57 protein-coding genes and 1 tRNA gene (2 of these 58 cut by a window edge) are annotated in these 56,036 nt (G+C 67.7%); 43 read left to right on the top strand and 15 right to left on the bottom strand.

Translation table 11 applies throughout. The features are described from left to right. The 28 genes from O5K39_RS00560 to O5K39_RS00425 all read left to right on the top strand — a co-directional run. On the top strand, window positions 1-264 hold the 3' portion of the coding sequence (locus O5K39_RS00560; protein ID WP_271145363.1) for a hypothetical protein. It extends 132 nt beyond the left edge of the window; the window shows 264 of its 396 coding nt (coding positions 133-396); the start codon falls outside the window, past its left edge; its stop codon occupies window positions 262-264. Then, window positions 261-533, top strand: a complete 273-nt coding sequence (locus O5K39_RS00555) for a hypothetical protein (RefSeq protein WP_271145362.1) — start codon at window positions 261-263, stop codon at window positions 531-533. The genes O5K39_RS00560 and O5K39_RS00555 overlap by 4 nt, the downstream gene beginning before the upstream one ends. Continuing rightward, entirely contained in the window at window positions 521-1,858 is a 1,338-nt protein-coding gene (locus tag O5K39_RS00550; RefSeq protein WP_271145361.1) for a hypothetical protein, read from the top strand. The genes O5K39_RS00555 and O5K39_RS00550 overlap by 13 nt, the downstream gene beginning before the upstream one ends. A gap of 17 nt (window positions 1,859-1,875) precedes the next feature. Further along, the gene (locus O5K39_RS00545; protein WP_271145360.1) at window positions 1,876-3,735 is read left to right on the top strand and encodes a hypothetical protein; all 1,860 of its coding nucleotides are present in this window, start codon (window positions 1,876-1,878) and stop codon (window positions 3,733-3,735) included. A gap of 240 nt (window positions 3,736-3,975) precedes the next feature. Beyond that, window positions 3,976-4,539, top strand: a complete 564-nt coding sequence (locus O5K39_RS00540; RefSeq protein ID WP_271145359.1) for a transcription termination/antitermination NusG family protein — start codon at window positions 3,976-3,978, stop codon at window positions 4,537-4,539. Window positions 4,540-4,811: 272 nt separating this feature from the next. Then, window positions 4,812-5,426, top strand: coding sequence for a hypothetical protein (locus O5K39_RS00535; RefSeq protein ID WP_271145358.1), 615 nt, complete (start codon window positions 4,812-4,814; stop codon window positions 5,424-5,426). Between the two features lies 1 nt (window position 5,427). Continuing rightward, complete coding sequence (locus O5K39_RS00530) at window positions 5,428-7,524, top strand: terminase gpA endonuclease subunit (RefSeq protein WP_271145357.1); 2,097 nt, start codon at window positions 5,428-5,430, stop codon at window positions 7,522-7,524. Window positions 7,525-7,526: 2 nt separating this feature from the next. After that, the gene (locus tag O5K39_RS00525; protein ID WP_271145356.1) at window positions 7,527-7,757 is read left to right on the top strand and encodes a hypothetical protein; all 231 of its coding nucleotides are present in this window, start codon (window positions 7,527-7,529) and stop codon (window positions 7,755-7,757) included. Window positions 7,758-7,765: 8 nt separating this feature from the next. Then, window positions 7,766-9,454: a phage portal protein gene (locus tag O5K39_RS00520; RefSeq protein ID WP_271145355.1), complete on the top strand. Its 1,689-nt coding sequence runs from the start codon at window positions 7,766-7,768 to the stop codon at window positions 9,452-9,454. Between the two features lie 38 nt (window positions 9,455-9,492). Further along, on the top strand, window positions 9,493-10,968 hold the full coding sequence (locus tag O5K39_RS00515) for a S49 family peptidase (RefSeq protein WP_271145354.1): 1,476 nt from the start codon (window positions 9,493-9,495) through the stop codon (window positions 10,966-10,968). A gap of 74 nt (window positions 10,969-11,042) precedes the next feature. Next, a complete protein-coding gene (locus tag O5K39_RS00510; protein WP_271145353.1) occupies window positions 11,043-11,711 on the top strand; it encodes a head decoration protein in 669 nt (222 codons plus the stop codon). A 120-nt stretch (window positions 11,712-11,831) separates the two neighbouring features. After that, window positions 11,832-12,854: a major capsid protein gene (locus tag O5K39_RS00505; protein ID WP_271145352.1), complete on the top strand. Its 1,023-nt coding sequence runs from the start codon at window positions 11,832-11,834 to the stop codon at window positions 12,852-12,854. A gap of 112 nt (window positions 12,855-12,966) precedes the next feature. Further along, window positions 12,967-13,383: a hypothetical protein gene (locus tag O5K39_RS00500; RefSeq protein WP_271145351.1), complete on the top strand. Its 417-nt coding sequence runs from the start codon at window positions 12,967-12,969 to the stop codon at window positions 13,381-13,383. A 5-nt stretch (window positions 13,384-13,388) separates the two neighbouring features. Continuing rightward, window positions 13,389-13,730 (top strand): hypothetical protein, encoded by a 342-nt coding sequence (locus O5K39_RS00495; protein ID WP_271145350.1) that lies wholly within the window; start codon window positions 13,389-13,391, stop codon window positions 13,728-13,730. Further along, on the top strand, window positions 13,730-14,581 hold the full coding sequence (locus O5K39_RS00490; protein ID WP_271145349.1) for a DUF6441 family protein: 852 nt from the start codon (window positions 13,730-13,732) through the stop codon (window positions 14,579-14,581). Before O5K39_RS00495 ends, O5K39_RS00490 begins: the two co-directional genes overlap by 1 nt. Next, on the top strand, window positions 14,578-15,093 hold the full coding sequence (locus O5K39_RS00485; protein WP_271145348.1) for a hypothetical protein: 516 nt from the start codon (window positions 14,578-14,580) through the stop codon (window positions 15,091-15,093). Before O5K39_RS00490 ends, O5K39_RS00485 begins: the two co-directional genes overlap by 4 nt. A 13-nt stretch (window positions 15,094-15,106) precedes the next feature. Beyond that, entirely contained in the window at window positions 15,107-15,424 is a 318-nt protein-coding gene (locus O5K39_RS00480) for a hypothetical protein (protein WP_271145347.1), read from the top strand. A 3-nt stretch (window positions 15,425-15,427) separates the two neighbouring features. Continuing rightward, the gene (locus O5K39_RS00475) at window positions 15,428-16,417 is read left to right on the top strand and encodes a phage tail tube protein (RefSeq protein ID WP_271145346.1); all 990 of its coding nucleotides are present in this window, start codon (window positions 15,428-15,430) and stop codon (window positions 16,415-16,417) included. Further along, window positions 16,417-17,259, top strand: a complete 843-nt coding sequence (locus tag O5K39_RS00470; RefSeq protein WP_271145345.1) for a hypothetical protein — start codon at window positions 16,417-16,419, stop codon at window positions 17,257-17,259. Before O5K39_RS00475 ends, O5K39_RS00470 begins: the two co-directional genes overlap by 1 nt. 2 nt (window positions 17,260-17,261) lie before the next feature. Continuing rightward, window positions 17,262-19,832: a hypothetical protein gene (locus tag O5K39_RS00465; RefSeq protein WP_271145344.1), complete on the top strand. Its 2,571-nt coding sequence runs from the start codon at window positions 17,262-17,264 to the stop codon at window positions 19,830-19,832. Window positions 19,833-19,835: 3 nt separating this feature from the next. Next, on the top strand, window positions 19,836-20,735 hold the full coding sequence (locus tag O5K39_RS00460) for a hypothetical protein (protein WP_271145343.1): 900 nt from the start codon (window positions 19,836-19,838) through the stop codon (window positions 20,733-20,735). A 1-nt stretch (window position 20,736) separates the two neighbouring features. After that, entirely contained in the window at window positions 20,737-21,231 is a 495-nt protein-coding gene (locus O5K39_RS00455) for a hypothetical protein (RefSeq protein ID WP_271145342.1), read from the top strand. Continuing rightward, on the top strand, window positions 21,232-21,705 hold the full coding sequence (locus O5K39_RS00450) for an NlpC/P60 family protein (RefSeq protein ID WP_271145341.1): 474 nt from the start codon (window positions 21,232-21,234) through the stop codon (window positions 21,703-21,705). Then, on the top strand, window positions 21,698-25,036 hold the full coding sequence (locus O5K39_RS00445) for a hypothetical protein (RefSeq protein ID WP_271145340.1): 3,339 nt from the start codon (window positions 21,698-21,700) through the stop codon (window positions 25,034-25,036). Before O5K39_RS00450 ends, O5K39_RS00445 begins: the two co-directional genes overlap by 8 nt. A gap of 10 nt (window positions 25,037-25,046) precedes the next feature. Then, the gene (locus O5K39_RS00440) at window positions 25,047-26,969 is read left to right on the top strand and encodes a hypothetical protein (RefSeq protein ID WP_271145339.1); all 1,923 of its coding nucleotides are present in this window, start codon (window positions 25,047-25,049) and stop codon (window positions 26,967-26,969) included. After that, the gene (locus O5K39_RS00435) at window positions 26,966-27,199 is read left to right on the top strand and encodes a hypothetical protein (protein WP_271145338.1); all 234 of its coding nucleotides are present in this window, start codon (window positions 26,966-26,968) and stop codon (window positions 27,197-27,199) included. The genes O5K39_RS00440 and O5K39_RS00435 overlap by 4 nt, the downstream gene beginning before the upstream one ends. A gap of 33 nt (window positions 27,200-27,232) precedes the next feature. Next, complete coding sequence (locus O5K39_RS00430; RefSeq protein WP_271145337.1) at window positions 27,233-27,706, top strand: hypothetical protein; 474 nt, start codon at window positions 27,233-27,235, stop codon at window positions 27,704-27,706. Then, complete coding sequence (locus O5K39_RS00425) at window positions 27,703-28,179, top strand: hypothetical protein (protein WP_271145336.1); 477 nt, start codon at window positions 27,703-27,705, stop codon at window positions 28,177-28,179. The genes O5K39_RS00430 and O5K39_RS00425 overlap by 4 nt, the downstream gene beginning before the upstream one ends. Before the next feature lie 154 nt (window positions 28,180-28,333). Here the strand turns inward: O5K39_RS00425 and O5K39_RS00420 are convergent, their stop codons facing one another. Both O5K39_RS00420 and O5K39_RS00415 read right to left on the bottom strand, forming a co-directional pair. Continuing rightward, window positions 28,334-28,486 (bottom strand): hypothetical protein, encoded by a 153-nt coding sequence (locus tag O5K39_RS00420; protein WP_271145335.1) that lies wholly within the window; start codon window positions 28,484-28,486, stop codon window positions 28,334-28,336. Continuing rightward, complete coding sequence (locus tag O5K39_RS00415; protein WP_271145334.1) at window positions 28,483-28,641, bottom strand: hypothetical protein; 159 nt, start codon at window positions 28,639-28,641, stop codon at window positions 28,483-28,485. The genes O5K39_RS00420 and O5K39_RS00415 overlap by 4 nt, the downstream gene beginning before the upstream one ends. A 49-nt stretch (window positions 28,642-28,690) precedes the next feature. On the opposite strand from O5K39_RS00415, the gene O5K39_RS00410 reads away from it, so the two are divergent. Beyond that, window positions 28,691-29,377, top strand: coding sequence for an N-acetylmuramidase domain-containing protein (locus O5K39_RS00410; protein WP_271145333.1), 687 nt, complete (start codon window positions 28,691-28,693; stop codon window positions 29,375-29,377). Between the two features lie 100 nt (window positions 29,378-29,477). Further along, on the top strand, window positions 29,478-30,053 hold the full coding sequence (locus O5K39_RS00405) for a hypothetical protein (RefSeq protein WP_271145332.1): 576 nt from the start codon (window positions 29,478-29,480) through the stop codon (window positions 30,051-30,053). On the opposite strand, the gene O5K39_RS00400 is transcribed toward O5K39_RS00405, so the two are convergent. The 4 genes from O5K39_RS00400 to O5K39_RS00385 all read right to left on the bottom strand — a co-directional run bounded on the left by O5K39_RS00400 (window position 30,046) and on the right by O5K39_RS00385 (window position 32,294). Next, the gene (locus tag O5K39_RS00400; protein ID WP_271145331.1) at window positions 30,046-30,849 is read right to left on the bottom strand and encodes a hypothetical protein; all 804 of its coding nucleotides are present in this window, start codon (window positions 30,847-30,849) and stop codon (window positions 30,046-30,048) included. The genes O5K39_RS00405 and O5K39_RS00400 overlap by 8 nt on opposite strands. Continuing rightward, on the bottom strand, window positions 30,846-31,574 hold the full coding sequence (locus O5K39_RS00395; RefSeq protein ID WP_271145330.1) for an SOS response-associated peptidase family protein: 729 nt from the start codon (window positions 31,572-31,574) through the stop codon (window positions 30,846-30,848). Before O5K39_RS00395 ends, O5K39_RS00400 begins: the two co-directional genes overlap by 4 nt. A 140-nt stretch (window positions 31,575-31,714) precedes the next feature. Beyond that, window positions 31,715-32,008, bottom strand: a complete 294-nt coding sequence (locus tag O5K39_RS00390; RefSeq protein ID WP_271145329.1) for a hypothetical protein — start codon at window positions 32,006-32,008, stop codon at window positions 31,715-31,717. Beyond that, window positions 31,998-32,294 carry a hypothetical protein gene (locus tag O5K39_RS00385; RefSeq protein WP_271145328.1) on the bottom strand — a complete coding sequence of 99 codons (297 nt, stop codon included), beginning with the start codon at window positions 32,292-32,294 and terminating at the stop codon, window positions 31,998-32,000. The genes O5K39_RS00390 and O5K39_RS00385 overlap by 11 nt, the downstream gene beginning before the upstream one ends. Before the next feature lie 210 nt (window positions 32,295-32,504). Here O5K39_RS00385 and O5K39_RS00380 point away from each other — a divergent pair, with 210 nt between their 5' ends. Then, window positions 32,505-33,323, top strand: a complete 819-nt coding sequence (locus O5K39_RS00380; RefSeq protein WP_271145327.1) for a DNA adenine methylase — start codon at window positions 32,505-32,507, stop codon at window positions 33,321-33,323. A gap of 33 nt (window positions 33,324-33,356) precedes the next feature. Here the strand turns inward: O5K39_RS00380 and O5K39_RS00375 are convergent, their stop codons facing one another. The 4 genes from O5K39_RS00375 to O5K39_RS00360 form a co-directional block, all read right to left on the bottom strand. After that, the gene (locus O5K39_RS00375; RefSeq protein ID WP_271145326.1) at window positions 33,357-34,028 is read right to left on the bottom strand and encodes a hypothetical protein; all 672 of its coding nucleotides are present in this window, start codon (window positions 34,026-34,028) and stop codon (window positions 33,357-33,359) included. 295 nt (window positions 34,029-34,323) lie between these two features. Next, a tRNA-Met gene (locus tag O5K39_RS00370) sits at window positions 34,324-34,400 on the bottom strand. Window positions 34,401-34,510: 110 nt separating this feature from the next. Then, window positions 34,511-37,603, bottom strand: coding sequence for an efflux RND transporter permease subunit (locus tag O5K39_RS00365; RefSeq protein WP_271145325.1), 3,093 nt, complete (start codon window positions 37,601-37,603; stop codon window positions 34,511-34,513). 8 nt (window positions 37,604-37,611) lie between these two features. Next, the gene (locus O5K39_RS00360; protein ID WP_271145324.1) at window positions 37,612-38,736 is read right to left on the bottom strand and encodes an efflux RND transporter periplasmic adaptor subunit; all 1,125 of its coding nucleotides are present in this window, start codon (window positions 38,734-38,736) and stop codon (window positions 37,612-37,614) included. A gap of 210 nt (window positions 38,737-38,946) precedes the next feature. On the opposite strand from O5K39_RS00360, the gene lepA reads away from it, so the two are divergent. Next, window positions 38,947-40,755, top strand: a complete 1,809-nt coding sequence (gene lepA / locus O5K39_RS00355) for a translation elongation factor 4 (RefSeq protein WP_271145323.1) — start codon at window positions 38,947-38,949, stop codon at window positions 40,753-40,755. A gap of 51 nt (window positions 40,756-40,806) precedes the next feature. Here the strand turns inward: lepA and O5K39_RS00350 are convergent, their stop codons facing one another. Then, window positions 40,807-42,750, bottom strand: coding sequence for a pentapeptide repeat-containing protein (locus O5K39_RS00350; RefSeq protein WP_271145322.1), 1,944 nt, complete (start codon window positions 42,748-42,750; stop codon window positions 40,807-40,809). Between the two features lie 337 nt (window positions 42,751-43,087). On the opposite strand from O5K39_RS00350, the gene dinD reads away from it, so the two are divergent. Further along, window positions 43,088-43,939 (top strand): DNA damage-inducible protein D, encoded by an 852-nt coding sequence (dinD, locus tag O5K39_RS00345; RefSeq protein WP_271145321.1) that lies wholly within the window; start codon window positions 43,088-43,090, stop codon window positions 43,937-43,939. Between the two features lie 186 nt (window positions 43,940-44,125). Here the strand turns inward: dinD and O5K39_RS00340 are convergent, their stop codons facing one another. After that, a complete protein-coding gene (locus tag O5K39_RS00340; RefSeq protein ID WP_271145320.1) occupies window positions 44,126-45,061 on the bottom strand; it encodes a DUF3883 domain-containing protein in 936 nt (311 codons plus the stop codon). 168 nt (window positions 45,062-45,229) lie between these two features. On the opposite strand from O5K39_RS00340, the gene O5K39_RS00335 reads away from it, so the two are divergent. The 3 genes from O5K39_RS00335 (at window position 45,230) to O5K39_RS00325 (ending at window position 47,450) form a co-directional block, all read left to right on the top strand. After that, window positions 45,230-45,799, top strand: a complete 570-nt coding sequence (locus O5K39_RS00335; protein ID WP_271145319.1) for a hypothetical protein — start codon at window positions 45,230-45,232, stop codon at window positions 45,797-45,799. 91 nt (window positions 45,800-45,890) lie between these two features. After that, window positions 45,891-46,616 carry an acetoacetyl-CoA reductase gene (gene phbB, locus O5K39_RS00330; RefSeq protein WP_271145318.1) on the top strand — a complete coding sequence of 242 codons (726 nt, stop codon included), beginning with the start codon at window positions 45,891-45,893 and terminating at the stop codon, window positions 46,614-46,616. Between the two features lie 75 nt (window positions 46,617-46,691). Next, window positions 46,692-47,450, top strand: a complete 759-nt coding sequence (locus O5K39_RS00325) for a DUF4908 domain-containing protein (protein WP_271145317.1) — start codon at window positions 46,692-46,694, stop codon at window positions 47,448-47,450. On the opposite strand, the gene gloB is transcribed toward O5K39_RS00325, so the two are convergent. Further along, window positions 47,447-48,175, bottom strand: coding sequence for a hydroxyacylglutathione hydrolase (gene gloB, locus O5K39_RS00320; protein WP_271145316.1), 729 nt, complete (start codon window positions 48,173-48,175; stop codon window positions 47,447-47,449). The genes O5K39_RS00325 and gloB overlap by 4 nt on opposite strands. A 50-nt stretch (window positions 48,176-48,225) precedes the next feature. Between gloB and O5K39_RS00315 the strand changes: the two genes are divergently transcribed. From O5K39_RS00315 to O5K39_RS00295, 5 genes are all read left to right on the top strand, one after another. Next, on the top strand, window positions 48,226-48,960 hold the full coding sequence (locus tag O5K39_RS00315; RefSeq protein ID WP_271145315.1) for a methyltransferase domain-containing protein: 735 nt from the start codon (window positions 48,226-48,228) through the stop codon (window positions 48,958-48,960). Window positions 48,961-48,993: 33 nt separating this feature from the next. Then, complete coding sequence (locus tag O5K39_RS00310) at window positions 48,994-49,506, top strand: histidine phosphatase family protein (protein ID WP_271145314.1); 513 nt, start codon at window positions 48,994-48,996, stop codon at window positions 49,504-49,506. Continuing rightward, window positions 49,503-49,850: a DUF952 domain-containing protein gene (locus O5K39_RS00305; protein WP_271145313.1), complete on the top strand. Its 348-nt coding sequence runs from the start codon at window positions 49,503-49,505 to the stop codon at window positions 49,848-49,850. Before O5K39_RS00310 ends, O5K39_RS00305 begins: the two co-directional genes overlap by 4 nt. Further along, entirely contained in the window at window positions 49,847-50,887 is a 1,041-nt protein-coding gene (locus O5K39_RS00300; protein WP_271145312.1) for a quinone-dependent dihydroorotate dehydrogenase, read from the top strand. Before O5K39_RS00305 ends, O5K39_RS00300 begins: the two co-directional genes overlap by 4 nt. 64 nt (window positions 50,888-50,951) lie before the next feature. After that, window positions 50,952-52,988, top strand: a complete 2,037-nt coding sequence (locus tag O5K39_RS00295) for an ATP-binding protein (RefSeq protein WP_271145311.1) — start codon at window positions 50,952-50,954, stop codon at window positions 52,986-52,988. A 163-nt stretch (window positions 52,989-53,151) separates the two neighbouring features. On the opposite strand, the gene O5K39_RS00290 is transcribed toward O5K39_RS00295, so the two are convergent. Continuing rightward, window positions 53,152-53,634, bottom strand: coding sequence for a peroxiredoxin (locus O5K39_RS00290; RefSeq protein WP_271145310.1), 483 nt, complete (start codon window positions 53,632-53,634; stop codon window positions 53,152-53,154). 133 nt (window positions 53,635-53,767) lie between these two features. Between O5K39_RS00290 and O5K39_RS00285 the strand changes: the two genes are divergently transcribed. Continuing rightward, complete coding sequence (locus tag O5K39_RS00285) at window positions 53,768-54,334, top strand: YqgE/AlgH family protein (RefSeq protein ID WP_271145309.1); 567 nt, start codon at window positions 53,768-53,770, stop codon at window positions 54,332-54,334. Here the strand turns inward: O5K39_RS00285 and O5K39_RS00280 are convergent. Continuing rightward, window positions 54,331-55,755 (bottom strand): cyclopropane-fatty-acyl-phospholipid synthase family protein, encoded by a 1,425-nt coding sequence (locus O5K39_RS00280; protein WP_271145308.1) that lies wholly within the window; start codon window positions 55,753-55,755, stop codon window positions 54,331-54,333. The genes O5K39_RS00285 and O5K39_RS00280 overlap by 4 nt on opposite strands. Window positions 55,756-55,964: 209 nt before the next feature. On the opposite strand from O5K39_RS00280, the gene rplU reads away from it, so the two are divergent. Beyond that, window positions 55,965-56,036, top strand: partial view of a 50S ribosomal protein L21 gene (rplU, locus tag O5K39_RS00275; RefSeq protein WP_271145307.1) — the 5' portion only. Its footprint extends 474 nt past the window's final position; the window shows 72 of its 546 coding nt (coding positions 1-72); the start codon lies at window positions 55,965-55,967; its stop codon lies off the right edge, out of view.

Raw genomic sequence — 56,036 nt, 5'->3', positions numbered from 1 at the left:
ACCCGGTCCTGCCGGCTTCTGGCGACGGCGACCTGCGCGGCGGTGTCGCCGATCCGGTTCGATTTCGACCCGGCCATGACGGGTCGGATCGAGGTCCACGGCGTCTCGACCATGCATCTGGCCGACCTGGATCATTTCGCCCGGAGCGACGGCTTTGAGGACTGGGCGGATCTGAAGCGGTTCTGGGCTCGGGAGCATCCGGGCCTCGAGGCGTTCGAGGGCGTCCTGATCCGCTGGGACAGCGACAGCCTGGTGCTGCCGTGAAGGGCGCGTCTCGCAAGCTCTGCGCGGACTGGGGGTGCCCGGCGAAACTCGCCTGCGCGCGCCATCATATCCGCAGCCTCGACTACTGGCGGTTCGACCTCGAGGCCTCGGCCCGCGAGGGCGTCGCGTTCATGAAGCGCCGCCGCCAGGACGGCGAGGACAGCTGCAACCGGTTCGAGAACGACGTGCCGCGAGCCTGGCTGCTCGAGGCCGGCATCTCGACTATTCCCGCCACAGGGGCGGATGGCGGCTGGGCGTGGCTGGCATGAAGCCCGACCTGATCGACAAGGCCAATGAAGAGGGCGATTGCGTCGAGATCGCCCTAGCCGCCGGTGTCACCCTGAATGTTCGGGGCGCGACCTGGCGCGGGGTCTGTCCCCTGAGTGACTGCGGGACGTCGTCGAAGTCAGAGCCCTTCGTGGTCTACAACGGCAAATCCCGCTGGATTTGCCACTCCTGCGACGATCGCGGCGGGGATGCGGTCGATCTGGAACACCGTCTGTTCTCGCGGAACGGTGAGACCATGGGTGATGCCGCGCGCCGGATCCTGGGCCATGTCGGGCGTGAGGAAAGCGAGGAATCGCGCGCACGGCGTGCGCAGGCCCGCGCGGTCGCCGAGGCCGATGAGGGAGCGGCGGAGGCGTGGAAGGCCCGGCTGGCCGTGCATCTGTGGCGGGAAGCCGTGCCCGCCGCCGGCACCCTGGCACAGACCTATTTCGAGCATCGGGCGATCCGTGGGCCGGTCCTGGCGCGAGGTCTTGAGGTGCTGCGGTTCAATCCTCGCGCCTACTATTCGGGGCCGCCCGAGTGGGACCTGTTTCCCCCCAAACACGGCGTCTTCCTGCCCGCCGTCATCGGGCTGGTGATGACCGAACTGGGGCCGACGGGCGGGGTGCTGTGCGTCTATCTGCGGCCCAACGGCAAGGGGAAGACGCATCGCGATCCGGCCAAGAAGATGTGGGGGCCTCAGGGCCATGTCCTGCTCGCGCGGCAGGGCGACCGTGTCGGGCCCCCGGACCGGAACGACCGCAAGGATCTGGCCGAAGTCCGCTTGCCGGGCGGGGTCTGGCTGAGCCGTCCCGACAGCCCCGGGCCGCTTGCGGTCGCCGAAGGGTACGAGAATGCCTTCTCTCGCGCGATGATGCTGGCCGGGGAACTGTGCCTGCCGGTGCGGGCGGTCGCGGCGGGATCTTTGAATCGGCTGCAGGGCGGGGAGCTGAAGGACGCGGACGGCGCCGTTGACGTCTGGACCCCAACCGGGGATCCGATGCGGCCGCCCTTCACCTGGCCCGAGGATCCGGCGTCCCCCTGGGGCATCGTCGATATCGCCTGTGATGCGGACATGAGCCCCCTGAAGGTCAAGGGCCGGAACGGGCGGGGTCGCATCGTGCGCTTCACCCGTGACGCCAAGGGGCGGGCCAAGGTGTGCGGGGCCCTGGCCGTCCAGGGCTGGCGGCGTCGTCTGACGCTCGGGGGCGAGACCGTGGTCAAGGCCAGCCGCCCACCGCCCGGTCTGGATTTCAACGACATTCGCAGGGCCGCCGAAGCGGCCGAGACCGCCATTGAGGCCGAGACTTCCGGGGCTGCAGCGTGAGTGAGCAGGATTACGACATGCCGGTGGATCCGCCGGCCAACGACGACAAGAGCCGCCGTCGCAAGAAAAAGAAGGCGGACGGCGTCCTGGTCGATCCGCCGATCGAGGACTGCCCCGTCGTGCCGATGGGGTACGAGGGCGACCAGATGGTTCTGGCGCTGCCCGGTGGCGAGCTGAGGTTCGTGACGGCCGGTCGGGTCCAGAACCTGTTGCGGACCGACCTGTTTGTCGATCCGGCCGGGCAGGCCTTCGCCAACAACTGGATCGACGGGGAGGGCGACTTCAAGGCCCTGTCGATGGCGATCTGGTTCAACCAGAAATGCCGCGAGGCGGGGAAGTGGAACCGGATGCGGCTGTTCCGTGGGCCCGGGGTCTGGGCGACGCCCGACGGCCCGGTGCTGCATGCCGGTGACGCTCTGGGCCGCTGGCCCTTCAAGGAAGCGGACTGGACGCCGATCGCCCAGGCCATGCGAACGCGAACGCGGGGCCCGATCTATACTCTCGCCCCCCCGACCCCCCGGCCCGTGAAGGCCGCCTCGATCGCCGATGCCCAGAAGCTTCGGGACCATCTGGATCAGTGGAACTGGTACGAGCTGGCCGAAGGCGGGCTGACGGGTGCGGACGTGGCCCTGGCCTGGCAGGGGTCGGCCCTGCTGGGGGCCGTGCCGCATTTTCGGCCGCACATCCTGTGCATCGGCGGGCGGGGAACCGGCAAGACGGCCCTGTCCATGCTGATGGCGGCCGTCGGCAGCGCGAACGGTGGCGAGCTCGAGGACCGGTTCACCGAGGCCGGGATGCGCGGGGAGATCTCGGGCGAGGCCCGGGCGCGGTATCTGGACGAGGCCGAACCGTCGATCGGCGGGCAGGGCCCCGTCGAACAGGCGATGGAAATGCTCAGGCGCATGACCACGGGTGACGGGTCCAAGGGCGTCATGATCGGCAAGGACGGCAAGCCGGTGAACCAGACGGCCGTGGGTGCGGCCTGGCTGGGCGCCATTCTGTCGGTCGAGCTCAGCGACGCCATGGATTCGCGGATGGTCGAGGTCCGGCTGAAGCCGCTCGGCAAGGCCAAGGGCGGTGCGGACGATACCCTGCGCGAGTATCGGGAATGGGCGGAGAAGACGTCGCCTGCGTTCCTGGCTCGCGCGATGCGGGATCATGCCCGGTATCGATCCGATGTCTCGCTGATGAAGGATGCCCTGGGTCGCAGCGGGGCCGATGCGCGTGGGGCCGATCTGATCGCGGCATTGGCGGCCGGGCGGCGATTGCTGCTCAAGGACGAGGCGCTGACCGAGGGCAGCGTCGGAGCTGAGCTGGCCCTATGGACGCCATTGATCGTGTCTCGCGAGGAGACCTCGACGGCGCTGAACGTGGGTCAGGGGTGCTTCTCGGCGATCATGAACCTGGTCACCAAACAGCACATCCGTGACCGGTTCTGGAATGTGGGGGAGATGGTCCAGGAGGAATGCGAGAGCCGAGGCACCCACGACAAGGTGCTGAAGACATTCGGCATCCTGATCGAAAACAATCCGCCGGGCGCAGACCATCCCGGACCCTGGTTGATCGTCGCGAACCGACACCCGGCGCTGAAGGCGGGGCTGGCGCCCACCGAATACAAGAACTGGCGAAGCGCGCTCCAGCACCTGGGCGACCTGGGCGAGGAGTTCCGGCCGCGAACCCTACCCTATGCGCCCAAGTTCGGCGTGGGGCAGCAGAGCCGGGCCCTGGCGATCCCCCTGACCCCCTGGCTCGTCAGGCCCGCCGGCGTCGGCGTCACCGTCGAGGCGTCACCGTTTGAACCCCCGAAATGGCACATGCGCGCCGCCGCGTCCCGTGATTCGTCCCCTTCATCGTACCCGGGAGAAAGTCATGAATGACGGGCTTCTCCGGGTGATTCGGTACGCGGGTACGCTGGGTACGCTCGATCCGCCGCGCCCATGCATGAGGCGTGCGCACACACAGATGCACACGACGCCACAGGTCCGTACCCAGCGTACCCGGCGTACCTTTCTTTATAAACTTCAAGAAAATCAGAAATCTAAAAGGGACGGTCAGCAGGTACGCGGCGGTACGCTGACGGCCGCTCCCTTTTCCGCATCCTCGAAAGGGCCTGTCCAGTGAGCGCGTTCAATCCATCCGCCGCCAAGGGGGGCTACCTCTGGTACGTCGTGATCACCCACGTCGGGCAAGAGCGTCTGGCCAAGTACCAGCTGGAGCGTCAGGGCTTTGACGTCTACCTGCCCATGGTGCCGCCGCCTCTCGGAGCACGCGTCAGGAACGGGATCTCCCCCACGCCCCGGCCGATGGTGCCCCGCTATCTGTTCGTCAGTGTCGATGTGAACCAGCCAGGCTGGAGCGCGATCCGATCAACGATGGGCGTCCATGACGTGATCATGCAGGGGTCAGGCGAAACCGCCAAGCCGAGCCCGATCCCCAATCGGTTCATCGAAGAGATCCAGAACCGTGAGATCAACGGCCTGGTGATCCTGCCGCACCGGTCCAAGGCCGAGAAGGCGGCCTCAGCGCCTCGCTACCGCAAAGGCGACAAGTTGCGGTTCAGCGGCCCGACGGCCGACTATGACCTGATCTTCCAGGAGATGGTTGACGGCGACCGTGCGAAGGTCATATTCACCTTGTTGGGCCGCGAATCGGTTCAGGTGATTTCGCTGCCGTCAGACTGACGCGCAGTGCGGTAGCCGTCCTAGTCCAGCACAGCCATTGAAGCCCGCCCGACGCAAAGTCGGGCGGGTTTTCCTTTACCTATCAGCAGGTAAGCGCGCTCGCGGCACGGTCGCGGGTCCTTCCCCCTCCCCCAAAACCTATACGGTCGGGCGAGGCGTCTTCGTTCTGAAATCAGAGAAATCCTGCGCCGTGGCACGGATCGCGCACGGGTGGGCCTCTAGCGCACGGGACTGCACGCATGAGCGCACGGAACTCGCCCCCGCCGGGGTGGGTGACCGTCGTCGCAGCCGCGACGGCGCTCACCAGGGCGGGCGATCGTATCGATGCGTCGAACGTCTCGCGCTATCTGGCGCGAAACGTCGACATTCCCCAGGAGAAGATCGGCAAGTGCCGCTTCGTGGACCTCGCGGCGCTGAAAGCGCACCGCAACACGTCGGTCTTCGTCCACGACAAGCGCCATGTGCGGGATCTTGATCCGGCACCTGAGCCTGTGTCCGCGCACGCCGTGCGCCCGGTCCCCGAGCTGGACGACGAGCCGCGCGGCGATATCGCATCACCGCTGCAGGCGGCGAATATCGAGCTCAAACTCATCGAGCTTCGCAAGAAGCAACGCGAGGAAGCGGTCGACGCGGGCCTGCTGATCCCGGCCGACGACCTGCAAGCCGTCGTCATGGGCATGATGGACGCCTTCACCTCCGAGCTGGCCCGCCAGGAGACCACTCTGACTGCTGCCCTGGGCCGGGAAGCTGGCGCGCGGATCCGCAAGGCTCACCGCGCCGCCCGCGCTGCCGCCGCAACACGCCTGATCGAAGCGGCCAATGAAATCCTGCGGCCCGCCGCTGTCGCCGGCCTGACCGGCAGTGCCACGACCGAAGCTGCAGCCTGACGTGGTCTTCCCCAGCACGCTCACCCGCGCCGCAGCGCTCGTTGTGCTGTCCGTTGCCGGAGATCTCGCCCCGCCCGATGACGTCCGGATTTCGGAGTGGGTCGAACAGGGCCACGTCATCCTGTCGCCGCGCACTGGCTCGCCGCTGGCGCAGAATGGCCCCGTCCCGTTCGGCTTTGAAAAGGTCGAATACCTTCGCGAGCCCCTCGACCGTCTTCACCCCGACGACCCCTGCACACGCCTGGCCGTGCTCGGGGGGGCCCAGACGGCCAAGTCGTCGATCGGTCAGCTCTGGGTCGCCTGGTCCATCGTCAACCGCCCGGCCCCATTCGCGATCGGCCTGCCGTCCGCCGGCGAGATCACCAAATACGACGACGTCAAACTCGCGCCTCTGATCGAGGAAAGCCCCGAGCTCCGCCGTCGCGTCAAACCGGTGTCGACCAAATCAAGCGAGGGATCGAGCACCAAGAAGAAGCGGCTCCTCAACGGCGCGACCCTGGCCCTGTTCAACCTGGCCTCGCCCAAGGAACTGCAGATGATCTCGGCCGGGAACCTGATCCTGGAGGAGGTCGGCAACGCCCTGCGGGAAGTCGGCTCCCGGGGTGCCCCGGTCAAACAGGCTCGAGAGCGCCAGGCCGCCTATTCGGCGATCGGCTCGAAGGAGGCCATGCTCTCTACCCCGTCCGAGCTCGGCGAATGCGAGATCACCCGGGCCGAGCAGCAGGGCGATCAGCGCCGCTTCTACGGGCAGTGCCAGCAGTGCCTTGGCCATTTCCACCTGATGCCCGAGGGGTTCAGGGGCGGAGATCGGAACGGGACACCTCACCACTTCGTCTGCCCGCCGGCCGACGGTGGATGCGGCGGAGTGCTCGAGGAATCGGACATGCCGGCTTTCCGGCAAGCAGGCTTCTGGCTCCCGACCTTCCTGTCCGATGAGGACGACAATCCTGCCCCCGGCCCCTTCGTCGCCGTTGAGGATATCGAGGCGCATCTCGTCCCGGCCGCCGGCTTCGCCTATCGGCAGTCCTCGCGCGACTGCGAGGGCCGTGAGCCCAGCTACTACATCTGGCAGGCGATGTGCGGTCTGATCAGCTGGGCCAAGATCGCCGCCTCGATCGCCGAGGCCGTGACCCCGGCGGATCTCAAGGCCCTCGAACAACAGACCTTCGGTCGCGCCTGGGACCCGTCGGTCGAGGCTATGGCCTGGGAGGATCTCCACCGCCTTTGCGAGGACTACGAGGCCGAGATCGTCCCTGCGCGTGCAGGACTTCTGACCGGCTTCTGCGACGTCCAGGGCGGCTATCTGGAATGGGGTGTGATCGGCTGGGGGCCGGGTGGCGAATGGTGGGTCGTCGATCGTGGGGTCATCACCGGCGACACCTCCGGTGACGATGTCTGGCACAAGCTCGATCGCGTCACGCGTCGAACCTATCCCCATACGGACGGGGGCGAGCTCCTGCCGCTCTGGGGCGTCGATACCGGCTATCGGACCCAGAAGGTCTACGCCTTCTGTCGCGGCCGTCCGAACGTCCTGGCCCTGGACGGCCAGCCGGGATGGAAGAAGCCCGCCTTCGGGAAGGGCAAGCCGCAGAAGGTCATCGAGAACGGCCGCATCAAGGGGCGCGTCAAACTCTATCCGACCGGCACCTGGGAGTTGAAGGCGGCCCTGATGTGGTCGCTGAAGATATCCACCGAGGCCGGCTATCAGACGCCCCTCCAGGGTCGAGGTCACTGGTCTCGTCGCGAGGACGAGGCCTGGGCGATGCAGATCACCGCCGAGGGCCTGGCCGAGGAAAAGGACAAGAAGAGCGGCGAGCTCAAGCGTTGGTGGCGCAAGCTTCGCGAGCGCAATGAGTGGGTCGACATCTGGGTCGGTGCCCGCGCCCTGGCCTACAACCTCGGCGTCGGAGCCCCCCGCAAGGACGGATCCGGAGAGCTGGCCGACTGGGCCGCCCTGGCCGCCCGCCGCAATCCTTCGGCCCCCCAGTCCGACCTGTTCATCGCGCCCAAGGCGCACGCTGTGCGCCCCTCGGAAGCGCCGTCGGCACCGACACCGTCAACCGGCACGACCCGCCGCTTCTTCCGCAAGAGGAGTTGACCATGGCCCTCTCGACGGAAGACGCCGCCCGCCTGGCGCGGCTGCGGGCGGATCGGGCCTCGGCGCTTGATCCGAACCGCGCGATCAAGATCGCCCAGGCTGGTCGGTCCATCGAAAAGGCCGTCCCCGACCTGAAGCGGATCGACGCCGAAATCGCCGCCCTCGAGGCGGCTTCGCTGACCCCGTCCGGCCGTGTCCGCAAGCGCGGCGCGATCACCTTCCGCTTTCGATAGGGGGCCACATGACCGCGATGCCCCGCCTCGTTGATACGGCCGGCCGACCCCTGATGCGCGCCGAGGCCGCCGCGCCCGGCGGTCGTCTGGGCCCGGATCGCGCCCATGAAGGTGCGCGCCGCACCGGGGCCTTCCAGACCAACTGGCGGCCCGGCCTGACCTCGGCGGACACCTGGCTTTACGATCGCGACGAGGTCATCGCCCGGTCGCGCGACGTCGGTCGGAACGAGGGCGTCGGGGCCTCGGCCTCGATGCGGGTCGTCAACGCCGCCGTCGGCTTCCGCTGGGACTTCACGTCCAAGCCGAATGCCCGCCTTCTCGGCATCAGCCACGAGGCGGCGCGCGAGCTCGGTGCCGATATCGACGCCCTGTGGGAGGCCTCGGCCTACGGCATCCACTTCACCTGCGACGCCGAACGCCAGCTGACCTTCGGCGGCCTGTTGCGCATGTCGGCAGCACACATCTTCAACGACGGTGAGATGGTCGGCATCGTCGAATACGCCCACGACGAACCGACGCGGTTCCGCACCCGTCTGCGGGTCATCGACCCCGATCGCCTGTCCAATCCCAACGGCCTGCCCGACAGCCCGACCCTGCGCGGCGGCGTCGAAAAGAACCGCGACGGCGTCCCGGTCCTCTACCACATCCGTGAGGGGCACCCTTCGGATCTGGGCGCCAACGCCAGCATGGTCTGGCGCGCCGTTCCCCGGTACTCGACCAACCTCGGCCGCCCCCAGGTCCTGCACGCCTACGACAAGCTCCGCGCCGGTCTGACCCGTGGCGTGACCCGCTTCGCCTCGGTGTTGAAGCTGTTCCGCAGCCTGTCGAAATACACCGACAAGACGATCGAGGCGGCGGCCCTGAACGCCCTCTTCCTCGGCTTCGTCAAATCCAATGCCGGGCCCTCGGCGACCAGCGAATCCTTCTCGGCCGACGATGTCTCCGAATGGGCTGAAGGCCGGGAGGACTATTACAAGGACAATCCGGTCGAGGTGGACGGCGTCCAGTTCCCCGTCCTGGGGCCCGACGACGACATCACCATGCAGACCACGGCCCGGGACACCTCCGGGTTCGACGGGTTCACGCGGGCGATCCTGCGCCTGATCGCGGCGGCGCTCGGCGTCACCTACGAAGAACTGTCGATGGACTTCTCGCAGACGAACTATTCGTCCGCGCGGGCTGCCCTGCTGATCGCCTGGAAGGAAACCCTGGCCCTGCGCGGCCTGATCGAACAGCAGATCGCCTGGCCCTTCTTCGCTGCCTGGCTGGAGGAGGCGTTCGACATCGGCGCCCTGCGGATTCCCGACGGCGCGCCCGACTTCTACGAGGCCATCGACGCCTATGTCGAAGGTCGCTGGCGCGGCCCCGGTCGCGGGCACATCGACCCGACCAAGGAAATCCTGGCCGCCGCCGCCCGCATGGAGGCGGGCATTACGACCATGGAAGACGAGTGCGCCGACTACGACGGCTCGAGCTGGGAAGAGAAGCTGGAACAGAAGGCCCGCGAGACCGCGCGCAAGCGCGACCTCGGCATCGTCGCCGACGCGGTCGAGGCGTCGGGCGAGGATCCGGAGGGCGACCGTCAGCGCGACGAACGTCCCGGCGGCCGGGCACGCACCGCCCTCCAGCGCGTCGCCGAGATCGCCGACAGCGCCGACCACAACGCCTTCCTCGACGCCCGTCCCGTCGCGGCCTGATTTCTCGAAAGCGAGGCGCCTCTTTGTCCGGTAACTCAATGCGCAATCCCGCCCGTCTGGCCGCCGCCCTGTCCGGCCGCCCCCTTCTGATGCGCGAGGCCTCGGTTCCGGCCTTGGCCCGTATGCTGGGGGTCGAGGCCGGCGAACGCGGCTCGCCCCTGGCCACCTTCGTCGGCCGCGCTCGCCGCGCCTTCGCGGGCCGCGAGGACCAGCAGGTCCGCACCGAACCCCTGGCCACCGCCCCGCGCTGGGTCGGTGAACCTGATGCGACCGGTTCCGGCTGGGTGCTCAAGGACGGCGTCGGCATCCTGGAGATCGAAGGGCCCCTGATGGCCGAGGGCTTCGGCTGGGGCGAAACCTGGTATCACGGCTACGACACCCTCTACCGGGCCTATGAGGAGATGTTCGCGGACGCTCGCGTCGGCGCGATCTGGGAGGTCGTGCGGTCGCCCGGCGGCGTCGTCGATGCGGGCCTGCCCGAACTCGCCGCCTTCAAGCGGGCGAACCGCGATGCCGCCGGCGGCAAGCCCATCCACGCCTTCCTGCGCGATGGTTACAGCGCCGCCTACTGGGAGCCGAGCGCCTCCGACCGGATCGTCGCGGCGCGCGAGAGCGGGGTCGGCTCGATCGGCGCGGTCGTCACCTGGTGCGGCATGGCCGGGGCTCTTGAAAAGGACGGCCTCGAGATCCGCGCCTTCACCTTCGGCAAGCGCAAGGCCGACGCCAGCCCCTTTGCGCCCCTGTCGGAAACCGCCGAGGCCTCCCTACAGGCCGAAATCGATCAGTGCGGCCGCTGGTTCGTCGCCGACGTCCTGGCCGGTCGCCCGACCCTGACCGAAGAGGCCGTCCTGGCGACCGAGGCCGGGTGCTTCTTCGGCGATTCCGACAACCCCGCCCTCTCGGCCCTGCACCACGGCCTGGTCGACGAGATCGCGACGGAACGCACGGCGTTCGCCGCCATCCGCGATCTCGCCGCCGCCCGCCTTTCCACTTCCCCCGCCCCGAACCGGGCACCCGCAGCCACGAAGGACACTGACATGAAGCGTAGCGCCGTGATGGCCGCCGCCCGCAAGGCCGGCCTTTCCAAGGACCAGATCCGCAAACTCGGCGCCGAGCTGCCCGAGGACGAAGCTCCCGCCGATGAAGACGAAGGCGAGGACGACGAGGTCTCGGACCAAGACGAAACCGATGAGGAGGCCACCTCTGACGCCGCCGACGGCGACGAGGACGAGGAAGGCGAGGTCGATGCCAAGGTCGCCAAGGCCATCCTCAACCATCCCGAGGCCAAGGGCCGCGAAGACATGGCGCAAGACCTGGCTTTCACGCCCGGCATAACCGAGGCCCGCGCGGTGCGTCTGCTGTCGAAGGCCCCCAAGGGTGCCGGCAAGGGTCAACTCGCCTCGGTCCTCGCCGGGTCACAGCGCCTGGGTCCCGACGCCGACACCGGCAAGGACAAGGGCCCGGCCTCGGCCTCCTCGACCTGGGCGAAGAACCGCCCCGCCGCCCGTCGCTGACCTGCCTCGCCCATCCCTGCGCAACCGGCCCCGGCCTGTCTGAGCGCGTGATCCAAACCTGAAGGAAACCCATCATGGATCGTCTCATCGAAGCGGGCGTCGGCCCGGAATTCCTCCTGTCGGAGGCCAACCACTATCGCTCGCGCGAAAACATCGTCGTCGCGGCCAGCCAGACCTTGCTGGCCGGCGCTGTCCTGGGCCTGATTTCGATCGGCACCCTGTCGGCGGCGGCGGCGGCCGTCGCGGGTAATACCGGCGCGGCCACCATCACGGCCTCGCCCGCCGTCGCGGTCGGCACCCCGACGGGCGTCTACAAACTGACCGCCGTCAGCACCGGTGCCACGGCCGCCTTCCTTCTGGAATCGCCCGATGGGGTCGCGCTTGGCGAGGCGACGACGGGAACGGCCGCCACGATCGGCGGGATCGGGCCCTTCACCATCACCGACGCCGGGACCGATCCGGCCATCGGCGACCAGTTCACCATCACGGTGACCGATGCCGCTGCGACGGGCGAGGGCCAGTACGTCAAACACGATCCCGAGGGCGTCAACGGCTCCCAGAACGTCGCCGGCATCCTCTACGACGGCGTCGTCACCGGCGTCGGCGAAACGGCCCGCGCCGTCGCCATCGTCCGCGATGCCGAGGTGATCGCCGCCCGCCTGGTCTGGGACGACCACGACGCCGGGGAAAAGACGGCCGCCATCGCCGCCCTCAAGGCCATGGGCGTCATCGTCCGGGCCTGATCCCCACGGGGCGGTCTCCGCAAGCCGAGGCCGCCCCACCGCCTTCAACTCGCCTGCCGCCTAAATCCGCCGTCCGCACCCGCGTGACGGCTCAGCTCAACACAGCCCGGAGAAACAGCCATGCTGACCGTCGCGGACGTCTTCAAGTCGAACCTGTTCGGCACGACCTCCCTCACCCATGCCATCAACGAGATCGCCTACGTCCCCCAGCGCCTGATGGAACTGGACGTGTTCGACGTCGAGGGCATCAACACCACCAGCGCCTTCATCGAGAAGATCGGCGAGACCCTCGCCCTGGTGCAATCCACGCCGCGTGGCGGTCCCGGCAAGTCCGTGGCCATCGACCGCCGCGAGGCCGTCGCGTTCCAGTCGGTCCATCTGCAACTGGAGGACCGGATCTATGCCGACGAGATCCAGAACGTGCGCAGCTTCGGCACCGCCAACCAGCTGGTCGGCGTTCAGGAGGTGCGCGACAAGCGTCTGCTCAAGATGTCGCGGTCCCTCGACCTCACCCTGGAATACCATCGCCTCGGGGCCATCCAGGGCCTGGTCCTCGACGCCGACGGATCGGTCATCGAGGACCTGTTCGACAAGTTCGGGATCGCCGAACCTGCCGACGTGGGCCTGCTGCTCGAGGCGGCCTGGACCGAGTCGGACGGCTCGCCCGTCAAGCGCATCATCACCGGAGCCCTGCGTCGCATCGAGGCCGAGCTCGGGGGCTTCACCCCGACGGGCTACCACGCCTTCGCGGGCGACGACTTCTTCGACGCCCTGATCTCCCATCCGGAAACCCGCGCCCTCTATCTGGCGACGGCGGCGGCCCAGGAGCTGCGCGGCAATGGCTCGCGGATCTTCAACTACGGCAACGTCACCTGGGAGAACTATCGCGGCCAGGGCGCCGTCGCCATCCCGACCGATGAGGCCCGGATCTTCCCCCTCGGCGTTCCCGGCCTGTTCGCCCAGCTCTTTGCTCCGGCGGATACGATGGAGGCGGTCAACACCCTGGGGCAGATCAAATATGCCCTCGCCGTGCCTGACCCCTCGGGCAAGAACAAGTTCCTCGAGCTCGAGGCCCAGTCCAACCCGATCACCTATTGCACCCGGCCCAAGGTGCTCCAACGGGTCAACCTCGGCGCGGCCTGAGGCCTTCCTCTCCTCCTGAACCTGCCGCCGCCCGGTCCCCCGGGCGGCGGGCTTTTCTGAGCCGCCGCGCAGGCGGCTCCGACAAGCCCGCCCTTTCCGACTGGAGACGACCATGGATCCGTTCAACCTCGCCCCACCCGCGCCGCAATCGGCTCCGGAGCCTGAGAATCCGCAGCCGGTCGCTCCTGAAGCGCCAGCCCCCGAGGCCGCTGTGGGCCCTGCCTCGCCCGAATCGCGCCCCCACGCCTCGCCCCGCACCCAGGCCCGGATCGATCCCGCCGTCCGCGCCGCGCCGCGCGCCGGCGCGCGTTCGCGCAAGCCCCGATCCCAGGCCCCTGCGGAGGCTGCGGGTCGCCCGGCCGCGATCGTACTCCTGACGTCTCGCGTCACCGGACCCGACGGCCGCGCCGTGCCGCGCCGGACCATCGTCCTGGCGGCGGCGGCCCGCGCCGACGACCTGGTCGGCCGGGGCTGGGCTCGCCCGGCGACCGAGGCCGAGGCCGACCAGGCCCGCCTCGTCCTCGACTGAGTCCTATGCCCTGGTCCGATCTCGCCGCCGAACTCGATACGGCCGTCTTCGCCGCCCTGGCCGACGACACGGCCGCGACCTGGAGCCGGACCGATGCGGTCGTGGCCACACTGCCGGTCATCCTGGAACAGGTCGAGCGGCCGTCGCGTCAGGCCGGGATGACCCTGATCGAGATGGCGGATGTGGCGCGGATCTCGGTCGCGGCGGCCGAGGCGGCGGCACCGGGGGTCTCGCCGCGCGACGGCGACACCCTTCTGGTCGGGGCGCGGCTGCTGGTCATCCATGGGCAGCCCTGGCGTGACGACCGGATGGATCGGCGGGACTGGCTCTGTCCGGTGACCGGCTGATGTCCACCCGCTCCGCCTGGGGCGTCTCGACCGGCCGTAGCATCCCGGCGCACATGCGCACGACCGGCCTGCTGCGCGGCGGGCGCATGAACAACGGCGAGAATGTCGGCTTCAAGCTGACGATCGACGGCGAGAACAGCGACCTGGCCCTCGCGTTTCAGGGCCGGTTGCAGGCCTCGATCGACGAACAATACCGGGCGCTGGAGCGCATCTACTGGGCTGCGATGGATGTCGTGGTCCAGGACGGCAAGAACCGGTTGCGGGCCGACGTCGTCGCCGGCGGCTTCCACAAGGGCGCGGCCCTGTCGAAGACCTGGCGTGGCAACACCTATCCCAAGGACAAAGACAGCCTGAACGTCGCCGGCTGGATCTACACCCGCGCGGGCCTGATCATCGACGCCTTCTCGATGTCGACGGTGATCAAGGTCAGCGGCAACGCCCAGTTCCTCGCGATCCCGACCGGCCCGGCCAAGGCCATCGTCCGTCGTCTGCAACAGCAGAAGAAAAGGGGCGTCGTCGGCCGCAACGCCTTCGGCAAGTTCATGAAGGACGACAGCTACGCCGACCAGGTCGCGATGATGCTGGGCGTCGATCTGGTGCCGATCATCGCGCCCGACCGCCAGACCGGCGTCCTGATCGCCAAGGATCGGTCCACCCTCACGCCGACGGGCCGTCTGGCCAGGAACCAGAACCGTAGGGCCACCGTGCTGTTCGCCCTGACCAAGACGGCGACGCTCAAGAAGCGGGTCGAGGGCCGGGCCCTGCTGGAGAAGATCGAGGCGGGCTTCCCCGGCGGCTTCGCCCAGGCCCTGACAACCCTGCTGCCCGCCGACCTCAGGAGCGACCGATGAGCACGACCCGCGAGGCGATCCTGGAGGCACTGGTCGCCATGCTGGCCGGGAGCAACGGCTTCTTCCCGGCGGCCGTCATCGACGAACCGGAGCCATCGCACTGGGACGAGGTCGCCGCCCAGCCGCCGGGGACGTTGCGCCTGCTGCACGCGGTCGCGGTTCAGGACGGCCCGCCGCCCGATGTTCTCTCGGTCCTGTCGGGACCCGAAGGCGAGAACCTCTATGAGCTCGAACTGGAGGCCGCTGTCGCCTACGCCGTCCGCGCAGAGATCGGGGCGGGCGACACCAACGCGACCGGCCGCAGCGCACGGCGTGCGCGTCGTGACGAAGGCGTCGAGAATCTGGCCGCCCTCATTGCGGCCGACCGTACCCTGGGTCTCGGCCCGGAGGTCTACGCCGAGCTCCAGCCGGCCCAGCGCGACGACGACGTCGCCTTCCCCAATGCTCCGGCCACGGCCACGGCCGTCGGCCCCATCCGCGTCCTTTACACCGCCGCGCACGCCGCCGGCTGAGGAGACCTCGCCCATGCCTGACACCGCCCCCGACACCGCCCCGGATCCGGCCGAGCTGCCGGTCCCGCCAGTCGCCCCGTCCGGGGACAACGCGCCCGAAACCGTCGATCCGATGGCGGATGCGGAGCCCGGCGTCTCGACCCTGCCCGAGGCCCAGGCCTGGCTGGTCGTGCTGACGACCGACCCCGATCGCGGCCTGTCGCGGGGTGAAGTGATCGGGGTGACCTCGAAGGTGGCGAAGACGCTGAAGGCCGACGGCCTCGCGCGTCCGGCGACCGACGCCGACATCGAGCTCGCGCAACCGCGCGTGCGCCTCTGGACGAAGGGCTAGATCATGACCACCACCAACGATCCGCGCGGGCGTCTGGCCGAACTCTATTCGGCGGCCCAGACGAACCTGATCACCCCGGCCGTCTCGCCGGACCAGACCTTCACCCGCCGCCACTTCTACGACTGGACCCCTTCGCCCCAGCAGGAACCCCAGGACGACGACGTCCTGGGCGGCGGCTATCAGAACTCGATCGATGCCCGTCCCGCCGCGCCCGACATCGAGCGCGGCTCGGTGCGCGTGGTCTGGCCCCTGGACATCGTCCAGGTCGGCCATGTCCTGACCGAGTTCTTCGGCGCGCCGGTCACGACCGGGGCCGGCCCCTATGTCCACACCTTCTCCTCGGCGACGACCCAGATCCCGACACAGACCTTCGAGCGCAAACTGGCGTCGGGTCAGTTCGACGGGGCGATCGGGGCCGTGATGCGGTCCCTGTCCTTCCCGATCGGATCCGACCGGGGCTACACCCGGATCAACGCCGACTATGTCACCCGCCAGCTTCGCGACCAGTACGCTAGCACGGTCGCGGGGACGCCCACGGCCCTGGGCCTGACCAACCGGGTGCCGCGCACGATCGGCACCGTCCTGGCCGACGGCGTGACCATGGGCGCAGTCATCTCCGGCGACGTGACCCTGACCAATGTCCTGGGCGAGGACGGCTATGCCGGGTCGCCGTGGATCGACGACGTCCAGCTGGAGGGCCGCACGGCGGCCGTCAACATCACGGCCCGGTTCAAGGGGGCCGCGATCCGCGACATGGGCAAGCTGGCCAGCGGCGCCTATCTGCCGACCCCGGTCAACATCGACCTGTCGATGCCGCTGTCGGCCTCGCTCGACCTGTTCCTGAGTATCCGCAACGTCCGCTTCGCCAAGGTCGGGGTGGCCAGCGCCGGACCCGGACGTCTGGACGTGCAACTGCGCGGCCGGGCTGAGGTCGGGGTCGGGGCGGCCATGATCGTGGCCCAGCTGACCAACGGCGTGTCGAGCTACGCCTGATGGGTCCGACGCATCCCGCATGGTCCGCCCCGGCGCCGGAGTGGGTCGGCCTGGCCCCCGGCGTGCGCTGGCGTCTCACCCGCCCGGACGGCGGGATCGAGACCGTCGTCGCGTCGGACGTCGCCACGGCCATGGCGCGGGTCTATGAGGGCCGCGCCGGTCTGGAGGCTCTGGGCCTGGACCCTGAGTCCGACACCGGCGGCGCGCTGAAGCTGGAACAGATCGCGGGTTATGCCTCGGTCCTGACCGCGTGCCTCTATGCCCAGCGGTGCCTCACCGACTGGGAGGGCATCGACGACCCGGAGACGGGTCAACCCCTCGACGTCACCGATCCCGACGCCATCCGCAACGCCCTGCTGTACGGCCCCCCGCCCGGCGGCACGCCCCTGCTGACACCCTTCCTCGCCTGGCTGGAAGGCCCGCGCCGCCCGATGGCGGCCGAGACCGTGCGGCTGCGCAAGCTGGCGAAGGATCACTGGGCGGGCGGTGCCGAGCGCTGCCGGGCCTGCGTCGAGATGGGCGAGGGCTGCGTCAAGGGCGCGTCGGTCGAGGGCGAACTCTGCCCCCGCCTGTCGCTCACCCCCCGCACGCCTGAAGGCATCGCCTGTTGGGCGATCGCGACCTCGACCTATGGCCTCTGGCTGCGGGCGGGGATGGGCGGGGCCATCGCCGGGCTCGACTATCAGGCCGCCCTGCTGGCCTTCGAGGCCGATCGCAGTCGGGTGGAGGAACGGCCCGATGTCGGCGCGGCCTTCGCCGTGTTCCGCGCCATCGAACAGGGCCGGATGGAGGCCGAGGCCGAGCGCGCCGAGGCCGAACGTCTCGCCCGGGATGCAGGCTGACCATGGCCGACGGCGGCGGCATCAATCTCAGGCTCTCGCTTAAGGGGGCTGAACAGGTCCGAGGCGAACTGGCGACCCTGGGCCCTGCGGGGTCCAAGGCCGCGCGCGAGCTGGATCGGGCGATGCGCCAGCCCACGGCTGGAATGCGGGCTCTCGATGGCGGCGTCCGGGAGGTCAACTCCGGCCTTGAAGCCTTCGCGGGCCGGGCCGGGCCTGTCGGGAACCTCCTTCAGCAGTTCGGACCCTGGGGCCTGGCCGCCGCCGCCGGTATGGCCGCCCTCGTCGTCGCGGCGACGGCGGCGGTCCAGGTATCCAACCAGGCGGCGACGGCTGCCGCCAGTCTGACGGACACGGCGGGGCGGATCGGCATCGGCGTCGAGGCGCTGCAGCAATGGCGCTACGTCGCCGACGAGGCCGGCGTTCCGGTCCAGACGCTTGAGAGCGACCTGGAGAAGCTGAACGGCACCCTCGGCAAGTTCAAGATCGGCATCGGGGATGCCAAGCTGAAGCCCTGGTTCCAGGAACTCGGGATCAAGAAGGAGGACCTCGACAGTATCGAGACGGCCGATCAGATGATGCTCCTGCTGGCGGATCGTCTGGGTCAGATCACGGATCGCTCGAAACAGGTTGCGGCGGCCCGGGCGTTCGGCGTCGAGGATTCCTTGCCCGCCTTGCGACTGGGCTCGGAAGCGCTCCGCGATCTGCTCGCGGCCTCGGAAGAGCTTGGCGTCGTCCTGGAAAAGGAAACCGTCGAGAAGCTCGACGCCGCCGAGCGAAAGGCCGAACTGGCCGGACAGCAGCTGAAGACCTTGGCCTTCTCGGCGGTCGAGCCGCTGACCACGGCCCTGGCCAACGCCGGGGCCATGCTCGGCAACCTGTCGGTGAAGTTCGACAATATCGAGTCCAAGGCCCCGACCTGGGTTCGGTGGCTCAATGCTCTGGGCCGGGCGATGCCGGGGACCGGCGGGCTTCAGAGGATCGGAGAACTTGCCACCGGAGGAATCGCGCCGCCGTCAGCGGGTCAGGGCGACATGTACTCGGACGAGCATGAGATGGCCGGCATGCGTGCCGCCTTGCAGGGTTCAGGTGATTCGGGCTTCGAGCTGGAAGGTCACGGGAACGGCGGCGGCGGTGGCGGCGGCGGTCCTAGCGAGGCCGAGCGACAGCAGGAACAGAAGCGACGCGAGGGCGAGCGGGCTCTTGAACAACTGACCCGGCTGGAGATCCAGATTCAGCGGGCCAATGTCTCGGCCGAGGCTGAACGCCTGGACACAGCTGAGGCCCGCGCGGACGCCGCCCTGGCCCTGCTCCAGATGGACGAACGTGAGGCTGCCATCGAGGTTGCCCGTTTGAGATCGGCACTTCAGGCTGCCGACATGGACGATGAGGCGATCGAACGTCGGATCGTCCAGCTCAAGTCGTTGCGCGCGACGATGCGCGCCGACAAAGAGGAGGCCATCGCAGCCGAGCATCGGGAGCGTGCGCGACAGGCCGCCGCCGAGGCCGAGCGGATCCATGCCGATACGCTCCAGACCATCCTCCAGTTCGCCTCGGCCGAGGCCCGCACCGCCGGTGAGCGTCGGGCGATCGAGACGCAGATCCTCGAGCTGGCGCAGCGACGGCAGAAGGCCGACCTGGAAGCCGCGATCGAGGCCGAGAAGGAACCGGCCAAGCGCGCGGCCCTGGTCGAGGCCCTGTCGCGACTGCCCGAAATCCAGGCCGGTCAGACCCGAGACATGCAGCGCCGGACGGCCGGACCGGTCGAGGCCTGGCGGGATGCCCAGTTCAAGTCGGCCGGGGAAGCCGGGGAGTATGTCACCGGCCAGGCGCTCGACGCGCTCGACAATCTGAACGGCGGTCTCATCGACGCCTGGAGGAACGCCGACAACGCGGGTGAGGCCTTCTCGAACATGGGCCGCGTCGCGGTCGATGCGCTGGACCAGGTCGCGGATGCGCTGCTCAAGATCGCCCTGCAGAGGATGCTGATCGAACCCCTGGGCAATGCCCTGTTCGGCAGCGGTCAGGAAGGCGGATCGCAGGGTCTGCTGGGGTCGTTCATCTCCAACTTCACGGGGCGTGTCTTCGGCGGCGCGTCAGGGGGCCTGGCCCCCACGGGCGGCGGCCTTCCGACCGGCGGGGCCCCGGCCTCGGTCGGCAATGCCTCGGGCGTGCTCGCCACCATGCGCCTGCTGAGCCTGCCCGGACGGGGGCGGGGCGGCGTGGTCGGAGGCGGCGGCCTGCACAAGGTCGGCGAGTACGGCATGGAGCTGATGGACCTGCCCGCCGGGGCCCGCATCTATGACACCGATCGGACCCAGCGGATCATGTCCGATTTCGACGCCCGGATGCGGTCTCAGGGTGGCGGCGGTTCGGCCGCCGCACCCACGGTCAACATGCCGATCACCGTCGTCAACCAGTCGAGCGCCCAGGTCGAGGCCCAACCCCGGCCCATGCCGGGCGGTGGATTTCAGATCGTGCTTCAGGACGCGGTCAAGGGCGCGGTGCGGGGCATGGGCGCCGACGGCTCCCTGATGCGCAGCCTGTCCATGACGCCCCAGGCCCGGAGGCGCTGAACCATGGCCAACCGTCTGCGCAATGCCGGCTTCCTGGAACTGACGTCCGGATACGAATCCAACCTGGCCCTGAGCCTGGACGCCTCGGTTCGCGGCGCGCCCGGCCGGGCGGGACTGGTCGCCGCCGGGTCGGTGTCCAGCGGCGGGACCGTCCTGACACGCAACGCCGTCGGCAACCGGCCCACGATCACCGTCGGCCAGACGGCCGAGGTGTCGCTGCTGCTGGCGGCCTCGGTGGACGGGGTGCCGGTCACCCCTTTCGCCGAGGTGGTCTGGGTCAATGCGGGCGAGGGCGACATCTCGACCACGCCCCTGACGGTCTCGCCGGTCGAATACTCGGCCGAGGGGGTCGGGGTGCGCGGCCTGCGCCAGACCTTCTTTCGCGCCTGGGGCCGGGTGGTCGCCCCGGCCACGACCGCCAAGCTGATGCTCCAGGCCCGGATGGTCGCGCCTTCGGCCGGCGCCGCCGCCCTGACCTATCTCAAGCCCCTGATCGTCACCCCGACGGGCGCGGCCCATCCCCATCCCTGGGATCCGGGGACGCATACCGACACCAACCTGAACCTGCCGGCCTGGCCGCCGCTGCGCCCGTTCCGCAATCCGCCCCAGGTCACCCCCATCGCCAACCGGACGGGGTTCCAGTCGGCGTCCGGGATCAACAAGACGCGGCTGCTGTACCGCGAGCCGCCCGTCGATCTGCGCGGTTCGGTGCGCTGCACGCCGCCGGAACTGGATGTGCTGGACCAGTTCTATCGCGCCGGACATGACCGCTTCTGGATCGTGCGGCCCGACACCGACGAACTCTGCGTCGCGACCTGGCTGCCCGACGGCGCACCGAAGCCTTCCGCCCACCTCGGCCTGACGACCATCATGGACGTCGGCCTGCAGCTCACGGTCGCCTGACATGCCCGACGTCACCGCCGCCATGGTCGAGGCCCTGTGGGCCAGCGAGGTCGAGCCCCTGGCCCAGCTGGTCGAGATCTCGGCCGACAGTCTGGTCGATCCGATCCGGGTCAGCGACTGCCCCGACCGGCTGCTGTCCGGCCTGCGCCAGGGCATCGCGTCGAACGGGGAGGAGTATCCCTATCTGCCGTTCCGCCTGACCTGGGCGGGGGCATCCGAGGACCAGCCCTTCGGCACCGGCAAGGTGGCCATCGCCAACGTCGACAGCCGGATCGAGGGCGCGATGGAGGCGGCGGTCGAGCCGCCGACCATCTCGCTGCGCCTTGTGCGCGTCGCTGCGCCGGACGTGGTCGAGACCGCGATCGAGGGCGCGACCCTGGGCCAGTCCGACTTCAACGACGTCGAGGCCTCGGCGGTCCTGCGGCCCAAAGACTTCGATCTCGAACCCGCCTGCGCCGTCAGCTACACGCCGTCCACCACTCCGGGGCAGTTCTAGGTGGTCGTCTCGGTTGATGCGCCCGGCCCTATGGTGGTGCCGCACGACCTGCTGGCTCGGATCGCGCCTGTGATCGGGTCGCCTTTTCTGGGCAAGGGCGACAGGCCAGACGGCTGGGACTGCCGGGGTTGCGTTCGCTGGATCTACCGAACCCATCTGGACGTCGCGATCGAGACGTACAGCGACGCGTATGACGCGTTGATCCTCACGTCCAGCGGCCGCGCACGGCGTGCGCGTCTGATCGCCGACCGGCTGGCCGTCTGGCGGCCGGTCGAGGCCCAGCCCGGCGCGGTTGTGCATCTGAACTGGCTCGGCCGTTCGGGCCATGTCGGGCTGATGACCTCGCGAACCGGGTTCGTCCATGCCGACATGGGCGTCGGGACCACCCTGGCCGACCTCGACGACCGCGACTGCCCCTATCGCGCCGTCGGGTTCTTCGTCCCTCGCTTCGTCACGGAGGTCATTCATGTCTGACCTTCAGGCTGTCGTCTCCCAGCCGTTCGTCCCCGTGGCCGGCCCCCTGGTCGCCCGCCCGGGTGGTCTGGTCCGCGACGTCCTGGTCCAGGCGATCAATGCCGGGATGCTGACCCAGACCGATCTGGCCTGCACCGTCGTGCATCTGAACGGCAAGCCCCTCGCGCGGTCGGAGACCCTGGCGACGATCCTCCAGGCCGACGACGTCCTGAACATCGTGGTCGAGCCCCTGGGCGGCGGAGGCGGCGGCAAGAAGGACGTCGGCCAGGCCCTGTTCCAGATCGCCGTCATGGTCGCCGCCTTCGCCATCGCCGGGCCGGGAGGAGCGCTCGCGACCCAGACGGCGCTGCAAGGCACGGCGCTCCTGCTCACACAGGCTGCTGCGGCCGCCGCCATCACGACCGCTGGTCAGTTCATCGGCGCAGCGATCTTCAAACCGGAAAGCCAGGGTGGGGCCTCGGGCGACCGCTACGCCCTGCAGTCGGCATCCAACCAGTATCGCCCCTGGTCCTCGATGCCGCTGGCCCTGGGGGCCTGCGTCGTCGCCCCGGACCTGGCGGTCAAGACCTTCACCCGGGCGATCGGCGACGACGTCTGGATCTATGGCATCCTCGGCCTGCACTACGGGCCCTGCGTGGCGACCGAGATGCGGATCGGCGACACCCTGGTCTCAAGCCTGCCGGCGGGGGAGATCGAGACGGTCGAGCATCTGACGCCCGGGCCGCGCACCTTCTCCCTCTATCCCAACGACACCGACGAACAGGGCTTCACCGACGAACTGAACGAAGACGGCACGACCGTCGTGGTCCATGCGGCGGGCGCCGAGGGTGAGCTGTTCGAGCTGGACCTGTTCCTGCCTGAGGGTCTGTATTTCGCCAAGGACGACGGCCGGGTCGAGACGGCCTCTGTGACCGTGACGGTGCGTCGCCGGGAAATCGACGCCTTCGGGGTGCCGACGGGATCCTGGACGGCGGCGGGCACGACGGCCCTGTCCAACCGCACGCGCGAGCCGGTCCGTGCGACCCATTCGGTCAGCCTCCCGCTGGGTCGATATGAGTTCGAGCTCAAGCGGTCGGCCCCGCCGGACGCCAGCGAGAAGCGCCACGACACCGTCATCCTGACCGCCATCCGCGCCATCGCCTTCCGCAAGCCCATCGTCGACGAGACCCTGTCGGTGATCGAGTTCCGGGTGAAGGCCTCGGCCGTCAACCAGGGCACGCTGGCCCCGATCACCTGCCGGATCGAACCGGTCTGTTCGGTCTGGAACGGGTCGAACTGGTCCACGACGGCGGCGACCAGCAACCCGGCCGCCCTGGTTCGCTGGCTGTTGACCGGCCCCGCCCCGGCCAAACCGCTGCTGACCAGCCAGGCCGACACCGGACTGCGCGCCTGGTCCGAGACCTGCGTCACGCGCGGCTGGACGGCCGGCCTGTATCTGACCGATCGCAAGAGCCAGCGAGACGCGCTCAAGCTGCTGGAGACGGCGGGCCGGGCGGGGCTGTGGTGGGACGGCTCGCGAATGGTCGCGGCCTGCTGGGCCGAACGCCCGGCCCCGAAACAGATCTTCAACGGCCGCAACCTGCGCGACCGCTCCGGGACCATCGTCTATCCCGAGCCGGTCCATGCCCTGCGGGTCGAGTTCGCCAATATCGACCGGCGCGGCGAGGCCGACGAGATCATCGTCTATGCCACGGGTTACGCGGCTGTGGCCGGCGGCGGCCTGCTGGCGGCGTCCCGGCTGGAAGCCTGGCGGGTCGAGGGGCAATGCACCCGGACGCGCGCCCTGAAGGACGGGGTCTGGGAACTGACGCGCCGCACCCTGCAACGCCGTGTCGAGACCTGGACCACGGACGTCGAACACGTCGCCTGCAGCTTCGGCGATCGGGTGCTGGTCAGCTGGCGGGCCGTCGGCGAAGGCCTGGGAGAGGCCCGCGTCCGGGCGGTGCGCACGGCGGGCGGACTGGTCACCGGCCTGCGCCTCGACCAGGAAGTCGAGATGACGACCGGCGTCGCCTATGCCTGCGACATGCGGTTCATGGTTAGCTCGGGGGGCGGCTCGGGGCCGACGGCGGTGCGCGGCGTGGACCTGGTCAATACGCCGGGATCCTCGCGCGAGATCGTCTTCGCCACGCCGCGCGCGGTCGCCGACTGCCCCCGGCCCGATGACCTGATCACCTGGGGTGTGGCCACCACCCTGTCGAGCGATCTGGAGATCGTCGGCATCGAACCGTCCGAGGATCTGACCGCGCGGATCACGGCCCGCAAATACGTCGCCCCCGCCCTGATCGCGGCCGAGGACGCGGCGGGCACGCCTTCGCCCTCGACCCTGACGGGGGACCGCACCGCCCGGCCGCCCGCCCCGGTCCTGCTGGGTGTCCAGGGCGCGGCCAGCGGCGTCCGGGTCAGCTTTTCCATCCCGCCCTGGGCCGGCTCGCCGATCACCGGGATCGCTGCCCGCTGGCGCGTCACGCCCGAGACCCCGAATGACCAGGGCTGGGTCGAACTGCCGATGCTGTCGGCCTCGGCCCGCGACCTGACCACCCCACCGCCCCGACTGTTCCCGGCCCTGACCGGCGAGGTCGAGGATGCGCCGATCGACGTCGAGCTGGTCGTGGTCGTCGCGTCGGGTCAGACCTCGGAACCCCTGCTGGTCGAGGCCATCGCCATTGAACGCGTGGTCAACGATCCGACCACGGACCCGGCGCTGGACCTGACCCTGGACGGCAACCGTCTGGTCGCAGGCCGGTCGGGCGACGTCCTGTTCTGGTTCGGGTCGGACACGGTCCAGGCGGCCGACGCGGAGGTGGCGAATGCCGACTTCGCCCTTGGCACGGACGGCAAGACCTATCGCCAGGGCATCGCCCAGGACGAACTCTATTCCGAGATGTTCACCTCCAGCCCGGTGACGGTTTCGGGCGCCATGGCCGACATCGTGACCTTCACCCTGGCCCAGGCGGTGACGACCACGGCCATCTTCAACGTGTCGATGGGGCTGAACATCAGCACCCCGACCCCGCGCACCCGGTCCAGCTCGACGACGGTCGCCCCCTCCGGTGCCTGGGAGATCTGGGAACTGCCGGTCTCGGGCACGACCAACCAGCGCAAGGTGGATTCCGGGACCTGGTCCAGCGCCATCATCGGCGGCGGCGGTTCGCCCCAGAACATCGAGAGCCTGGAGATCGACGGCGAGGGCGACCACTGGTCGGATCTGTCGCGCCAGTGGCGGTTCCGGCACGGCGGGGCCGAACGGTTCGTCCTCAAGATGTCGGCGACCGGCGCCGACCTGATCGACGTCGTCCTGACGACCCGTCTCAGCATCCAGAAATTCTGAGGAGACGCCGATGTCCGTCGCGACCGTACCCGCGCGCCTGATGACGCCCGTCTTCGCCGACGCCGACTGGGTTCAGGACTTCCTGTTCAGCGACGACGGCGAGGCGTCGGACTTTACCGGCTCGACCTTCAGCCTGACCATGGCCCCGGTCTCGGGTCTGTTCGAGGACGCCGGGTTCTCGATCGAAAGCGCGTCCGGCTATCTGTTCGAGGCGGGCGGCCGGATCAGCCTGCGCGTCCCCGCCGCCGCCATGGCCGACCGCGCGCCGCTCAGCTACCAGTGGCGGCTGCGCGAACATCGTCAGGATGACACGGTGGCGGTGCTGGCCCTGGGTGTCCTGCCGATCAACCCCGCCTTGAACGGCGCCCCGGTCGAGGGCGATGCGCCGCCGCCCGGCGGTCAGGGCGGCGAGCTGACCATCAACCGCGACGCCCAGGGGGTCGGCATCGTGCGCGGCTCGGCCGGGCCGATCGGCATGCCGGGCAACTATGCGGCCAGCGACTTCGGCCGCGACTGGGTCCAGGTGGCGGCGGCGTCCGCCGGGCGCGAGCGGCTCGGCATGGGCGGCGAACGCTATGAGGGCGAGATCCCGCGCGGCCTCGAGCCGGCCGCCTACACCGCCGCCCTGACGGCCCTGGCTCAGGCCTGCGCCGACGACAATGCGACCCTGTGGTTCACGGATCCCGAGGGCGGGGGCGAGGTCGCCGGTCCGATCGAGGTCGAGGGCTGGTGCAACCTGGCCTTCTCGACCGGGGCCCGGCTTGTGACGACGGGGTTCGACGACGACGTCTTCCACTTCCACATCACCACCCCCTATCTGTTCCGGGGCCAGACCCTGAGCCGGGTGTCGATCCATCACCCGCGCAACAGCCTGTTGAACACGGCGTCCTTCGGTCTGAGGATCACCGGCAATCAGCCCCTGCTGAACGTGCGGATCGAGGATTTCGAGAGCCAGGGCTGCTACGCCGCCGTCGTGGTGGACATGGACACCTTCGCCACCCCGGCCGGTCGCGAGAGCCTGTTCAGCGATTTCGACATCGACGTCACCTGCCACAATGCGAGCGACGAACAGGTCAATGCCAAGTACGGCGTGTGGTTCAGGAACGGGACCGGCACCAAGGGCAAGGTTCACGTACGCGGCAACCTCGCCCGCAACGGCTTGGTCGACGGCGACATCAATCCCTTCCCGCGCGGCGTGCGCGCCGACCAGCGCGACGAGAACGTGGTCGTGGGCGATATCAAGGTCACGGCCGACCTGACCGGGGCGAACGCAGGCACCTTCACCTGGGATGATGCCATGGTCTACCAGACGAACATCATCAACCTGGCCGAGTCCCAGTCGGACGGCGCGGCGACCGCGACGCTCGGCCGCTATCCAATGGGCGACGGCCCGGTGTCCGGCGTGCGCGACTGGGGCAACAAGGGCGGCGACACCGACATGTCCGGGCCTCTGGGTCTGCGCACCGGCTGCATCACCCTGGAACAGGGTGTCGGGCTCCAGATGGCCGGCGGCACCCACAGGGGCATCCCGGCCGAGGGCAGCTTTCCCGGCGTCGCGGCCATGGGCTATATCGAGATCGGCAAGGTGCTGCTCGGCAGCCCGGCCGACGGGCGGCCCGCCGGCGGCGGCAAGGTCTCGGTCGAGGCCGACGGCACGGTCCAACAGGTCGGATACGGCACCGCCTGTTGCGACTATGCCCTGGGCCAGGATGGGGGCGTCGCCACCTGGAACCCCGCGCCGAACCATCCCTGGTATTCGGTCAAGGGCGACGGTTCGCCGTTCGGCGGGATCGCCCTCGACGTCGTGCCCGACGGCCTGGAGCTGACCTTCCGGGCCCGGGCCGTGACCCCCCATCACGGTTCCATCCTTCACGGCCAGATTTCGGTGACGGGCGGGATCAGCAACATGCTCACCAGAGGCGACCCGGCATGATCGTCCTGAACTTCCCCCGCGAACTCTGGAACGCCGTCGTCGCCTATCAGGTCTGGGAGGTGTCGGTCGACAACCGGGTACTGGGCTATGTTCGCTGCGAGGACGTCTTCGCAGGCATGACCGGGGCCAGCCGGTGGATGGCCTTCCGCACCCTGCGCGGGGCCGCGATCGCCGAGCCCTTCGCCGACCGCCAGGCGGCGATCGACGCCCTGGTCGCGGCGGCGGCCTGACCTTTCTGTAAAAACCGGCGCGGAGTATCGCCCATGAATCGCGTCGTGAGATGGCTGGAGCCCTGCTCTGCGCTTGGGATCGGCTTCGTCCTGAACCTGGCTGTCAGCGTGGCAGCCTGGGCCGGGGTGATCAGCCCGCGAACCGTGGACCCCGAATGGATCGCGGTCGCCGGCGCGGCGGGCGGCCTGGTCTCGGCCATGGTCCACATCGGCGTTGTGTCCCTGGGCCCCGAGCCGGTCGAGCGTCGGGATGTGGTCAGGGCCGCGATCGAGGGCCTGTTCGCCGTCCTGGTCGGCGGGATCGTCGCCGCCTATCTGGGGCCACAGGCCGGCCGGTTCTTCCAGGACGCCACGCCCTCCGACCTGCGCGCGGTCGGATTCGGCATCGGCATGGGCGCGTGGCGCTTCGCGCCCGGTGTCTTCGGGGCCCTGAAACTTCTCTCCAACCCCGCCACCCTTCGTGATCTTGCCCTGCGGTGGCTGACCTCCATGAGGCCAACGCCATGAGCATCACGGCCATTGCCACCCTGGTTTCCGTCGTCATCGTCGGACTGACCGTCTTCGCCCGTGCCGAGTTGTTCCGGCCTATGGTGCGATCAGCCTATTCGACGAATGTCCTGGTCCGCCGCCTGATGGACGCAGTCGCTCTGGCTTGCGCCTTCGCCGCGTTCGAGCTCTGGGGCTATGCCGGAAAGATCCCGGAAGGCCTCGTCTGGCTTCTGGTCCTTTGCGCGATCACCTCGACGATCATGCTGGCCAGCATGCTGATCCACGACGGGCGGCTGGTCGTTGCCGAGGTCCGGGCGGCCGACGTCGGGGCGGTCAAGGAGGCGGTCCGCGACACCCTGCCCGAGGCCCTTGACGCCGCCAACACGCGAATGCTGGACCGGCTGACGCCGGATCAGCCTGTGCCGAACTATCGCATCCGTCGGCCATCGCGTCCGCGCAACTCACCGCCGGAACTGTCGGACGAGTGCTGACCGCCTCGGCGCACGCCGTGCGCCCTCTTTCGGCCCTGGGGCCGTCCTCGATTCTACCAGGCGAACCGCTGCCAAACCTGCCACGCGGTCACTGCGCCCATCGCCAGCGTGACGACGACCAGGGCGGCTAGCATCAACGCCTCGCGCCGGTCCCTCACTCGCAGGCCCAATCGTTCAGCGCTCCAGCCCCGGCCGCGCACCGGTCATAGGCCTCGATCGCGCGCCATTCCTGAACGGCCGCGATGCTGCCGGCGATGGGGTCAAACCCGGTCAGGACGAACAGCACGGCGAGGGTGAGCGATTTCATTCGGGCGCACGATGGTCCGTCTCGGCCAGATAGCGTTCGATCGCCACGGCTTCGAGCGCCCGCTCGTCCAGCCACGGGATGCGGCGGCCGTCCGGACGGTTCGCCTCTCTGATCGCGGCCTGCACCGCTTTTCGCACGATCTCGGGGTCGGTCATCCGCCGACCCTGACACACCGATCCACCCCTCGACAATCTGGAGAGACCCATGGACCTCAGGGCCCTGCAAACACGCCTGGCCGAAACCGGCCGTTACGCCGGCGCGATCGACGGCATGTGGGGCCGTCTGACGCGAGCCGCGATCCTGCGCGCACTTGAGGATGGCCCGGACACCCGCCTGACCCGACAGGACCTGGAAGCCTCGGCCGCGCGCCTGGGCGTCCCCTATGCCGCGATCAAGGCCGTCGATGAGGCCGAGGCGGCCGGGGTCGGGTTCCAGGACGGCTATCCCAAGATCCTGCCGGAGCCGCATCGATTCAGCCGCGCGACCCAGCACCGGTTCGACCGCAGCCATCCAACCCTCAGCTACCCGACCTGGGGCCAGCGCCCCTACCCCCGCCTTCAGGCGGCGCGTTACGACCAGCTGGTCAGCATGATCGAGCTCGACATCGACGCCGGGTTCGCCAGCGCCTCCTATGGCCGTTTCCAGATCCTGGGCGAGAACCACGTGGCCTGCGGCTATGGCTCGCCGTTCGACTTCGCCGAAGCCATGGCGCGCGACGAGCCGACCCAGCTCAAGGCGTTCGAGGGCTTCCTGGCCGCCAACGGCCTGATCGCCCCGCTGCGCCGCCTGGACTGGGCGGCCTTCGCGCGGGGCTACAACGGCACGGCCTACCGCAAGAACAAGTACGACGAGAAGCTGGCGGCGGCCTACGCCCGGGCGGCGCGGTCGTGATCGTCGCCTTGGCCGTCGCCCTGGCCTTCGCCGTGGGCTTTGCGCTCGGCTTCCTGACCCCCATCGCCCTCATGGGCGCGTTCATCCGCAAGGTGCTGAAATGACCCGCCTCCTCTCCGCCGTCGCCGGCTGGCGCGGCTATGCGCTGACGGCGGCCGTCATGCTGGCCATCGGCTTCGCCGGGGGCTGGACGGTGCGCGACTGGAAAGCCTCGGCTGATACCGCCAGCGTCCGCATCCACGCCTCCGAGGTCCGCGCGGCGGCGATCCGCGACGCGCTCGATCGCGAGCGCGACCAGGCCGACATCACCACGGCGATCGACACCCGCGCCACGGCCGAACAGGCCCGCATCCGCACCGTCACCCAGACCATCATCAAGGAGGTTCCCGTCTATGTCCCCGCTGAAGCTGATCTTCGCTACGCTCTGCCTGTCGGCCTTGTGCGCCTGCATGACGCGGCCGCCACCGGCACCGCCGGCCGCCCGTTTTCCGACGCCTCCGGCAGGCCTGATGACCCCGCCGGGTTCCTTGAGCCCAGTGACGTCGCCCCGTCCCGGCTAGGCACCGTCATCGCGGAAAACTACGGCGTCTGTCACGCGGACGCCGCGCGGTTCTCAGCCCTTCAGGACTGGGTCCGTCAACAGCAGGCGGCGATGAACCTTGGGGCAACTAGGTGAATGTGTCGTGCTGCCGAGAAGCGTTCCAACCTGTGCCGTGACGATACAGGTAGGAAAACCGAGACTCTCGCTCAAAGTTGAACGCATCCTGGTACCGAATTATACCCGCGATCATGAGTGTGATTTTGAGCTGTTCGACTTTCTCACGATCTGACTGGGACATCACGTAAGACTGACAAAGCCGGATATTCTCGCTTTGATCGGGCATCAGTACAGTAAACGGCAGGGGCGCAGGAGGCAGTTCGATGAACACATCCTCAATCAAGTCACCCTCTCTCTGAGCCACAAGGTCAGCCCAGAACTGAATATTTTTCGCTGGCGTCCTACCCGCATTTCTGAAGTTCACTTCAATCCCTATTGGATAATCTCCATGAAGCCAGACGGTTTGGCTGACTGGGCGTGACCCGACGATGTATGCCCGGCTCGAAATGACTTCTTTCTCAAGGTTCTTCGCCAACTGATCGGCGGCTGTCTTAGCGCTGTCTGCTGCAGCGCCAGCTGATCTTGCGGTATAATAGACCGTGGCAAAAATCGCGACGACGCTCGCCGCAGACAGGAACATTTGGAGAAGACTAACATCCAGGGCGACTTCGGCCATGGCTGCGGAACGAAGGCCCGCCTCTTCAGTGCAAGCGCTGTGGCTCGTACAGTCAGCTGCCCGCTCAAAAACCGCAACGCGCTGTGCCCGAATCTGTCCGGCCCAAAAGATCGTTCCCGCAGCCAGCACAAGCACCACAATCGCAGCGGTGATCACGATCGTAGAGCGACTCAAGGTTTTCACTGGAAGGTCGGTCATGTGGTCATCGCGCCTCGATTGAACACCTCGAGCAAGGCCTCCGGCTGGGCGCGGATCTGCAACTCGGAGGCCTCGGTCCAGTCCGCCCGCATCCAGGTCTCGCGTTCCTCTTCCGTCATCAGGATCAGAGGCATGGCCTTGGGGTGAACCGTCCGGACCGGTTCGACCGGGTCTGTCGTCAGGAAGGCGAAGAGGTCGCAGGTCTCCAGGCCCGTCTTGATCTTGCGGACGCAGGTGTGGTCGCGGACGTGGACGCCTGCGAAGAATGCCAGTGGCTCGGGATCGTCGTCGATCAGTCTGAACCACACGGGCTTGTAGCGCCCCTCGGCGTCGCGACCCGGCTCGCTGAAGGCGGTGAACGGGACCAGGCATCGGTTGGCGGGTGAGAGCCACGGGCGCCAGTGGGCCGACTTGGAGTTGCGGACGTTCGTCGTGCCGGCGTCAGGCTCCAGCTCCAGCAGCCGGTCGAAATCCACCGGCTTGCCCTTGGCCCGTAGCTTGTCCGCTCGCCGGGTCGCGGCGTCCAAGAGGGCCTTCCTGGACGAAGGCATGCCCCAGCGGGCCGTCGCCAGTTCGCGCACGCCGTGCGCATCGGTGCGGACGATCGGCGCAGCGTAGTCCGGATAGAGATCACGGGGCTCGACATTGCCGGCGTTGTTGGAGAGCGCCCGGGTCAGGTCGATGATCGCTGCCGGGCCCTTGCGCAGGGAATAGAGATTGCACATGCCGGGAACCTACACCCAGAACAGGGATTGACCAGCCAGAGCCGGCTGATGCGAGCGGTGGCCCGGCAATATGCGCCGCTCCGATCCGAGGCCGCCGTCCCCGCGAAGGGACGGCGGCCCTTTTCATTTGAGGATGACCCTCAGCTCGGCTCCCGTTCGTCGGTCATCCGGAACTCCACCGTCGCGCCGGGCGGCTTGACGAAGAAGGCCGCCTTGCCTTCGCACCATCGCCGCCTGCAGGCTGCCGAGGCACCCCACAGCCGATAGTCCGAGCCCTTGGCGGCGATGATGGCGTCCAGGTTGGCGATGATCTCCAGATCACAGACGGCGCAGACCGCCGTGACTGTCCAGCGCGCCCGACGAATCGAAGCGACGGTCGGGCAGGCGGCGCGCCAGTCCGCGATACTGTACCGGTCGAGGTTCTTACGCCCCATGGCCGGGCACGGATCGACGGACGCGATCGGGGTCGCGCGGCCCTGTCCAGAACTCGACGTCGGCGCGCATCGGGAAGCCACAGGGCCTGTGGCCTGATCCTGTTGGGGCCGTGCATCGCAGCCGCCCGTTCAGGGTCGAGGGGACGATGTCACCCATCCTGTCCAGCAGGTACTGACGCCCGAGCGACTTCCAGCCGTCGCACCCCGGTCGCGTGCAGAGCATCACGAACCGGGCCTCCGGTACGGACTGCGACACGCGTCGATCGACAAGCAGCGGCTGGCTCATTCCTTCACCTTCATCCCATGCCCCACGTCCGGGGCGGGATCGGCGCGTTGCAGCGCGCCGATCTGCGAGCAGACCCTCGCACGACAGGACCGATCGGCCGCCCGGCCGGTCGCCGCCCCCGCTCACGTGAGCGGTGCGACTCCTAACCGTGCGAGAGGTCTGCCCGCAATGAAAAGTTCACGTAATGTTCTCATCGTTACACAGTCGCCTGTGGGTGACTGTGACCCGCCCGCCGCTTGGATCGGCGGCAAGCGGCGACTGGCCCGGCGCATCTGTGCTGCCCTGGCCGCCACGGCCCACGACGCCTATGCCGAGCCGTTCATCGGCATGGGCGGGGTCTTCCTACGCCGGCGTGTCCGGCCGCCGCTCGAGGTGATGAACGATATCTCCGGCGACGTGGTCACCCTGTTCCGGGTGCTCCAGCGGTTCCCCGAGGCCCTGATCCGCGAGCTGCGCTGGCGGCCGGCGATCCGGTCTGAGTTCGACCGCCTCCTCGAGACGCGGCCGATCGACCTGCTCGACATCGAGCGCGCCGCGCGCTTCCTCTATCTCCAGACCCTGGCCTTTGGCGGCAAGGCGACGGGCCAATCGTTCGGCGTCGACGCCCGGGCTCCGCACAACTTCGACCTGGCCCGGATCGAGAAACGGATCGAACGGCTGCACACGCGCCTGGCGGGCGTCGTGATCGAGAACCTGGACTGGCTGGCCTTCATCAGCCGTTACGACCGGCCAGGCACGCTGTTCTACCTGGATCCGCCCTACTGGGGCAGCGAAGACGACTATGGTGCCGGCGTCTTCATCCAGGGCGACTTCCAGCGCATGGCCGACAAGCTCCGCTCGGCCGAGGGGAAGTTCCTGCTGTCGATCAACGACCGGCCGGAGCTGCGCGAGATCTTCGCCTGGGCCGACATCGAGGCCGTCTCGACGACCTATACGATCGCCGGCGGGGAGGGGGTGAAGGCGGCGGAGCTGTTGATCGGCAGGGGCGTGGACCTCGCGCCGGCGGCGACGCAACCCGGCCTTTTCTAGCGCTTCGAGATGTTTAGGCGATTAGCGCCGCTGTTATGGGCCAACCCATACCGTCGCTGGGTTGGTACGGGCATCGACGGTCACCCCGGCCGGGCCTCCGGCCTTGTTGATGGGCTCCTTTACGTCATAGCCTTGGTCTTTGAGGGCTCGATAGATTTGCCCACAGAGGGCTTCTGCGCCGGGCGATGTTTGGTCGAAGATCATAAGGACCGGCGTGGCCTTCGGTATGCAAGCCACCAGCCTAACGAAATTCTCTCTGGTGAACTCGCGCTCGGCCGCCAGCGCTTTAGCTGCGTGGCCCGATGACATTGGTCCGACCTTGTGGACGTTTCGCCTAAACGTCAGGTTCTTGCTGTTCCCATCGATCTTGGCGAGATGGGTGGCATCTGTCTGGTTATCCTCAAACAGCAGCCCCTCGACATCGCCCGTGGAGTGAAACAGGGATGAACCGGGGCCGCCGCCAAAGTTCTTGCAACGGATAAAGCTGTTGTTTCGAAAATTCGCCATGGGCTGTTTCTGCCTGACCGCGCTCACGACGAACGCTGCCACGAACATAAGCAGTCCGATGCCTACAAGTCCTGCTCCGCCCCAAAAGAATTGAGGCTTCAGGCTTTCGAAGATTTCTGGGCCAAGCGTCATCACAGCGCCGCCACCGACGCCCACGAAGGCTCCTGCCCCGCCGACAATAACTTCGTTCTTACCCATTCCCTCGCCATATCAGCGATCACCAGATTTGGTAGGGACTAAGTTCGCCGGCGTGGATCTAGCGAAGGCGGCAGGGGCGCGCCGATTTTTGTCCCGACACCAATCTGCTAGCTGGATCGCAAGCCCGTCAGGTCACACCTGGCGGGCTTTTGCGCATCCGGGGTTCGGGACTATTCCGGGATACTTAGTCCCGAACCGCCCCAACCGTTCCCGGTTGGTCCCAGGCGGGTCGCCCGCGAGAACAAAGCGGAGCGGCCGATTTCCCTGCGTTAACAAGGCGAAACATGACATTGGGTGGTGGCTGGAGGCGGGCTCGAACCGCCGACCTGTGGGTTATGAATCCACCGCTCTAACCAGCTGAGCTACCCAGCCACGACCCAATGTCATGCGCTTAACCGCGCGCGAGGCGCCGCTATATAGACGGGCGGGCCGGGGTTCAAGTCGCAAGGCGGCCGAGCATGGGCCTGACCGCCGGATCGCGACTATTCCGCCGGAGCTTCCGCCGCCCTGGACCCCGGCGCGACCTCGCGTTGACTGGCGAAGGTCTTGCCCAGCCGACGTCTGGCCCAGCCGCTGACGTCGTCCACGATGGTGAAGATCGGAGGGATGAACAACAGGGAGAGGAAGGTGGACGAGATCAGCCCACCCACGACGGCGATGGCCATGGGCTGGCGGAACTCGACGTCGGCACCCCATCCCACGGCGACCGGGATCATCCCGGCACCCATGGCGAAGGTGGTCATCAGGATCGGTCGCGCCCGCTTGTGAGCGGCGTCCACGATGGCCTCGAGCCGGCTCTGGCCCTCCTGCTCGGCGATGATGATGTAGTCGACCAGCAGGATGGAGTTCTTGGCCGCGATCCCCATCAGCATCAGGATGCCGATCAGGGACGAGATCGAGAAGCTCGAACCGCCGATCACCAGGGCGACGAAGGCCCCGCCGATGGCCAGGGGCAAGGAGGCCATGATGGTGATCGGAGAGGCGAAGCTTTTGAACAGCAGGACCAGGACGGCGTACATCAGCAGGATGCCGGTGCCGAAGGCGATCGCGAAACCGGTGATCATTTCCTGGATGAACTCCTGATCGCCTGCCGGCACCTGGCGCACGCCGGCGGGGAGGTTCTTTACCGAGGGCAGCTGGTTGACCGCCACACCCGCCTCGCCGCTGCGGATGCCGTCAAGTTCGGCAGAGATCGTGGCGACGCGACTCCGGTCCTGGCGCAGGATCTGGGAGGGCCCGGCGCCGAAGCGAATGTCGGCGACGGCGCTCAACGGCACGGCCGTCCCGCTGGACGTCGGCACCTGAAGGTTCTCGATGACGGACAGGTCCTCTCGGGCGTCACGGGTCAGTCTCAGCCGGATCGGCACCTGACGGTCGCCCAGATTGTATTTGGGCAGGTTCTGATCGACGTCGCCGATCGTGGCGACGCGGACGGCCTGGGAGATGGCGCTGGTCGATACACCCATCAGGGCGGCTTGATCCGGGCGCGGCGTGACCAGGATCTCCGGCCGGGCGATTGAGGCCGTGTTGACGACATTGGCCAGGCCCGGAACGGTCCGCATCTCCGCCTCGACCTTGCGGGCGGCTGCGGTCAGGGCGGCGCCGTCGTCGCTGAGAATCGCGAACTGATAGGAGGTGCCGTCGCTGGGGCCCCCGCCCTGCTGGGCGACGCCGGCACCGATACGGGCACCGGGAATGGGTTTCCAGCCGTCGACCATGGCGCGAGCGAATTCCTGCTGGCTCAGGTCGCGGTCGCCCTTGTTGACGAGGTCGGCGAAGACGTTGGCCTGGTTGACCTCCTGGCCGCCGACGGAGGCATAGACCGACGTCACCTCAGGCCGGGCGCGGAGGTCCCGGGTTATGCGCTGTACGATCGCGTCGGTCTGGGCCAGCGTTGCACCCGGCGGCAGTTCGACCGAAAACCCGGCCCGGCCGACGTCGCCGCCGGGAGAGAATTCGAACGGTACCCTGGTGGCCAGGAATCCGCAGCCGACAAACAGCGCCGTGCCCATGGCGAAGACCTTCCAGCGATTCCTCAGGCTCCACCCCAGGGCCTTCAGATAGCCTGACATCCAAAACGGATCGGCGTCGTCATGCTTGTGATGCTTGAGGAGGTATGCGGCCATCAGCGGGGTCAGCGTTCGCGCCACGACCAGCGAGAAGGCCACGGACACGCAGGCGGCAAGGGCGAATGCCTTGAAGAACTGGCCGATGATGCCGGGCATGAAGCCGACGGGCGCAAAGACCGCGATGATCGTCGCCGTGGTGGCCACGACGGCCAGGCCGATCTCGTCGGCCGCTTCCATGGAGGCGTCGTAGGGTGGCTTGCCGTCGCGCATGTGGCGCACGATGTTCTCGATCTCGACGATGGCGTCATCGACCAGGATGCCGATGGTCAGAGAAAGGGCCAGCAGGCTGACCACGTTCAGCGACTGTCCCATCGGCCCCAGGACCGCGAAGGCCGGGATCAGCGACAGAGGCATGGCCATGGCGGTGATGAAGGTCGCCCTCCAGTCACGCAGGAAGATGAAGACCACGATCACCGCCAGCACGGCACCCAGCAGCAGAGCCTCAAGCGAGGCGATGTAGCTTTCCTCGATCTGTTCGACGCTGGCGTTGACCTGGCGGATCGTCAGCTCCGGGTGGCTCTCGTCGATCTCGGCGACGGCTTCGCGGACCTTTTCGGCGATCCGGACCTCGGATGCGGTTCGCGAACGCAGGAAGTTGAAGGTGATGGCTTCCTGGCCGTTGTAGCGCGCCAGACGACGCGGTTCGGACCAGTGATCCTCGACCCGGCCGAGGTCGCCCAGCCGCACCTGACGGCCGCCGGACAGGGGGATCAGGGTCTCGCGCAGGGCGTCGATCGATGTCGCGGCGCCCAGGGTGCGGATCGACCGCTCTGAGCCGGAAATGGTGACGCGTCCGCCGGGCTGATCTGCGTTGACGCTGGTCAGGGCCTGGCTGACCGCCGCCGCCGTCAGCCCGTAGGAGGCCAGCCGGTCGGGATCCAGCTCGACCGCGATCTCGCGGTCCACGCCGCCCCCGCGATTGACCTCGCCCACCCCCTTGATGGCCAGCAACGTCCGGCTGACCTCGTTGTCCACGAACCAGCTGATCTCTTCCGGCGTCATGGTCGAGGACGACACGACCCAGGTGATCAGGGCGTCGCCGGTGATGTCGATGCGCTGAACCGACGGCTCCTGCATATCCTGCGGCAGGTCGGCGCGCAGGCCGCTCATGGCATTGCGGACGTCGTTCGTCGCGCGTTCGGTATCGGTGCCGAGTTCAAACTCGATCGTCGTGGACGAGGAGCCGTCCGTGATCTGGGAGTTGATGTGGCGCACGCCCGACAGGCCGGCCAGCGAGTCCTCGATCAGTCGGGTGACCTGGATCTCCATCTCGCTGGGGGCTGCGCCGGGCCGCCCGGCGTAGACGTTGACCAGCGGAAAATCGATGTCCGGATTGTTGTTGATCCGCATGCTCATGAAGCTGAGCACCCCCGCGATCGTCAGCAGGGTGAACAGCAGGATGATCGGGATCGGATTCTTGATCGACCAGGAGGAGATGTTCTTCATGGTCGGTCCTAGCGCGCGGCCGGAGCAGGCGTGGTGACCAGAGCGCCCGAGACGGTTACGCGGTCGCCGTCACCGAGAAACCCGGCCCCGTCGACCACTACGCGCGCACCGGCCTGAAGGCCGTTGACCGAGGTCTGGCTTGCGCCGCGTGACAAGACTTCGACCGGTGCGAAACGGACCTGGTTGTTGGCACCCAGCACGAAGACCCCGGCGCGGTTCTCGCGGTACAGGACCGAGGCTGTCGGCACAGTGATGGTCGGTTGGGCCCCGACGTCGATCTGGGCCTTGGCGAACATACCGGGCTTGAAGCCGTTGGTGCCGGACAGCGCGATCCGCGCCAGTCCCAGCCGGCTGGTCGCATCGACCTGGGGCGTCACGATGCGGACGCGGCCGGTCGCCTGACCCAGCTGGTCGGACGAGATGGTCGCAGACTGACCGGCGCGGACGAGGCCGAGCTCCGTCTCCGGCACCTGGGCGTCCAGTTCGAGCCGGCCGTCGCGGACGATGCGGAACAGCTCGGCCCCCGCCTGGATGATCTGGCCCCGCGTCACGCTGCGGCTGGCGATCAGGCCGGACACGGGCGCGCGGATGGTGGCCTGATTCAGGCGGGTCTGGGTCTCCGACAGTGAGGCGCGGGAGGCGGCGAGGTTGGCGGCCGAGGCGCGCTGGTTGGCAAGCGCCGTATCCAGCGACGCCTGGCTGAGGAAGCCGCGCTCCTTCAGTTCCTGCGACCGGCCGAGCGCCGCCTCGTCGCGCGCCAGATTGGCCTCGGCCGTCTGTACCGACGCCTGCTGCTGGCGCAGCTGGGCGCGCAGCAGGACGTCATTCATCTGCACCAGGGCCTGACCCTGACGCACATAGGACCCCTCGTCCACGAACAGGCCGACGGCGGTCAGCCCCCCGGTCTCGGCGCCGACCGGCACCTCTTCCCAGGCCGTGATGCTGCCCGAGGCGGTGATGATGCGCGGCAGGGAGGTCACCGATGCGGTCGCCACGGTCACGGTCTGTCCGGCAGAAGCCTTTTCGGCCGCAGCCTTTTCCTCGGCCTTCTTCGCTTCTCCGCTGCCGCACGACGCCAGTACGAAGGTCGCGGTCGCCAGCAAGGCCGCCCGGGTCAGGGTGTTGATCGCCACGGTGTTCATCCTGTCGCGGGCCACGCGGGGGAGCGCGGGTCTAGGGGCGCATCGGCGCCGGAAGCATCATCGCTCATTAGCGCGTTCGCGTGGCAGCCTCAAACGCCCAGCGTCGCCATTACGGGGATGTAACCTGCGGCAGACCGTCTCGACGCGCGGGGGCTGGCCGCGTTGGCGTTCGCGGGCGCCCCATGCTAACCGCGCCGCACCATGACGACGCCCCCCATTTCCCGAATCCGCAACTTTTCGGTCGTTGCCCATATCGACCACGGCAAATCGACGCTGTCCGACAGGCTGATTCAGTTCACGGGCGGGCTGACCGCGCGCGAAATGTCGGCCCAGGTTCTTGATTCGATGGAGATCGAGAAGGAGCGTGGGATCACGATCAAGGCGCAGACGGTGCGTCTGAACTACAGGGCCAGGGACGGGGAGAATTACGTCCTCAACCTGATGGACACGCCGGGGCACGTCGACTTCGCGTACGAGGTGTCGCGGTCGCTGGCGGCGTGCGAGGGCAGCCTGCTGGTCGTGGACGCCAGTCAGGGCGTAGAGGCCCAGACCCTGGCCAACGTCTACCAGGCCATCGACAACAACCACGAGATCGTGCCGGTCCTGAACAAGATCGACCTGCCCGCCGCGGAGCCCGAGCGGGTCCGTCAGCAGATCGAGGATGTCATCGGGATCGACGCCTCGGACGCCGTCCTGTGCAGCGCCAAGTCCGGCATCGGCATCGAGGAGGTGCTGGAGGCGATCGTCACCCGGCTGCCGGCGCCCAAGGGCGATCCGGATGCGCCGCTGAAGGCGCTGCTGGTCGACGCCTGGTACGACCCATACCTGGGCGTCGTCGTGCTGGTTCGGGTGTTCGATGGCGTCCTGAAGGCCGGGATGCGGGTCAAGATGATGCAGAACGGCTCGACCCATCTGATCGACCGGGTCGGGGTCTTTCTGCCCAAGAACACCCCGGTGGACCAACTCGGCCCCGGCGAGGTCGGCTTCATCACCGCCCAGATCAAGGAGGTGGCCCACGCCGCCGTCGGCGACACCATCACCGATGAAAAGAAGCCCACGGCCGAGGCGCTGAAAGGCTTCAAACAGGTCCAGTCGGTGGTCTTCTGCGGCCTGTTCCCGGTCGACGCCGCCGATTTCGAGGACCTGCGCGCCGCCATCGGCCGCCTGAGGCTGAACGACGCCTCCTTCACCTATGAGATGGAAAGCTCGGCGGCGCTCGGCTTCGGCTTCCGCTGCGGCTTCCTGGGCCTGCTGCATCTGGAGATCATCCAGGAGCGTCTCAGCCGCGAGTTCAACCTCGACCTGATCGCGACGGCGCCCTCGGTGGTCTACAAGATCGGCCTGAGGGACGGGCGCGAGATCGACCTGCACAACCCCGCCGACCTGCCCGACGTGATGCAGATCGAGACCATCGCCGAACCCTGGATCAAGGCCACCATCCTGACGCCCGACGAATATCTGGGCGGGGTCATCAAGCTGTGCCAGGACCGGCGCGGGTCACAGGTCGAGCTGTCCTACGTCGGGTCCCGCGCCCTCGTGGTCTATGAGCTGCCACTGAACGAGGTGGTGTTCGACTTCTACGACCGGCTGAAGTCGATCAGCAAGGGCTACGCCAGCTTCGATTACGAGCTGACCGACTACAAGGTCGGCGACCTGGTCAAGATGAGCATCCTGGTCAACGCCGAGCCCGTCGACGCCCTGTCCATGCTGGTCCACCGCGGCCGGGCCGAGACGCGCGGCCGGGGCATGGTCGAGAAGATGAAGGAGTTGATCCCGCCCCACATGTTCGTCATCCCGATCCAGGCCGCCATCGGCGGCAAGATCATCGCCCGCGAGACCGTGCGCGCGCTGAGGAAGGACGTGACGAGCAAATGCTACGGCGGCGACGCGACCCGCAAGAAGAAGCTGCTGGAGAAGCAGAAGGCCGGCAAGAAGCGGATGCGCCAGTTCGGCAAGGTCGAAATCCCGCAGGAGGCGTTCATCGCGGCGCTGAAGATGGACGAGGATTGAGGCTGGCTAAAGTAGGTCTCATGGAAGCCTGCCCCCATTGGCAGGTAGTATCTAGCTAATTTGAAACTTTCTCCTCGCCGAAAGAACAACTAGGAAGAACAGAATCCCAGAAACTACCGACTGTATGGACGAAGTGCATCTTGTGACCAAGCCGATCAACGCGTTTCCATGTAGTAGAAAATTTTCTAATCGAAGCTGAGTGCCGGTGGAATCAGCCTCGTTCAAGTGGCGAACGTTCCAGATTCCAAACAGATTGAACATTGAGCGAGCCGACAGACTCAGTGATTCAGCCACGATCGGATGAACGGTGCTGCCATGGAATGCAACGCCATCGAGAACAGGCGCTCCAAAAGCTAGGCCGATGCAGCAATATACTGACGCGAAAATTACCCAAACCGCGAGAGCTACGAACAGGGGGCGGCGGCACGAAGAGCCGTATGCTGCTACGAAGCCATAAATCCAAGACAGGAATTTTTCGCCTCGGTTAGTGGTCGACTGGCTTCGGCGGGCTATTAGTTCATAGCGAAATAGCGCTTGCTCCAGATTTCTATCTCGCACGCTCTCGGCAGCTTGTTTGAGTGATCTGAAGCCATGCTCCAATGCAACTTTCTGACTGTCGTCCTTCGCGTATCGAAGTGCCTCCCGCACAACCTCATAACCCTGCAGAATGTCGCGGTCGAAGCGGATTTCGCTCTTGAAAGTTGCGCCATTGAATGCAGAAAAAGCGCGAAAGTTGGCGTTCTGAAAGTCAACAAAGCTATCAAAATGCGCTTCTCGAAATGCCCCGTCTTGGTCGCCGATTGATTTAGGCCATGTCGTACTTTTGAAGTCCGATGCGTGATGGAAATGAGCGCGAACAAAGCTGACAGGTCCGTCAAAGCGGGCTCGGTTAAAGCTAGCCTTTCCCCCGAACTCAGCGTCATCAAATCGAACGGGGCAGAACCGAGTCTCGTCAAAATCGACAGATTTATCCCATACTGATTTGGTAAAATCACTTATCCCACTAACTCGAATTCCTCTGAATTCGGCCGATCCTTTAACATGAATCTCTGTAGCGCTTATAGACGCGCAAAGAAGTTCAGTGAAGTATATATTGTTAGAAACTTTTGTCCGAGAAACATCTAGATTTGCTTCCGCGTCAGATATGCGAAAGTCGCCATCAATTTCGCAGCTCGCTAAGTCAATTTTTCTAGCCTTCACATCTTCAAAAGATACATCTCCCGTGATTTTTGATCCACGGAAATTAATCTGATCAAATGCGTCTACAAGATCTAAATCAATCGCGCCGAATGAAATAATATTCCGTGCTATGACTGACCTTGGCTTGCTATTGCTAACAACAAATCCAGATTGAAAAACAGGCCTCATTAGATCGATAATTTGTCCAGTTCTATGATTGCCCTCTATAGCGAAAGTGGTCTCAAAATAAGCCCACCGGAGAAACGCCGACTGAGCACCGACGACGGCAGCTTTCTCGCCCAAGAATCCGAAGTAATCGCTTCTAAGGAGGGCGAGACTTTGAACGGCAGACGGCAAATCCGTTAGAATGATTCCGTCGAGTGGAATGCCTGCCAAGCGTTTTGATGTTCTCGTCTTTTGACCAAGGCTGCTTGGAACCGTCGGTATCAGATCGCTCCCGTCATTTGGGAATCGAGCGATCGCGTCTGCGAGAGATATGTCGACTGAGGACTTCTGCTCAGAGGTCCAGTTGGATTTTGCGGGAGAACCATCAGCCCATTTCTGAGGCACGTGAGCGACCGTCCATTGACTGAGATCGGGCGCTGTCACCAAACGCTTCGCTTCTGACCGCCAGACGTCTTGAAGAGTTGCGGCACGTGTTTTGGGAGTATCCTTAGGGTCGCGGGTCATCTTGCCATCGGGTCTGACATACCAGCCATTTGCTGGACGCGATTTGAGGCCCTCCCAAGAAAAGTCTGCGCGCCACCAAGTTTGCCACCACTCTTCGCGAGCGGAGGCCGCTGTCACATCCGCCATTCGCCGTGCTCCCTTGCCATCAGCCTATGGTTAGGTTTGACTCGGCTCTACAATCAAGTCGGCCGGTGGCTCGTCATAATCCCGCCTGCCAAGTCTCCGCTTACAGCGTGACCGACGTCTCCCGCGGCGGCGGCAGGACGAATAGACTTGGCGCGTCTGATAATTCGTGGAGGCGGTAGTGGTGCCAGGCGGCGGACTGTTCCAGAGAGGCCCCGCGCTCGGCGCGGGACGAGTAGAGGGTTCGGACTGCCTCGCGCAGCCTTGACCTCGATAAGGCACTCAGGCCCCATACGAACGGTATGTTGCCAATCTGTTCCGTGTCCGCGATAGTCGCTCGATGACCAACATCGCCCTTCCGCATGGCAACGCGTTCGAGTCGATCCGTCATGAGGACGAGGGTGCGGAGTATTGGCTGGCGCGGCAGCTGGCGCCGGTGCTGGGCTATCAGGACTACCGGAACTTCCTGTCGGTGATCGAGAAGGCGCGGGTGTCGGCATCGGCGGCGGGGCTCGATCAGGCGGACCATTTCGGTGACGTCACCAGAATGGTCGATCTGGGGTCGGGCGCGCAGCGCGAGGTCGCCGATGTCCGGCTGTCGCGCTATGCCTGTTACCTGATCGTCCAGAACGGCGATCCGTCCAAGCCGGTGATCGCGGCGGGCCAGACCTATTTCGCGGTCCAGACACGGCGGCAGGAAATCGCGGACGATCCGGCGTTCGGGGCGCTGTCGGAGGACGGGCGGCGGCTGATGCTGAGGCGCGAGATGGCGCAGCACAATACGGCGCTGGCCTCGGCTGCGCGACAGGCCGGGGTCGAGACCGGCCTCGACTATGCGGTGTTTCAGGATCACGGCTATCGCGGCCTGTACGGCGGGCGGACCATGCGCGACATCCATGCGCTGAAGGGCCTGAAGAAGAGCCAGAAGATCCTGGATCACATGGGCTCGACCGAACTGGCGGCGAACCTGTTCCGCGCCACCCAGGCCGAGGACAAGCTGAGGCGGGACGGGGCCAGCACCAAGGGGCAGGCGAACGACATCCATCATGCGGTGGGCCGGAAGGTTCGCCGCACGATCGAGGAATTGGGCGGGACCATGCCCGAACAGCTGCCGACTCCGGAGACCAGCATAGGGCAGCTGGAACGGGCCAAGGCGAAGGCGTTGAAAGGCCCGTCGGGCGAGGGGGCGTGATGGACCGGGCGTGCTGGGGTCAGGCCGTGGATCGGCTGTTGAAGCGGGACTGGTGCATCGGCGTCGGGGATGCAGGGATCGATGACGCGCAACTGGACCAACATTGGCGCGACGGGGCTACGCCGGCTGAGTTCGTCACGTGGTTTGCCGAGAAATACGATTTGATCCGGTTCGAGCCGCGTCCGATCAGAAGGCTGCCCGCCAGTTCTCGGCCTCCAGCGTGACCGAGGCTTCCAGCGGCGGGGGCAGGACGAACAGGCCCGGCGCGGCCGACAAGTCGTGCAGGCGGTAGAGACGCCAGTTATCGGGGCGTTCCATGGAGACCTCGCGCTCGGTGCGGGTCAGCCAGAAGGGGGTAGTGGGGCCGCCTCGGGTGGCCTTGACCTCGATCAGGCGCTCGGAGCCGGTGGGGTCGAAACTGCGGATGTCATAGCCCGCGCCGTCGCCGCGTTCCTGGCTGGTCCATTCGATGCGGCGGGCGAGGTCGGGGCGATCGGCGGCGATCAGGCGGGCGCGTTCATGGTGGAAGACCTGTTCCTCGCCGAGGCGGCCCAGCGTGCGGTTGGCATGGTCGCGGGCGGCGGGATCGTATTTACGAACGAGGCGGGCGAGGCCCTCCGGGCGTGGGGTGCGGGGCGGGCCGGGGGGAGGGGCCTCGGTCAGGGTGAGGGTTCGAATCCTACCCGCTGAGTCAAAGGTTGCGGCGGGTTCGGAGACTCCACGGACAGACCGGGTCGCCCCCTCCGTCACGTCGCCAAGCGGCGACGCTCCACCTCCCCATCGCTGCGCGACGGGGAGGAGATGGTCGTCGCGAAGCACCTCCGGGTGGGTTGTGAGGTGACGGTCGATGGCGTCGAAGATGGCGGCCTGGTAGTTGGCGAGGGGGCGATAGCCGCGCACGGTCGGCAGACCCAGTTCGGCGGCGACGGCCGAGATGTTCATGTGCTTGAACTCGACCGAGCGGTGGCTGCGGCCGGTCCGCTCCATCAGGGCGCGGGCGCGGTGGGCCTTGACGAAGGGCTGGGCGGCGGCGTCGAGGGCCAGCATGGCGAAATAGTCGACGACGATGGCGTCGAGCTCGTCGGGGCCCCAGTCGGTTCCGGTTTTCGTTGCGTCGGCCACGGCGTCTCCCGAAGGCGAAGGTGGCACGGGCGGGTCGGCGTGACCAGGCACCCTCGGCGGCTCGCCAATCCCCCTCGACCTGACGACAATCCCGGTCGCATCGCCTTACGGGTCAAGGCATCGGGCGGGGCGAAGTCTCCGCGTTCGGGGGTGGCTTATGCTGCCCGCATGACCACCGCAGCCTCTTCCATCGCCGTCGACCGGCCCGCCCACTATCGTCTCGGGGACGAGACCTGGGCGTTGATCCTGAAGGAGTATCGGGAGGGGGCGACGGCGCCGTTTCTGTCGCGGAAGTGGCGGGTGTCGGTGCATGCGATCAGGAAGCGCGCGACCCGGCATGGATCGACCAAGCGGGACTGGGGCGACGCGCAGGCGATCGGGCAGGCGCTGGCGCGCGAAGCCGAGCTGGAGGAGGCGCGGCGGAATGCGCCCGAGGCCGTGGCGGCGCGGCTGTTCGTCGGGGTCGACCTGGGGGACGACGAGGGGGATGCGGGGGTGCTGGCGCGGGTGGCGCTGCTGGCGTCCGGGCGGGCGATGAAGGGACGGTTGTGGGCCGAGGCCAAGGCGCTCGCCGGTCTGGCCGAGAGCTATCGCCGGTTGGGTGAGCGTGAGCAGCGGTGTGGCCCCGATGACGCGGAGGCCCGGGCCAGGACCGACGCGGCCACGCTCTTCGTAGCCCGGCACCTCGGCATCAACCCGTGGCCGGACGAGGCCGAAGACCCCGATCACCCTGCGTAACACCGCTTTCGGCGCAACGTCCGGTGGGCTAGGGTTTTTAGGAACCAGGCGGGGCGTCAGACCGCGCCGGCATAGGACAGGAAAACGCAATATGGCTCGAGTGGCTCTGGTGACCGGCGGGACGCGCGGCATCGGCAAGGCGATCGTACAACGCCTGAAGGAAGACGGCATGGCCGTGGCGGCCGGGTACTCGGGCAACACCGAGGCGGCCGAGGCGACGGCGCGCGAGCTGGGCGTCATGGTGGTCAAGGGCAATGTCGGCTCGTTCGAGGACTGTGCCCGCGCCGTGGCCGACGTCGAGGCCGAGCTGGGCCCCATCGACGTCCTGATCAACAACGCCGGCATCACCCGCGACGGCTTCTTCCACAAGATGAGCTCGGAACAGTGGTCCGACGTGATCCGCGTCAATATGGACAGCGTGTTCAACATGACACGCCAGGTGATCACCGGCATGCGCGACCGGAACTTCGGCCGCATCGTCAACATCTCTTCGATCAACGGCCAGAAGGGCCAGGTGGGCCAGACCAACTATTCCGCCGCCAAGGCCGGGATGATCGGGTTCACCAAGGCGCTGGCGCTTGAAAACGCTCGCAAAGGCGTGACCGTCAACTGTATCGCGCCCGGCTATATCGACACCGAGATGGTGGGGGCCATGGACCAGAAGGTGCTGGACGCCATCATCGCCCAGATTCCCGTCGGCCGCCTGGGCAAGGGCGAGGAGATCGCCGACATGGTGTCCTGGCTGACCGGGGAGCGTGCCGGATATGTCACAGGCTGTACCCTGAGCCTGAACGGCGGCCAATATCTGGTCGGCTGAGCCCGGCCTGCCCCAAAACCGCCGTGTGGCGATCGCATCCGTGAGGGCATGAGGTTCACACGGCGAGAGACGGCTTTGACGCCCGCTCCGGCGACGATGGCGTTCGCCGTGGTCGTCGGCGTCGTGCTGGCCTGTGGCTCGGTGGCGACACCGGTCGAGGCCCAGGTCCGCAGCAACGCCCAGGCCGAGCAGAACCGGTCCATCCCCCGCCCCAACCGGACCCAGCCGCCGACCGGCCGCTATGTGTCCGAGAGCGGCGAGACCTTCATCTTCGACCGGTCGGGGGCGCGGCCGCTGTTCCGCTTCCAGAGCCGCAACGAGGTCTGGGCCCTGCGGCCCAATGCGGCGCCGCGCGGGGACATCATCTATCGCAACGACGGCGGGGCCCAGGTTCTGAGGGTGACGCCGGACGGGGGGGTGACCCTGTATTCGGCGCGGGCGCCGAACGGTTCGCCCGCCTCGATGGCCGGACCGGCGCCGGCGCTGGAACGGCCGATGCTGGGGCCGGTGGCCCTGGCCAATCTTATGTACCAGCGCAGTTCCGCCATCAGCCGCGCCCTGGGCCGTCTGGTCGTGGTCCAACTGGACGGCGAGCGGGACGAGGCCCTGTGCGTCGACGCCCTGATGGTCTCGACTGACGCGGTGCTGCGCATGGCGGGGTCGCCGACGACGCGGGCCCAGCTGAACGGACTGCAGTCGGTGACGATCACCGAGGGGCGGGCGGCCTCGGTCGCCTATGTCAACGGCGACCTGCGCGTCACGGTGCATCCGAACCAGGGGATCACCGGCCGCCCGTCCTCGACCCGGATCATCCAGGCCGTGGTCCGCGACTAACCTTTGAAAGCGTCCTTGGCGGCGCGGCGGGCGGCGAAGTCGTCGGCATCGCGCGCGCGCAGGAACGGGTTGAACGCCTTTTCGACCGACAGGACCGTGGGCTCGGTGAACTCGCCCCGCTCGCGCATGGCGAAGATCTCGGCCGCGTGGTCGGCCATCTCGGGCCGGTCGTCGATTGACAGGGCGAAGCGGGCGTTGGCGGCGGTGTATTCGTGGGCGCCGTACAGGACCGTCCGGTCGGGCCAGGCGGCGATGGCCGACAGGCTGGACCACATCTGCTCGGCCGTGCCCTCGAACAGTCGCCCGCAGCCGAGCGGGAACAGGGTGTCGCCGACGAAGGCGATGGCATCCGCTGTCGAACGATACAGGATATGCCCCAGGGTATGGCCGGGGGCGGAGGTGACCTCGAACCGGGTCTGGCCCAGCATGACGAGGTCGCCGCCGGTGACGACCTGATCGACGGTTGCGATGCGGCGGACCTCTTCCGGGCCGATGATGCGAGCACCGGTCGCGGCCTGGATTGCGGCGTTTCCGCCGGCGTGGTCGGGGTGCCAGTGGGTGTTCAGGATCAGGTCGAGCCGGCCCCAGCCGAGCCGCTCGAGTTCCGCCAGGATGGCGTCGCCGTCCGGGGTGTCGACGGTGGCGACCTGGCCCGTCGCATCGTCCCGGAGCAGGAAGGCGTAGTTGTCGCTGAGGACCGGGAAGATGTGGACGGTCAGGGCCATGGGGTTTCTCCGGGCGACGGGGTGAGGGTGTTTAGCATATAGTGCGCCCCATGCGTCGCAGCATCGAGGATCTTCGCGCCTTCTATGGCGAGCCTACTGGAGCGCTGGTGCGCCGGCTGGTGGCGCGGCGGCTGGATGACGCCTGGGGCGAGGCCGTGGGCAGCGACATCCTGGGGATCGGCTATGCGACGCCGTGGCTGGACGCCTTCGTCGGGGCGCGCCGGATCGTGGCGGCCATGCCGGGCGGGCAGGGGGTCGAACTCTGGCCCGCCGCCGGGCGCAACCGCACCCTTCTGGTCGACGAGAAACGCCTGCCGTTCGCGGCGGGGGCCTTTGACCGGATCCTGCTGATCCATGCGCTGGAGGAGGCCGACGATCCGGCGGCCCTGCTGACCGAGGCGGTGCGGGCCATGGCCCCGGCGGGGCGTATCATCCTGGCCGTGGCGGCCCGGGGCGGCCTGTGGGCGCGGGCGGAGGCGACGCCGTTCGGTCATGGGCGGCCGTTCACACGCCGTCAGCTGGAGCGGCTGGTGCGTCAGGTGGGGCTGGAGCCGACGGCCTGGTCCCAGACCCTGTACACGCCGCCCTGGACCCCTTTGCTGGGGCTGGCCGACGGGATCGAGCAGATGGGCGGGATGGTGGCGCCGGGGGCGGCGGGGCTGATCCTGCTGGAGGCCTCGCGCCAGGCCTATGCGCGAGTGCGGCCGTCGGGATCGGCGGCCAAGGTCAGGGTCGCGTCGCCCGATCTGGTCCCCCAGCCCGCAAGTCGCAGGCCGGAGTTCTAGGCGCGGGCCTGATTCGTGGGCTAAAGCCGATCCATGCACCGCCTCATTCTCATGCGACACGCCAAGACCGAACGGGCGGCGGCCTCGGGCCACGACCGCGACCGTGCCCTGACCGCGCGGGGACGGGAGGATGGCCTGCTGATGGGGCGGGTCCTTTTCGAGAAGGGACTGCGGCCCGATCTGGCCCTGGTCTCGTCCGCGACCCGCACGCGCCAGACCTGGGATCTGTTGCAGGAGGCGTTCGGCGACGTCGAGGTGCGGCTGTTGCCCGACCTCTACAACGCCACGGCCGATGTGATCCGCCGCTTCGTCGAGGGCGCCGAGGACGAGGCGGGATGCCTGCTGGTGCTGGCCCACAATCCGGGAATCCATCTGCTGGCGCATGAATTTCTGGTCGAGAGCGCGGCCTCGCCCAGCGTGCTGGACCGGATGGCGGCGGGCTTTCCCACCGCGGCGGCGGCGGTGTTCGAGGTCGATGTCGCGGGCCGCTGCGCCTACGACGGCTATCTGACGCCCAAGGCCTTCGGCGGCGGCGCGGACGAATGAGCGAAACCACGGCTTACAAGATCATCGCGGCCCAGGAATGGGACGGCATCGTCGCGGACGGTGCCTATGCCGGGTCGGAGGTCGACCACGCCGACGGCTATATCCATCTGTCGACCGGGGATCAGTTCGCCGAGACGGCGGGCAAGCATTACGCCGGGCGCGCCGACCTGATGTGTCTGACCGTGGACCTCACGGCCCTGGGTGAGACGGTGGTGTGGGAGCCGTCGCGGGGTGGCCAGCTGTTCCCGCACATCTATGGGCCGCTGCCGATCGCGGCGGTGACGGGGCGGCGGGGGTTCGGCGTCGGGACGGACGGGGCCGTGCAGTTCGAGGATGCGGCGTGAGCCTGTCCGATCTCGGCGCGGCGGCCCTGCGGCGGCTCGATCCCGAGGATGCGCACGGCTGGGCGATCACGGCGCTGAAGACCCTGCCCCTGCCGCGGGCCAGGGCGGATGACCCGATCCTGGCGACCCGGATCGCCGGGCTGGACCTGAGCAATCCGGTGGGACTCGCGGCCGGACTGGACAAGAACGCCGAGGCCTTGAGGGGGCTTTCGCGGCTAGGGTTCGGCTTCATCGAATGCGGCTCGGTCACGCCCCTGGCCCAGGCGGGAAATCCCCGTCCGCGTCTGTTCCGCCTCAGTGAGGATCGGGCGGTCATCAACCGAATGGGGTTCAACAATCGCGGGCTCGAAGCCTTTGCGGCAGGGCTCGCCGACCGGCCGCCGGGCGTGGTCGTGGGCGGCAATCTGGGGGCCAACAAGGATACCGAGGACAAGGCGGCGGACTATGTCGCGGACCTGCAAAGGCTCGATGGCCTGGCCGACTATTTCACGGTCAATATCTCGTCGCCCAATACGCCGGGGCTGCGTGCGCTCCAGGGGCGCGAGGCGCTGGACGACCTGCTGGGCCGGGTCGCGGAGGCGCGGGGTGCAGACGGCGGGCGTGCGCCGGTCTTCCTCAAGATCGCGCCCGACCTGACCTCGGCCGAGGTCGGAATGATCGTCGAAGCGGCCCTGGCGCACGGGATCGACGCCCTGATCGTGTCGAACACCACCCTGGAACGACCGGGCCTGACGTCGCCGGATGCCGGACAATCGGGGGGGCTGTCGGGGGCACCGTTGAAGCCGTTGGCCCTGGCCGCGCTGCGTGCGGCGGCGGAGGCGGCGGCGGGGCGTCTGCCCCTGATCGGGGTCGGCGGGATCGCGTCCGGCGAGGACGCCTATGCGCGGATCCGGGCGGGTGCGGCGGCGATCCAGATCTATTCCGCCCTGGTCTATGAAGGGCCCGGACTGGTCGGCCGGATCAAGCGCGACCTGGCCGCGCGCCTGCGCGCCGACGGCTTTGCGAGCACTTTCGAGGCCTCGCGCGCCGGTCGTTGACGGAGCGTTAGGGCCGCTCCGCCATACTGCGTCCAGGTGGCCGAAATGGCCGGTGAGGACGCGCATGACGGAGGTCACGATCCAGACGACCGCCGACAACTGGGCCGAGGCCGTGCGTCAGCGCCGCAAGGCCTTGCTTCAACGCATGGGCATGGGGGCCGCGACGGCCCTGATCTTCACCCCGATCCTGGGGTGGACCGTGTCGATTCCCTGGGTCGTCTTCTATTTCGCCGTTCAACTCGTCGACGCCATGATCTTCGCGCCGATCACCAAGACGACCGTGGGGCGGATGCCGCCCTGGCGCATCGCGCTGGGCGGTCTGATCCTGTTCATGAACGCGGCCAGTTTCGGCAGTCTGTCGGTGATCCTGTGGCTGACCGGCGGCGTCATGGGCGGTGTCTGCGCCTCCATCGTGCTCGCGTCCGGGTCCATCTATGCGGTGGTCAACTCGCCGCGTTCGGCCACGGTGCTGGCCCTGACGATCACGCCACAGTTCCTGTATCTGCTGGCCACCCCGATCCTGATGACGCTGCACGGCGCCGCGCCCAGCTTCGTCACAGCCTCAGTGATCGCGATCTGCGTCTTCGGCGCCTATTGCCTGTCGACCTGGCGCAGTATCGAGAAGGCTTACATCTCGGAGAACCACGCGCGCCGGATCGCCGAGGAACGTCGCGAACAGGCCGAGGCGACGCTGGCCGGCCGGTCGGCCTTCCTGGCTGCGATCGGCCACGACCTGCGCACCCCGATCGGGGCCATCCTGACCGGTTCGGCCGAGATGGACCGGGTCGCCACCGACGCCAGCGCGCGCGCCCACGCCGCCCTGATCACCGACGCCGGCCTGATGATGAAGGCGCTGCTCGACAACCTTCTGGACCACTCCAAGCTCGACGCCGGACGGATGACGGTGGAGGCCGAGGATTTCGACCTGCGCGCCATGCTGGCCCAGACCCTGCGTCTGTGGACCGGTCCGGTGCGGGCCAAGGGGCTGAGCATGCGGGTCGAGGGGGCCCGCGACATGCCGGCCATGGCGCGCGGCGATGCGATGCGTCTGCGCCAGATACTGAACAACCTGATTTCCAACGCCCTGAAGTTCACCGAGACGGGATCGGTCACCCTGCGGCTCAAGGCCTGGCCGGAAGAGCCCTCGGGTCACGCCCTGCTGATCGAGGTCGCCGACACCGGCCCCGGGATGACGCGCGACCAGATGGCCCGTCTGTTCGCCGCCTTCGACCAGACGGCAGACGGGATCAGCGCGCGCCATGGCGGCAGTGGCCTGGGCTTGTCCATCAGCCGCGAACTGGCTTCCCTGATGGGCGGTCGGCTGACCGCGCGCAGCGCGCCGGGCGAGGGAGCCTGTTTCACCCTGTCGCTGGTCCTGGGCGAGGCGACGCATGAGATTTCCGCGATGGCGCCGCTGGATGCGGAGACCCGCGCCGACATCTCCGCCGACCTGATCGCGGCCTCGCGCGCGGCGCAACGGCGGGTGGCAGCGCCGGTCGCTGTCGTTGAGCCCGTCAAGGCCGAGGTGACGTCACAGGCCCTGCCCGCAACGGCCGCTTCGCCGAGCCTGGACGAGATACTGGGTCAGCTCGGAGGGCCCGATGTGGTGCCGGCGGCTCAGGTCGAGCCGGTGGCGGCCGCCACCACAATCGAGGCCGCTCCGACCGATGTCGAGGACAAGGATGCGGATCGGCCTCTGCGGGTTCTGGTGGTCGATGACCACGACATCAATCGCCGCGCCGTCGAGCTGATCCTGACGCCGCTAGGCTGCGACATTGCCACGGCGGCCGACGGGATGGCGGCGTTGAGACTGTGCGAGGTCGAGGCCTTCGACGTCATCTTCATGGATGTGCGGATGCCCGAACTGGACGGCCGCGAGACGACCCGACGGCTGCGCGCGGGCGGCGGGATCAATGCGGATGTGCCCGTGATCGCGGTCACGGCCGACACCAGCCCCGACGATGTCGCCGCCTGTATGGCGGCCGGAATGACCTATTTCGTGTCCAAGCCCCTGACCCCGCCGGCCCTGCTGGGTGCCCTGCAAAAGGTGCTGTCGGCCGGCGCGGATCAGGACGATGCCGTGGAGACCGTAGCGGCCTGAGTTGTAGGGTTCCTGTCGCTCCGGTCCGACACCGTGTCGCCCCCTCCGTCTCCTCGCCAAGAGGCTCGGATCCACCTCCCCATCGCTGCACGACGGGGAGGAGAACGCGCTCAAGCAGCGAGCGACCGCGTCGCGAGCGTTAGCGCGGCGCGAAGCGCCCCAACTAAAGCTGCGCCAGCAGATGCTCGGCGGCGGAGACCTTGAACTCGCCGCCCTGTTCGATGTTCAGCTCGGTAACGACGCCGTCCTTGACCAGCATCGAGTAGCGTTGCGACCGCTCGCCCATGCCGAAGCCGCGCGCGTCCAGCGTCAGGCCCACCGCGCGGGTGAAGTCGCCCGAACCGTCGGCCAGCATGAGGATATCCTCGGCACCGTCCGTGGCCTTGGCCCAGGCACCCATGACGAAGGGATCGTTGACCGACAAACAGGCGATGGTGTCCACGCCCTTGGCCTTGAAGTCCGCGCCGTTGTCGACATAGCCGGGCAGGTGGCGGGCCGAGCAGGTCGGGGTGAAGGCACCGGGGACGGCGAACAGGGCGACGGTCTTGCCCTTGAAGATCTCGTCGGTGGTGATCGGCTTGGGGCCTTCCGCCGTGGGGGTGCCGAGGGTGGCGGTGGGGATGGTGTCGCCGATCTGGATGGTCATGGAAGGCTCCGGGGGCTTTGAGGGTGTGAGAAGGGGTCGCGGACCGCAGATAGGCGCGCCCGATCCCGCCGCCAAGCCCGCGAACGCCCCATCACGCCTTGCGAAACGCCGGAGGGGCGCCAATCATACGGTCATGGCTGAATTCGACTCGCTCGTGGGACGGTTGCTGGTGGCGATGCCCGGCATCGGGGACCCGCGTTTCGAGCACGCAGTTATACTGGTCTGCGTGCATGAGCCGGGACACGCGATGGGCCTCAGGCTCGACCGGCCTGCGCCGATGGTCGATCTGAAGTCCGTGCTCTCGAAGCTGCAGATCCCGGCGCCCGACAGTGCGGCGGGCCGGCCGGTACTGGTCGGCGGGCCGGTGGACAAGGAGCGGGGCTTCGTCCTGCACACCGACGACTGGATGAACCGCGACACCAGCGTGCCCTTCGTCGACGGCCTGGCCATGACCGGGACCCGGGACGCGTTGATAGCCATGACCGATGTGGCGGGACCGAAACGCTCGACCCTGCTGCTGGGCTATGCAGGCTGGGGCGAGGGCCAGCTGGAGGACGAGCTGGGCGAAAACGTCTGGCTGACCGCCGACGCCGACATGGACGTCATCTTCGATGAGGCCCACGAGACGAAATGGGCGCGCGCGCTCGCCGGCCTGGGCGTCGATGCGGGAATGCTGTCGGGGCAGGCGGGTCGGGCCTAGGCTTTCGGCTTCCTCGGCCGGGTCGCCTTGGCGATGGCGTCGACGACCTTGGTCTTGAGACTGCGCTTGACGGCGGCGACCGGCGTCTTGACCACGGCGGGCGACTTGCGCGGTGCATAGAGGCTGGCGCGATCAAGCGGCAGGCCGGACGGGCCGGGACGGCGCTTCTGGGCTACGGTCTGATAGACCAGCACCGATCCGCGCTCGAAGCTCTTCTTGAACAGGGCGAAATAGATCAGCCACAGCCGGGTGCGGGCCTCGCCGACCATGGCATAGGCGTCCTCGCGCCGGGCATAGAGCCGGTCCTCCCAGTGTTTCAGTGTCAGTTCGAAATGCTCGCGCATGTCTTCGACGTCCAGGGTTTCGAAGCCGAGACGGCCCAGGTTGGTCACCGTCATGCCGATGGTGTCCAGCTCGCCGCCGGGGAAGATGAAGCGGGTGATGACCTTGGTGGTGTTGGTGGCCTTGATCGGGTTCAGCCCGCCGCGCCGCACCGAGGCCTGGTGGAAATACAGGCCGCGCGGTTTCAGCAGCCGCTTCATCTCCAGGAAGTGGCGTTCGTGGTTGGCGAAACCGACGTGTTCGAACATCTCGACCTGGCTGATCGCGTCATATTCGCCGACGACGTCGCGGTAGTCCTTGAGCTCCAGGGTGATCTTGTCGGACAGGCCCTCGCGCTCGACCTTGGCGCGGCCGTAGTCGAGCTGCGCCTGGGACAAGGTCACGCCGTGGACGGTGACGCCGTAGTTTTTTGCCGCCCAGCACGACAGGCCGGCCCAGCCGCAGCCGACGTCGAGCAGTTTCTGGCCCGGCTGGAGACGGAGCTTGCGACAGATCCGGTCCAGCTTCTCTTCCTGGGCGGCTTCCAGCGTCGCGTTATGGTCGGTGAAATAGGCGCTGGAATAGACCATCTCCGGATCCAGGAAGATGGCGTAGAAGTCGTTGCCGACGTCATAGTGGAACTGGATGAAGTCCTTGTCGCTGCGGCCGGCCTTGTCGGCGCCGATGCCGTCGTTGCCGGTCTTGTCCCATTCGGGCAGCTGGGTCGCGCCGGCGTCCGAGCCGTCGAACAGGAAGGGCAGGGCGGCCTTGGCGATCAGTCCCTTGTCGGCGCGTTTGGCCAGGTGGATGGCGCGACCGTGGTCCCAGCGGTCGGCGGCGTCCAGGGGCGATCCGCCCTCGATCCGCATGTCGCCGGTGGCGAACATCTCGAACAGGGTCATCAGGCCGGGCTTGAGCATCAGGCGGCGCACCGCCGACGGGCGGGCGATGACAATCTGGATGTCGTCGCGGGCGTTGGGCCCCAGCGGCAGGACCTCGCCGTTCCACAGGCGCAGGGACAGGTCGGCCTGAAGCAGGTCGGCGACATGGGCCGTGATGCGTCGCGCGGCGACCAGTCTCTTGTCGGTATCGGGGGTCATGCTGATATCTCTATGGCCTGACTGCTCTTTGCACGGTGGAGCGCGGACGGGCTAGAGAGTCGTGTCATTTCAGGCGGCGAGGCTGTTTTCGGGCCACGCCCCGGGCCTTTTGCGTTGACTCGTCGGGGTCGGTCCGTATATGTCGCCGCTCTTCGCCCGCGGGGTCACCCGGCGGGCGCTATCTTTTTTGCGTTACGCTGAGGCTCAACATGTACGCGGTGATCAAAACCGGCGGCAAGCAGTACCGGGTCCAACCGGGCGACACGATCGTTGTCGAAAAG

It is taken from the genome of Brevundimonas sp. NIBR10, assembly GCF_027912515.1.
Taxonomy (GTDB): domain Bacteria; phylum Pseudomonadota; class Alphaproteobacteria; order Caulobacterales; family Caulobacteraceae; genus Brevundimonas.
This window is presented reverse-complemented; position numbering and strand designations above follow the sequence as displayed.

Coding starts and splice junctions, on each gene's coding strand:
- O5K39_RS00545 (WP_271145360.1), top strand. CDS start 1,876: ATGCCGGTGGATCCGCCGGCCAACGACGACAAGAGCCGCCGTCGCAAG.
- O5K39_RS00525 (WP_271145356.1), top strand. CDS start 7,527: ATGGCCCTCTCGACGGAAGACGCCGCCCGCCTGGCGCGGCTGCGGGCG.
- O5K39_RS00520 (WP_271145355.1), top strand. CDS start 7,766: ATGACCGCGATGCCCCGCCTCGTTGATACGGCCGGCCGACCCCTGATG.
- O5K39_RS00515 (WP_271145354.1), top strand. CDS start 9,493: ATGCGCAATCCCGCCCGTCTGGCCGCCGCCCTGTCCGGCCGCCCCCTT.
- O5K39_RS00510 (WP_271145353.1), top strand. CDS start 11,043: ATGGATCGTCTCATCGAAGCGGGCGTCGGCCCGGAATTCCTCCTGTCG.
- O5K39_RS00505 (WP_271145352.1), top strand. CDS start 11,832: ATGCTGACCGTCGCGGACGTCTTCAAGTCGAACCTGTTCGGCACGACC.
- O5K39_RS00500 (WP_271145351.1), top strand. CDS start 12,967: ATGGATCCGTTCAACCTCGCCCCACCCGCGCCGCAATCGGCTCCGGAG.
- O5K39_RS00495 (WP_271145350.1), top strand. CDS start 13,389: ATGCCCTGGTCCGATCTCGCCGCCGAACTCGATACGGCCGTCTTCGCC.
- O5K39_RS00490 (WP_271145349.1), top strand. CDS start 13,730: ATGTCCACCCGCTCCGCCTGGGGCGTCTCGACCGGCCGTAGCATCCCG.
- O5K39_RS00485 (WP_271145348.1), top strand. CDS start 14,578: ATGAGCACGACCCGCGAGGCGATCCTGGAGGCACTGGTCGCCATGCTG.
- O5K39_RS00480 (WP_271145347.1), top strand. CDS start 15,107: ATGCCTGACACCGCCCCCGACACCGCCCCGGATCCGGCCGAGCTGCCG.
- O5K39_RS00475 (WP_271145346.1), top strand. CDS start 15,428: ATGACCACCACCAACGATCCGCGCGGGCGTCTGGCCGAACTCTATTCG.
- O5K39_RS00470 (WP_271145345.1), top strand. CDS start 16,417: ATGGGTCCGACGCATCCCGCATGGTCCGCCCCGGCGCCGGAGTGGGTC.
- O5K39_RS00465 (WP_271145344.1), top strand. CDS start 17,262: ATGGCCGACGGCGGCGGCATCAATCTCAGGCTCTCGCTTAAGGGGGCT.
- O5K39_RS00460 (WP_271145343.1), top strand. CDS start 19,836: ATGGCCAACCGTCTGCGCAATGCCGGCTTCCTGGAACTGACGTCCGGA.
- O5K39_RS00455 (WP_271145342.1), top strand. CDS start 20,737: ATGCCCGACGTCACCGCCGCCATGGTCGAGGCCCTGTGGGCCAGCGAG.
- O5K39_RS00445 (WP_271145340.1), top strand. CDS start 21,698: ATGTCTGACCTTCAGGCTGTCGTCTCCCAGCCGTTCGTCCCCGTGGCC.
- O5K39_RS00440 (WP_271145339.1), top strand. CDS start 25,047: ATGTCCGTCGCGACCGTACCCGCGCGCCTGATGACGCCCGTCTTCGCC.
- O5K39_RS00435 (WP_271145338.1), top strand. CDS start 26,966: ATGATCGTCCTGAACTTCCCCCGCGAACTCTGGAACGCCGTCGTCGCC.
- O5K39_RS00430 (WP_271145337.1), top strand. CDS start 27,233: ATGAATCGCGTCGTGAGATGGCTGGAGCCCTGCTCTGCGCTTGGGATC.
- O5K39_RS00425 (WP_271145336.1), top strand. CDS start 27,703: ATGAGCATCACGGCCATTGCCACCCTGGTTTCCGTCGTCATCGTCGGA.
- O5K39_RS00420 (WP_271145335.1), bottom strand. CDS start 28,486: ATGAAATCGCTCACCCTCGCCGTGCTGTTCGTCCTGACCGGGTTTGAC.
- O5K39_RS00415 (WP_271145334.1), bottom strand. CDS start 28,641: ATGACCGACCCCGAGATCGTGCGAAAAGCGGTGCAGGCCGCGATCAGA.
- O5K39_RS00410 (WP_271145333.1), top strand. CDS start 28,691: ATGGACCTCAGGGCCCTGCAAACACGCCTGGCCGAAACCGGCCGTTAC.
- O5K39_RS00405 (WP_271145332.1), top strand. CDS start 29,478: ATGACCCGCCTCCTCTCCGCCGTCGCCGGCTGGCGCGGCTATGCGCTG.
- O5K39_RS00400 (WP_271145331.1), bottom strand. CDS start 30,849: ATGACCGACCTTCCAGTGAAAACCTTGAGTCGCTCTACGATCGTGATC.
- O5K39_RS00395 (WP_271145330.1), bottom strand. CDS start 31,574: ATGTGCAATCTCTATTCCCTGCGCAAGGGCCCGGCAGCGATCATCGAC.
- O5K39_RS00390 (WP_271145329.1), bottom strand. CDS start 32,008: ATGGGGCGTAAGAACCTCGACCGGTACAGTATCGCGGACTGGCGCGCC.
- O5K39_RS00385 (WP_271145328.1), bottom strand. CDS start 32,294: ATGAGCCAGCCGCTGCTTGTCGATCGACGCGTGTCGCAGTCCGTACCG.
- O5K39_RS00375 (WP_271145326.1), bottom strand. CDS start 34,028: ATGGGTAAGAACGAAGTTATTGTCGGCGGGGCAGGAGCCTTCGTGGGC.
- O5K39_RS00365 (WP_271145325.1), bottom strand. CDS start 37,603: ATGAAGAACATCTCCTCCTGGTCGATCAAGAATCCGATCCCGATCATC.
- lepA (WP_271145323.1), top strand. CDS start 38,947: ATGACGACGCCCCCCATTTCCCGAATCCGCAACTTTTCGGTCGTTGCC.
- O5K39_RS00350 (WP_271145322.1), bottom strand. CDS start 42,750: ATGGCGGATGTGACAGCGGCCTCCGCTCGCGAAGAGTGGTGGCAAACT.
- dinD (WP_271145321.1), top strand. CDS start 43,088: ATGACCAACATCGCCCTTCCGCATGGCAACGCGTTCGAGTCGATCCGT.
- O5K39_RS00335 (WP_271145319.1), top strand. CDS start 45,230: ATGACCACCGCAGCCTCTTCCATCGCCGTCGACCGGCCCGCCCACTAT.
- phbB (WP_271145318.1), top strand. CDS start 45,891: ATGGCTCGAGTGGCTCTGGTGACCGGCGGGACGCGCGGCATCGGCAAG.
- gloB (WP_271145316.1), bottom strand. CDS start 48,175: ATGGCCCTGACCGTCCACATCTTCCCGGTCCTCAGCGACAACTACGCC.
- O5K39_RS00315 (WP_271145315.1), top strand. CDS start 48,226: ATGCGTCGCAGCATCGAGGATCTTCGCGCCTTCTATGGCGAGCCTACT.
- O5K39_RS00310 (WP_271145314.1), top strand. CDS start 48,994: ATGCACCGCCTCATTCTCATGCGACACGCCAAGACCGAACGGGCGGCG.
- O5K39_RS00305 (WP_271145313.1), top strand. CDS start 49,503: ATGAGCGAAACCACGGCTTACAAGATCATCGCGGCCCAGGAATGGGAC.
- O5K39_RS00295 (WP_271145311.1), top strand. CDS start 50,952: ATGACGGAGGTCACGATCCAGACGACCGCCGACAACTGGGCCGAGGCC.
- O5K39_RS00290 (WP_271145310.1), bottom strand. CDS start 53,634: ATGACCATCCAGATCGGCGACACCATCCCCACCGCCACCCTCGGCACC.
- O5K39_RS00285 (WP_271145309.1), top strand. CDS start 53,768: ATGGCTGAATTCGACTCGCTCGTGGGACGGTTGCTGGTGGCGATGCCC.
- O5K39_RS00280 (WP_271145308.1), bottom strand. CDS start 55,755: ATGACCCCCGATACCGACAAGAGACTGGTCGCCGCGCGACGCATCACG.